Origin of the sequence: Streptomyces sp. NPDC087844 (genome assembly GCF_044742785.1) — a bacterium.
In the GTDB taxonomy this organism is placed as follows: domain Bacteria; phylum Actinomycetota; class Actinomycetes; order Streptomycetales; family Streptomycetaceae; genus Streptomyces.
In genome coordinates, this window is sequence record NZ_JBIUVD010000021.1 from 1 (window position 1) to 55,287 (window position 55,287).

The 55,287-nt window shown below is 70.7% G+C and carries 54 protein-coding genes, 1 pseudogene and 1 riboswitch; of the genes and pseudogenes, 21 read left to right on the forward strand and 34 right to left on the reverse strand.

Translation table 11 applies throughout. The annotated features are described in order from the left end of the window. Nucleotides 1-283: 283 nt before the first annotated feature. The 3 genes from ACIOKD_RS31850 to ACIOKD_RS31860 all read right to left on the reverse strand — a co-directional run bounded on the left by ACIOKD_RS31850 (nucleotide 284) and on the right by ACIOKD_RS31860 (nucleotide 3,546). On the reverse strand, nucleotides 284-1,468 hold the full coding sequence (locus tag ACIOKD_RS31850) for a S1 family peptidase (protein ID WP_402090884.1): 1,185 nt from the start codon (nucleotides 1,466-1,468) through the stop codon (nucleotides 284-286). Nucleotides 1,469-1,614: 146 nt separating this feature from the next. Next, nucleotides 1,615-2,061 (reverse strand): PPOX class F420-dependent oxidoreductase, encoded by a 447-nt coding sequence (locus tag ACIOKD_RS31855; protein WP_402090886.1) that lies wholly within the window; start codon nucleotides 2,059-2,061, stop codon nucleotides 1,615-1,617. A 93-nt stretch (nucleotides 2,062-2,154) separates the two neighbouring features. Beyond that, a complete protein-coding gene (locus tag ACIOKD_RS31860; protein WP_402090888.1) occupies nucleotides 2,155-3,546 on the reverse strand; it encodes an endo-1,4-beta-xylanase in 1,392 nt (463 codons plus the stop codon). Nucleotides 3,547-3,847: 301 nt separating this feature from the next. Here ACIOKD_RS31860 and ACIOKD_RS31865 point away from each other — a divergent pair, with 301 nt between their 5' ends. Next, nucleotides 3,848-4,624 carry a L,D-transpeptidase family protein gene (locus ACIOKD_RS31865; RefSeq protein WP_402090891.1) on the forward strand — a complete coding sequence of 259 codons (777 nt, stop codon included), beginning with the start codon at nucleotides 3,848-3,850 and terminating at the stop codon, nucleotides 4,622-4,624. A gap of 234 nt (nucleotides 4,625-4,858) precedes the next feature. Here the strand turns inward: ACIOKD_RS31865 and ACIOKD_RS31870 are convergent, their stop codons facing one another. The 5 genes from ACIOKD_RS31870 to ACIOKD_RS31890 all read right to left on the reverse strand — a co-directional run bounded on the left by ACIOKD_RS31870 (nucleotide 4,859) and on the right by ACIOKD_RS31890 (nucleotide 8,411). Continuing rightward, nucleotides 4,859-6,511 (reverse strand): hypothetical protein, encoded by a 1,653-nt coding sequence (locus ACIOKD_RS31870; protein ID WP_402090893.1) that lies wholly within the window; start codon nucleotides 6,509-6,511, stop codon nucleotides 4,859-4,861. 151 nt (nucleotides 6,512-6,662) lie between these two features. After that, nucleotides 6,663-7,229 (reverse strand): antibiotic biosynthesis monooxygenase, encoded by a 567-nt coding sequence (locus ACIOKD_RS31875; RefSeq protein WP_402090895.1) that lies wholly within the window; start codon nucleotides 7,227-7,229, stop codon nucleotides 6,663-6,665. A gap of 68 nt (nucleotides 7,230-7,297) precedes the next feature. Continuing rightward, complete coding sequence (locus ACIOKD_RS31880; protein WP_402090897.1) at nucleotides 7,298-7,519, reverse strand: hypothetical protein; 222 nt, start codon at nucleotides 7,517-7,519, stop codon at nucleotides 7,298-7,300. Nucleotides 7,520-7,576: 57 nt separating this feature from the next. Continuing rightward, on the reverse strand, nucleotides 7,577-7,996 hold the full coding sequence (locus ACIOKD_RS31885; RefSeq protein WP_402090899.1) for a response regulator: 420 nt from the start codon (nucleotides 7,994-7,996) through the stop codon (nucleotides 7,577-7,579). Nucleotides 7,997-8,144: 148 nt separating this feature from the next. Continuing rightward, nucleotides 8,145-8,411, reverse strand: coding sequence for a hypothetical protein (locus ACIOKD_RS31890; protein ID WP_402090902.1), 267 nt, complete (start codon nucleotides 8,409-8,411; stop codon nucleotides 8,145-8,147). A gap of 263 nt (nucleotides 8,412-8,674) precedes the next feature. On the opposite strand from ACIOKD_RS31890, the gene ACIOKD_RS31895 reads away from it, so the two are divergent. Beyond that, on the forward strand, nucleotides 8,675-8,983 hold the full coding sequence (locus ACIOKD_RS31895; protein ID WP_402090904.1) for a GNAT family N-acetyltransferase: 309 nt from the start codon (nucleotides 8,675-8,677) through the stop codon (nucleotides 8,981-8,983). A 22-nt stretch (nucleotides 8,984-9,005) separates the two neighbouring features. On the opposite strand, the gene ACIOKD_RS31900 is transcribed toward ACIOKD_RS31895, so the two are convergent. Further along, entirely contained in the window at nucleotides 9,006-10,034 is a 1,029-nt protein-coding gene (locus ACIOKD_RS31900) for an LLM class flavin-dependent oxidoreductase (RefSeq protein WP_402090906.1), read from the reverse strand. A 74-nt stretch (nucleotides 10,035-10,108) separates the two neighbouring features. Then, nucleotides 10,109-10,516 carry a DUF5997 family protein gene (locus tag ACIOKD_RS31905; protein WP_402090908.1) on the reverse strand — a complete coding sequence of 136 codons (408 nt, stop codon included), beginning with the start codon at nucleotides 10,514-10,516 and terminating at the stop codon, nucleotides 10,109-10,111. 37 nt (nucleotides 10,517-10,553) lie between these two features. On the opposite strand from ACIOKD_RS31905, the gene ACIOKD_RS31910 reads away from it, so the two are divergent. After that, the gene (locus ACIOKD_RS31910; RefSeq protein ID WP_402090910.1) at nucleotides 10,554-11,336 is read left to right on the forward strand and encodes a LysR substrate-binding domain-containing protein; all 783 of its coding nucleotides are present in this window, start codon (nucleotides 10,554-10,556) and stop codon (nucleotides 11,334-11,336) included. On the opposite strand, the gene ACIOKD_RS31915 is transcribed toward ACIOKD_RS31910, so the two are convergent. Both ACIOKD_RS31915 and ACIOKD_RS31920 read right to left on the reverse strand, forming a co-directional pair. Then, a complete protein-coding gene (locus tag ACIOKD_RS31915; RefSeq protein ID WP_402090912.1) occupies nucleotides 11,333-11,938 on the reverse strand; it encodes a TetR/AcrR family transcriptional regulator in 606 nt (201 codons plus the stop codon). The genes ACIOKD_RS31910 and ACIOKD_RS31915 overlap by 4 nt on opposite strands. Before the next feature lie 36 nt (nucleotides 11,939-11,974). Continuing rightward, nucleotides 11,975-14,032 carry a discoidin domain-containing protein gene (locus ACIOKD_RS31920; RefSeq protein ID WP_402090914.1) on the reverse strand — a complete coding sequence of 686 codons (2,058 nt, stop codon included), beginning with the start codon at nucleotides 14,030-14,032 and terminating at the stop codon, nucleotides 11,975-11,977. A 41-nt stretch (nucleotides 14,033-14,073) separates the two neighbouring features. Here ACIOKD_RS31920 and ACIOKD_RS31925 point away from each other — a divergent pair, with 41 nt between their 5' ends. Beyond that, nucleotides 14,074-14,244 carry a hypothetical protein gene (locus tag ACIOKD_RS31925; protein WP_402090916.1) on the forward strand — a complete coding sequence of 57 codons (171 nt, stop codon included), beginning with the start codon at nucleotides 14,074-14,076 and terminating at the stop codon, nucleotides 14,242-14,244. A 349-nt stretch (nucleotides 14,245-14,593) separates the two neighbouring features. Further along, nucleotides 14,594-15,256, forward strand: a complete 663-nt coding sequence (locus ACIOKD_RS31930; RefSeq protein ID WP_402091225.1) for an NUDIX domain-containing protein — start codon at nucleotides 14,594-14,596, stop codon at nucleotides 15,254-15,256. Between the two features lie 37 nt (nucleotides 15,257-15,293). Here ACIOKD_RS31930 and ACIOKD_RS31935 read toward each other — a convergent pair whose 3' ends face one another. From ACIOKD_RS31935 to ACIOKD_RS31955, 5 genes are all read right to left on the reverse strand, one after another. Continuing rightward, nucleotides 15,294-16,151: a sulfite exporter TauE/SafE family protein gene (locus tag ACIOKD_RS31935; protein WP_402090918.1), complete on the reverse strand. Its 858-nt coding sequence runs from the start codon at nucleotides 16,149-16,151 to the stop codon at nucleotides 15,294-15,296. Between the two features lie 111 nt (nucleotides 16,152-16,262). After that, a complete protein-coding gene (locus tag ACIOKD_RS31940; protein WP_402090920.1) occupies nucleotides 16,263-16,883 on the reverse strand; it encodes an L-threonylcarbamoyladenylate synthase in 621 nt (206 codons plus the stop codon). Between the two features lie 168 nt (nucleotides 16,884-17,051). Then, entirely contained in the window at nucleotides 17,052-18,455 is a 1,404-nt protein-coding gene (gene sthA, locus ACIOKD_RS31945) for a Si-specific NAD(P)(+) transhydrogenase (RefSeq protein ID WP_402090922.1), read from the reverse strand. 127 nt (nucleotides 18,456-18,582) lie between these two features. Next, nucleotides 18,583-19,269, reverse strand: a complete 687-nt coding sequence (locus tag ACIOKD_RS31950) for a formylglycine-generating enzyme family protein (RefSeq protein WP_402090924.1) — start codon at nucleotides 19,267-19,269, stop codon at nucleotides 18,583-18,585. 73 nt (nucleotides 19,270-19,342) lie between these two features. Further along, a complete protein-coding gene (locus ACIOKD_RS31955; protein WP_402090926.1) occupies nucleotides 19,343-20,500 on the reverse strand; it encodes a Gfo/Idh/MocA family protein in 1,158 nt (385 codons plus the stop codon). A 112-nt stretch (nucleotides 20,501-20,612) separates the two neighbouring features. Between ACIOKD_RS31955 and ACIOKD_RS31960 the strand changes: the two genes are divergently transcribed. Beyond that, complete coding sequence (locus tag ACIOKD_RS31960; protein WP_402090927.1) at nucleotides 20,613-21,650, forward strand: LacI family DNA-binding transcriptional regulator; 1,038 nt, start codon at nucleotides 20,613-20,615, stop codon at nucleotides 21,648-21,650. 40 nt (nucleotides 21,651-21,690) lie between these two features. Here ACIOKD_RS31960 and ACIOKD_RS31965 read toward each other — a convergent pair whose 3' ends face one another. The 6 genes from ACIOKD_RS31965 to ACIOKD_RS31990 form a co-directional block, all read right to left on the reverse strand. Further along, nucleotides 21,691-22,467: a hypothetical protein gene (locus tag ACIOKD_RS31965; protein WP_402090929.1), complete on the reverse strand. Its 777-nt coding sequence runs from the start codon at nucleotides 22,465-22,467 to the stop codon at nucleotides 21,691-21,693. Between the two features lie 31 nt (nucleotides 22,468-22,498). Then, nucleotides 22,499-22,912 carry a hypothetical protein gene (locus tag ACIOKD_RS31970; RefSeq protein ID WP_402090931.1) on the reverse strand — a complete coding sequence of 138 codons (414 nt, stop codon included), beginning with the start codon at nucleotides 22,910-22,912 and terminating at the stop codon, nucleotides 22,499-22,501. Between the two features lie 38 nt (nucleotides 22,913-22,950). Further along, nucleotides 22,951-24,801 (reverse strand): hypothetical protein, encoded by a 1,851-nt coding sequence (locus ACIOKD_RS31975; protein ID WP_402090933.1) that lies wholly within the window; start codon nucleotides 24,799-24,801, stop codon nucleotides 22,951-22,953. Between the two features lie 168 nt (nucleotides 24,802-24,969). Further along, nucleotides 24,970-25,179, reverse strand: coding sequence for a heavy-metal-associated domain-containing protein (locus ACIOKD_RS31980; RefSeq protein ID WP_402090934.1), 210 nt, complete (start codon nucleotides 25,177-25,179; stop codon nucleotides 24,970-24,972). A gap of 92 nt (nucleotides 25,180-25,271) precedes the next feature. After that, complete coding sequence (locus tag ACIOKD_RS31985) at nucleotides 25,272-25,520, reverse strand: hypothetical protein (RefSeq protein ID WP_402090936.1); 249 nt, start codon at nucleotides 25,518-25,520, stop codon at nucleotides 25,272-25,274. A gap of 301 nt (nucleotides 25,521-25,821) precedes the next feature. Next, nucleotides 25,822-26,643 (reverse strand): ANTAR domain-containing protein, encoded by an 822-nt coding sequence (locus tag ACIOKD_RS31990; protein WP_402090938.1) that lies wholly within the window; start codon nucleotides 26,641-26,643, stop codon nucleotides 25,822-25,824. Nucleotides 26,644-26,775: 132 nt separating this feature from the next. Between ACIOKD_RS31990 and ACIOKD_RS31995 the strand changes: the two genes are divergently transcribed. After that, nucleotides 26,776-27,204 (forward strand): helix-turn-helix transcriptional regulator, encoded by a 429-nt coding sequence (locus ACIOKD_RS31995; RefSeq protein WP_402090940.1) that lies wholly within the window; start codon nucleotides 26,776-26,778, stop codon nucleotides 27,202-27,204. Nucleotides 27,205-27,525: 321 nt separating this feature from the next. Here ACIOKD_RS31995 and ACIOKD_RS32000 read toward each other — a convergent pair whose 3' ends face one another. Both ACIOKD_RS32000 and ACIOKD_RS32005 read right to left on the reverse strand, forming a co-directional pair. Continuing rightward, on the reverse strand, nucleotides 27,526-30,330 hold the full coding sequence (locus ACIOKD_RS32000) for a SpoIIE family protein phosphatase (RefSeq protein WP_402090942.1): 2,805 nt from the start codon (nucleotides 30,328-30,330) through the stop codon (nucleotides 27,526-27,528). Between the two features lie 212 nt (nucleotides 30,331-30,542). After that, nucleotides 30,543-30,779 (reverse strand): DUF6296 family protein, encoded by a 237-nt coding sequence (locus tag ACIOKD_RS32005; RefSeq protein ID WP_402090944.1) that lies wholly within the window; start codon nucleotides 30,777-30,779, stop codon nucleotides 30,543-30,545. A gap of 764 nt (nucleotides 30,780-31,543) precedes the next feature. Between ACIOKD_RS32005 and ACIOKD_RS32010 the strand changes: the two genes are divergently transcribed. The 6 genes from ACIOKD_RS32010 to ACIOKD_RS32035 all read left to right on the forward strand — a co-directional run bounded on the left by ACIOKD_RS32010 (nucleotide 31,544) and on the right by ACIOKD_RS32035 (nucleotide 39,241). Next, nucleotides 31,544-33,628 (forward strand): DUF1996 domain-containing protein, encoded by a 2,085-nt coding sequence (locus tag ACIOKD_RS32010; RefSeq protein WP_402091228.1) that lies wholly within the window; start codon nucleotides 31,544-31,546, stop codon nucleotides 33,626-33,628. Between the two features lie 710 nt (nucleotides 33,629-34,338). Continuing rightward, the gene (locus tag ACIOKD_RS32015; RefSeq protein WP_402090946.1) at nucleotides 34,339-34,878 is read left to right on the forward strand and encodes a toxin-antitoxin system, toxin component; all 540 of its coding nucleotides are present in this window, start codon (nucleotides 34,339-34,341) and stop codon (nucleotides 34,876-34,878) included. Nucleotides 34,879-34,881: 3 nt separating this feature from the next. Further along, the gene (locus ACIOKD_RS32020; protein ID WP_402090948.1) at nucleotides 34,882-36,078 is read left to right on the forward strand and encodes an MAB_1171c family putative transporter; all 1,197 of its coding nucleotides are present in this window, start codon (nucleotides 34,882-34,884) and stop codon (nucleotides 36,076-36,078) included. 30 nt (nucleotides 36,079-36,108) lie between these two features. Further along, nucleotides 36,109-37,371, forward strand: coding sequence for a DUF6545 domain-containing protein (locus tag ACIOKD_RS32025; RefSeq protein WP_402090950.1), 1,263 nt, complete (start codon nucleotides 36,109-36,111; stop codon nucleotides 37,369-37,371). A 162-nt stretch (nucleotides 37,372-37,533) separates the two neighbouring features. Continuing rightward, a complete protein-coding gene (locus ACIOKD_RS32030) occupies nucleotides 37,534-38,934 on the forward strand; it encodes an FAD-dependent oxidoreductase (protein WP_402090952.1) in 1,401 nt (466 codons plus the stop codon). A gap of 34 nt (nucleotides 38,935-38,968) precedes the next feature. After that, nucleotides 38,969-39,241 (forward strand): hypothetical protein, encoded by a 273-nt coding sequence (locus ACIOKD_RS32035; protein WP_402090954.1) that lies wholly within the window; start codon nucleotides 38,969-38,971, stop codon nucleotides 39,239-39,241. Nucleotides 39,242-39,283: 42 nt separating this feature from the next. Here ACIOKD_RS32035 and ACIOKD_RS32040 read toward each other — a convergent pair whose 3' ends face one another. Then, the gene (locus ACIOKD_RS32040) at nucleotides 39,284-39,865 is read right to left on the reverse strand and encodes a CGNR zinc finger domain-containing protein (protein WP_402090955.1); all 582 of its coding nucleotides are present in this window, start codon (nucleotides 39,863-39,865) and stop codon (nucleotides 39,284-39,286) included. 199 nt (nucleotides 39,866-40,064) lie between these two features. On the opposite strand from ACIOKD_RS32040, the gene ACIOKD_RS32045 reads away from it, so the two are divergent. Both ACIOKD_RS32045 and ACIOKD_RS32050 read left to right on the forward strand, forming a co-directional pair. Then, complete coding sequence (locus tag ACIOKD_RS32045) at nucleotides 40,065-40,694, forward strand: GNAT family N-acetyltransferase (RefSeq protein ID WP_402091230.1); 630 nt, start codon at nucleotides 40,065-40,067, stop codon at nucleotides 40,692-40,694. Between the two features lie 54 nt (nucleotides 40,695-40,748). Beyond that, the gene (locus ACIOKD_RS32050; protein WP_402090957.1) at nucleotides 40,749-42,464 is read left to right on the forward strand and encodes a serine/threonine-protein kinase; all 1,716 of its coding nucleotides are present in this window, start codon (nucleotides 40,749-40,751) and stop codon (nucleotides 42,462-42,464) included. Nucleotides 42,465-42,470: 6 nt separating this feature from the next. Here ACIOKD_RS32050 and ACIOKD_RS32055 read toward each other — a convergent pair whose 3' ends face one another. From ACIOKD_RS32055 to ACIOKD_RS32070, 4 genes are read right to left on the reverse strand one after another with little or no spacing between them, the layout of a single operon-like run. After that, nucleotides 42,471-43,334: an energy-coupling factor ABC transporter ATP-binding protein gene (locus ACIOKD_RS32055; RefSeq protein ID WP_402090960.1), complete on the reverse strand. Its 864-nt coding sequence runs from the start codon at nucleotides 43,332-43,334 to the stop codon at nucleotides 42,471-42,473. Next, entirely contained in the window at nucleotides 43,331-44,080 is a 750-nt protein-coding gene (cbiQ, locus tag ACIOKD_RS32060) for a cobalt ECF transporter T component CbiQ (RefSeq protein WP_402090962.1), read from the reverse strand. The genes ACIOKD_RS32055 and cbiQ overlap by 4 nt, the downstream gene beginning before the upstream one ends. 6 nt (nucleotides 44,081-44,086) lie before the next feature. Beyond that, the gene (locus ACIOKD_RS32065) at nucleotides 44,087-44,488 is read right to left on the reverse strand and encodes an energy-coupling factor ABC transporter substrate-binding protein (protein ID WP_402090964.1); all 402 of its coding nucleotides are present in this window, start codon (nucleotides 44,486-44,488) and stop codon (nucleotides 44,087-44,089) included. Then, nucleotides 44,485-45,288 (reverse strand): energy-coupling factor ABC transporter permease, encoded by an 804-nt coding sequence (locus ACIOKD_RS32070; RefSeq protein WP_402090966.1) that lies wholly within the window; start codon nucleotides 45,286-45,288, stop codon nucleotides 44,485-44,487. Before ACIOKD_RS32070 ends, ACIOKD_RS32065 begins: the two co-directional genes overlap by 4 nt. Before the next feature lie 29 nt (nucleotides 45,289-45,317). After that, nucleotides 45,318-45,500: riboswitch (cobalamin riboswitch) on the reverse strand. A gap of 802 nt (nucleotides 45,501-46,302) precedes the next feature. Here ACIOKD_RS32070 and ACIOKD_RS32075 point away from each other — a divergent pair. Both ACIOKD_RS32075 and ACIOKD_RS32080 read left to right on the forward strand, forming a co-directional pair. Further along, entirely contained in the window at nucleotides 46,303-47,043 is a 741-nt protein-coding gene (locus ACIOKD_RS32075) for an SgcJ/EcaC family oxidoreductase (RefSeq protein WP_402090968.1), read from the forward strand. A gap of 166 nt (nucleotides 47,044-47,209) precedes the next feature. Continuing rightward, entirely contained in the window at nucleotides 47,210-48,904 is a 1,695-nt protein-coding gene (locus ACIOKD_RS32080) for a cellulase family glycosylhydrolase (protein WP_402090970.1), read from the forward strand. Nucleotides 48,905-48,991: 87 nt separating this feature from the next. On the opposite strand, the gene ACIOKD_RS32085 is transcribed toward ACIOKD_RS32080, so the two are convergent. After that, a complete protein-coding gene (locus ACIOKD_RS32085; protein WP_402090972.1) occupies nucleotides 48,992-49,705 on the reverse strand; it encodes a hypothetical protein in 714 nt (237 codons plus the stop codon). Between the two features lie 300 nt (nucleotides 49,706-50,005). Here ACIOKD_RS32085 and ACIOKD_RS32090 point away from each other — a divergent pair. Beyond that, nucleotides 50,006-50,427: pseudogene (locus ACIOKD_RS32090) on the forward strand (GNAT family N-acetyltransferase); the annotation flags it as partial. A 62-nt stretch (nucleotides 50,428-50,489) separates the two neighbouring features. Here ACIOKD_RS32090 and ACIOKD_RS32095 read toward each other — a convergent pair. Both ACIOKD_RS32095 and ACIOKD_RS32100 read right to left on the reverse strand, forming a co-directional pair. Continuing rightward, nucleotides 50,490-50,954, reverse strand: coding sequence for a hypothetical protein (locus ACIOKD_RS32095; protein ID WP_402090974.1), 465 nt, complete (start codon nucleotides 50,952-50,954; stop codon nucleotides 50,490-50,492). A gap of 84 nt (nucleotides 50,955-51,038) precedes the next feature. After that, on the reverse strand, nucleotides 51,039-51,911 hold the full coding sequence (locus ACIOKD_RS32100; protein WP_402090976.1) for a SigB/SigF/SigG family RNA polymerase sigma factor: 873 nt from the start codon (nucleotides 51,909-51,911) through the stop codon (nucleotides 51,039-51,041). 199 nt (nucleotides 51,912-52,110) lie between these two features. On the opposite strand from ACIOKD_RS32100, the gene ACIOKD_RS32105 reads away from it, so the two are divergent. Then, a complete protein-coding gene (locus tag ACIOKD_RS32105) occupies nucleotides 52,111-53,388 on the forward strand; it encodes a phosphatidylserine/phosphatidylglycerophosphate/cardiolipin synthase family protein (RefSeq protein ID WP_402090978.1) in 1,278 nt (425 codons plus the stop codon). Nucleotides 53,389-53,479: 91 nt separating this feature from the next. Here the strand turns inward: ACIOKD_RS32105 and ACIOKD_RS32110 are convergent, their stop codons facing one another. Further along, entirely contained in the window at nucleotides 53,480-54,184 is a 705-nt protein-coding gene (locus ACIOKD_RS32110) for a GAF and ANTAR domain-containing protein (RefSeq protein ID WP_402090980.1), read from the reverse strand. A gap of 243 nt (nucleotides 54,185-54,427) precedes the next feature. Here ACIOKD_RS32110 and ACIOKD_RS32115 point away from each other — a divergent pair, with 243 nt between their 5' ends. Then, nucleotides 54,428-54,688, forward strand: a complete 261-nt coding sequence (locus ACIOKD_RS32115; RefSeq protein WP_402090982.1) for a WhiB family transcriptional regulator — start codon at nucleotides 54,428-54,430, stop codon at nucleotides 54,686-54,688. A 195-nt stretch (nucleotides 54,689-54,883) separates the two neighbouring features. Next, entirely contained in the window at nucleotides 54,884-55,234 is a 351-nt protein-coding gene (locus tag ACIOKD_RS32120; protein ID WP_402090984.1) for a hypothetical protein, read from the forward strand. Nucleotides 55,235-55,287: the final 53 nt, after the last annotated feature.

The following is a 55,287-nucleotide window of genomic DNA, read 5'->3' on the forward strand; positions in this document are numbered from 1 at the left end:
CTGCGGACGTTGAACTCGCCGCATGACCCCAGCAAGCCTGAATCACCCCAAACCCGACAGGGGTGCCTTGACGAAGGACATAGAGGCACCCCCCCGGCACCCGGCACCCGGCACACAAAGCCGAACCCAGGCCCGTAAGGGGCGCGAGGAACGGCGCGACCCGCCCCACCCCGGCCCCCACCCGAAACCACCCCGCGCGGAGCGCCGAGGCGCGCCCCGGACGGCAAGGACGGACCCCGCCACCTCCCGGCGACGGAGCCCGTCCGACGGAGGCGCGCCAACATCACGCCGTGTGCAACGTCAACCCATACCGATTGAGAATCTCGTTGATCGGCTGATACCAGGTCTCACCACCGGTGGAGCAGTTCCCCCAACCACCGGAAGTGACCCCCTGCGCCTGGTCACCGCTGATGAACGACCCACCCGAGTCACCAGGCTCCGCACAGACACTGGTCTTGGTCATCTGACGCACAGCGCCCTGGCTGTAGTTGACGGTCTCGTTCTTGGCCAGCACGTTCCCGCAGTGCCAGTGCGTGGTCGACCCCGACCGGCAGATGGACGCACCGACCGGCGCCTCGTTGGAGCCGCGCACGAGTTGGTCGGAGACAGTGCCCCAACCGAGCACGACAGGCACGGTCCACCACCCGCTGCCGACGTTCACCCACGCGTAGTCGTTGTCGGGGAACGACGAGCCCTGGATGTTGCCTATGTACGAGCGGTCCCAGCCACTGACACCCTGTCCCGCCCCACCACAGTGCCCGGCGGTCACGAAACCGCCGTGCACCGAGAAGCCGATGGAACAGCGGACGTTGCCGGTGTAGAAGGGGTCGCCGCCGACGGTCCCGGCCGCGAAGGTCTCGGGCGCGGCGGGGGTCTCCTCGACGGTGACGGCGACCGAACCACTGGCCCGCGCCTTCGCGAGGAACGACCGGACATCGTTGTCAGCGCGCTGCGCGGCGACGACGCCCACGACCACCGAACTCGACTCGGCGTCGACGTACCAGTTGCTGACTCCGTCCGGCGCGGCCAGCTTGTCGATGCGCGTCTTGGCCGCGTCGAGCTGCCGCGCGCTGTACTCGACGGTGCGAACGTTCGCCCCGGTGTCCCGCACGGAGGCGAGCGTGGCGGCGGACGTCCCGGACTTGACGGCGACGGTCAACTTCCCGCTGTCGGCGTCGAACCAGGAGCCGCCGTACGCGGCTCCCGCCGCGCGCTTGGCCTTCGGCTCGGCGGCCGTCGCCGTCCTCTCGGCGGCGAGACGTGCCTTCGCGCCTGCCCGCGTCAGGCCGAAGTCCCGGCGCATGGCGTCGATGAGGGCGTCGGAGGCAGGCGCTTCGGAGGTGGAGGTGGAGGTGGGGGTGGCTTCGGGGGCGGGGGCGGCCGAGGCGGGTCCGGCGGCGACGGTTGCCCAGGCGCCGATCAGAAGGAGGGAGGCCAGGCCGGTGCTCAGGGTCGTGGTGCGTCTCAAGGCGACAGCCCTTCGTTGTTCCAGCAAGGTGGGGGCGGAACAGCTGAACTATGAGAGCGCTCTCATGGAATGCGGGGCAGAGCCTAGCGGCAGACCATCGTCAGGTACAGACCAAAAACAAGAGCTGTCGGCGGGATTCGTCTCTGTCAGCGGGCGAGCGGAATGCCGTACGCGCGCTCCACGCGAAGCCTCAGGACGAGCCGCCCGTCGCGGACCATGGCGGCCCGGTAGTCGTCCCAGTCGGAATGCTCGCCCTGTACGTCCCGGTACAGCCGGATCAGCTCCTCCACGGTCTCGTCGCCGGTTGCACGGGCCACGGGCGAGAGATCGGCGATGCCTTCGGCGACGGTGTAGGCCCAACGGTCCGCGCTGGTCACGTGGTAGGAGGCCCGTGGATCGCGGCGCAGATTGCGCGTCTTGGCACGGCCGTCGGTGAGCGACACGCGCACGATCCGTTCGTCGGGGTAGTACGCGTGGTTGACGTTGGACAGCTGTGGGCGTCCGTCGCGCTTGAGCGTGGTGAGCACCCCGCCGTCGTACTCGGAGAGGAGTCGGAGCAGTGCGTCCTGGCCGGGACCGGTGTCATCAGTCATGCGCTGAGCAACGCCCGCGACACCACCTGGCATTCCGGCATTCCGGCGATACGCGATACGCGGTAGGCGATATGCGGTACGGCCGGAACCGCTTCAGGAAGCGCTGCACGAACCGATCGTGGGCGCCGCGGAGTTGCCGTTCTTCATGACGGTGAACCCGAAGCTCGTCGACGCTCCCGCCGCGAGACTCCCGTTGCCGCCTGGCTTCATGGTCATGACGCTGCCGCCGGAGTCCCAACTGGGTGTGCCGTTCCAGGTCGTGGAAATCTTCTGCGGAGAGGTCACCGTAACGACTGTCGTCCAGCCGGTGATGGCGGCACTGCCCGCGGTCACCGTCACCTGCCCGTTGAAGCGGTCGCTCCAGTCGTTCGTCCTGCTGTACGTGACCGTGCAGGCGGCGTTGCCGCCGCCGCCTCCGCCGCCCCCCGAGCCGCTGCCGCCGAGCGCGGTGAGTACGGCGGTGTAGGCGGCCTTCTTGCTGTAGTTGCCGTCGAACAGCAGCGGGGTGCCGCTCGCGCGCCAGGAGTACTTGTCGGTGACGCCCCAGACGGTGATCCCGGTGCAGCGGGAGACGCCGAGGCAGGCGTTCACCACGTTGGTGTAGCTGGTGGCCTGTGCCGTGCCGGAGCCCTCGATGTCCAGCTCGGTGATCTGCACGTCGACACCCAGATCGGCGAAGCGCTGCAGGTTCGCCCGGTAGTCGCTCGGCACGGGGGAGGCGCTGTTGAAGTGGGACTGGAGGCCGACGCAGTCGATCGGCACGCCACGCGCCTTGAAGTCCTTGACCAGGTTGTAGACGGCATTGCTCTTCGCGTTGATTCCGTCGGTGTTGTAGTCGTTGTAACAGAGTTTGGCGGCCGGATCCGCCGTCCGCGCGGTGCGGAACGCCTCCTCGATGAAGCCGTTGCCGAGCTTGTCCTGGAAGGGCGAACTGCGCCGGGCGCCGCTGCTGCCGTCCTGGAAGGCCTCGTTGACGACGTCCCAGGAGTGAATCTTGCCCTTGTAGTGCTGCATGACCTGGGTGATGTGGTTGTTCATCGCCGTCCTGAGGTCGGCGGCGCCGAGTCCGCCGACCCAGCCGGGCAGCTGGGAGTGCCAGACGAGGGTGTGCCCGCGGACCTTCATGCCCCTGCTCTGGGCATGGCTGACGATCTGGTCGGCTGATCCGTACGAGAAGGAGTTGCGGCTGGGCTCGACGGCGTCCCACTTCATCTCGTTCTCGGGGGTCACGGAGTTGAACTCCGTGTTCAGTGTCGAGGCGTACGCGGCCTCGCCCAGGTGGTTGGCCGCGACCGCGGTGCCGAAGTAGCGGCCCTTCTCGGCCGCCGCGGCCCCGAGCGTGCTCGCCGCCGCGGCCGTTTCCGCGAAGGCCGTGACGCCGACCGCGGCGAGCAGGCCGGCTGTGCCGAACACGAGGGCTCTTCGAGCCCGTGACCTGCGGGGCGGAGGTGTGACCGGGTGGTCCGTGAACGTACGGGTGAGCATGTCGTCCCCTTCTGCGATATCGAAAGTTTCGAGCATGTTTCCGAATTGCTGCGCAGACCCTACGGCCGGTCGTGCGGACCGTCAACGGGCTGTACCGCACCGTATTTCGGTTGGCTCAAGTTGGTCGGGCCGCCCCGCGTGCCGCCCGGATCCTCTTGCCTCACCGGCCCGGCGCGCCTATGTTCCCCTGAATAATCGCCAGGTGGGTCGAATGTTTCGAAGAACGGGATGTGCGAGCGTGATGGGTGAGTGATCCAGCGCGCCTGACAAGTTCCTCATATGTGTCGGTCAGGGTCGACGCATGATCACGAGCACACGCGGCGCCGGACGCCGTTCCGCCGTCGCCCTGGCCGCCGCCCTCCTCCTCGCCGTCCTCGTCGGCTGCGGCGCCGGAAAGGCGAGGACGACGGAGCGCGCACCGGGGGCGCACCCGACCAGGGCCGGCGGGGCCGCGCCCGCCCCCGCGCCCCGGATCTCCCTGGACGTGGCACCGCGGCAACTGCCGGGCCTGGGCCCGAGGACGTCGGCCGAGATCTCCCCGAAGACGAGTCAGGTGCTCATGGTCACCGGCCGGGGGCGCGACTCCGCCGTGTCCACCGCGGTGCTGTACGAACGCACGGCGTCGGGCTGGCATGCCGGGACCGTCTGGCCCGCGCACAACGCCTTCAAGGGCTGGACCCGCCATCACGTGGTCGGCGATCTCCGCTCACCTGTCGGCGTGTACACGCTCACGGACGCGGGCGGCCTGCGCGGCAATCCCGGCACCCGTCTCCCGTACGACCACTCCGGTGGCTTCTCCGTGGACGGAACCGGCTTCGAGGGCGAGCCCCTGGCCGGCTCCTTCGACTATGTGATCGCCATCGACTACAACCGCGAGCCCGGCACCTCACCGCTGGACTGGACGCGGCCCCTGGGGGCGGGCAGGGGCGGCGGCATCTGGGTGCACGTCGACCACGGCGGCCCCACCCAGGGCTGCGTCAGTCTGCGCGAGGACCATATGAAGGCCCTGCTCCGTGCGGTCGACCCCGCCCGCCACCCGGTGATCGTCATGGGCGACGGGGCCGCACTCAGACGCTGAAGGCTGTGCCCGTCGACCGGTGGTCCGGGCACCAGGATCCGCGGTCCTGCCCACGGGAGAGATCTGCTTTTTTGAGGGCCCGTGCCGGGGAGGCCGGGAGGGGCCCTCGCGAACGGGCGGCCGACGCGCGGCATCGTGACAACAGACGCACGCCGCGACGACGAACGGGACGACGAACGGCGGCTGTCCGACACCCGAGGGTGTCGGACAGCCGCCGTTCGTCGTCCCGTCGGGTCAGCCTGCCGCCGCCCGGTCCGATCCGGCCGGCTGTCCGGCCAGTTGCCGTACGTCGGGCCGCGGGCGGGGCCTCGACGAGGCGAGCAGCGAGACCAGCGCCGTCAGGGCCGCCAGTGCGGCGAGCACGGCCGCGAGACCGGCGAGCCACGGCGGCGCGAGCGTCAGATCCAGGGCCCGGGACAGGCCCCGCGACTGGATACGGCCTTCCAGGAGCTGGGCGACGGCGAGCGCCGCGGGAACGATGATCCCCAGGGCCAGCACGGGCATCACGCTCCGGCGGAGCAGCGCCAGCCCCAGCAGGACGCACAGACCGCAGGCGCCGACGACGAACCCGTAGGCGGTGAGAGAGGCGCCGTCGCGGTGCGGCGGGAAGTGGGCCAGCCCGCACACCACGAGCATCAGGGCCGCGGCCAGACGAGGCCAGGCGGGCGGGTCGACGGTCTTCGCGGGCCGGTTCCGGCGTGCCCGGGCCGTACGGCCGATGGCGACCGTGCCGCCCTCGGCGAGCAGCCGGTCCCCGGAGGGGGGCCCGTTATCGGCCGAGGCCGCGCGCGCGTCCTCGGCCGCCTTCTTCTCCTCGCGCCTCACCGGCTTCTCCTGCTGCCGGCCCTCGCGCACGCCCTGCTCGTGGGCCATGCGGCCGATCAGTTCCACGAGTTCCTCGACCGGCCGGCTGGTGGCGGCGGCCCGCACCGCGGCCTCGCCGCAGTGGGGTTCCAGCGGGGGCCGGTGCAGCAGTGCCATCAGCCTGGTGACGTCCTCCACGGGGCGGCCCTCGGCCGCCGCGCGGATCGCCTCGTCGGCGCTGTCGGCGTTCCGCGGCGGCCGGGTCAGCAGGGCCACCAGCCGGCTCACGTCCTCCACGGACCGGTCCGTGCCGACCGCCCGCAGCGCGTCGACCGTGGCCCTCGCGTACTCCGGTGACCGCTCCAGCAGCTCGATGAGCTCGATCACCTCTTCCAGCGGCCGGTCGGCCACCGCGGCGTGCACCAGTCCGTCGACCGGGTTGATGTACGCGGGATCGGCCTCGATCTCGGCCTGGTCGGGATACTTCCTGTCGAACTCGGCGGCCGAGTCGGAGGACCGCGGGTCGACCTGGGCCACCGGGGCGGGGGCGGTGGAGGTGGGGCGCGGGTGGCGGGACTCGTCGGCCGCTTCCGTGTACGGGCGGTCGGCCGCGGCGGCGGGCCCCGCGTAGCGGCGCTCGTCCGGCTCGTCCCGGCGGTCCCGACCGTCCGGGCCGGCCCCGTCATCCCGTTCGGCCGGGGCGGTGTAGCGGCGGGGCGCCCTGTCGGCCGCGTCGGGATACCGATGGGCGACCGGGTCGGCGTACCGGTGGTCGATGTCGTCGGCGGGGTCGGCGTACCGGTCCTGGTCGGCGTCGGCCGGGTCCGCGTACCGCTGCTCGGCCGCGTCGACCGGCTCGGGGTACCGGTGGTCGGTCTCCTCGGCGGGGTCGGCGTACCGGTCCTTGTCGGCGTCGGCCGCGTCGGTGTACCGGCGCTCGGCTCTGCGTGCCGCCCTGTCCGGCGCCTCGTCCGGCACGGCGTGCCAGGGGGCGGAGACGGGTAGCGGCGGGATGGTGGCGTCGACCACGCTCTCCGGAGATATGCCAGGTCGATCGGCGTCGAAAGGCGAACGGGTTGTCATACTCGGCTCCCTACGAAGGGTGCAGTCGCTGTCGTGGCCCGGGGGTGCGGCCCGAGAGTTGCTGTGCGACCTTTCTAAGCGCCCCCGCCAAACGCCGCCAACGGGATGAGGCGTACGTGTGACGCGGACCGGAGCCGGACCGCTCACGACGTCAGTCGTCGGGCGTGCCGTACAGCCACAACCGCAGCAGTCGGCTGAGCCCCGGCATGATCAGATACGTGAGCACCGGCAGCAGCACGAGGGGGAAGACGGCGGCGCGCAGCGGCAGGGGCCACGCGGCCGTACCGGGTGCCACCAGCCACTGGACGAGGAACGTCATCGGATAGGCGCCGAGGAACGTCGTCAGGACCATCTTCCAGCGCGGCGGGGCCTTCACGGTGGTGCCGGGGAGCCGGAACCAGCTCTCCATCCCGGTGGTCGACTGGCGTTCGTCACGGACCTCGGTGGCGATGCCCTCGATCCGCGCGTGCCACTCCGCGCGCTCGGAAGAGATCAGCCAGTCGGTGAGCCGCTGCGGGTCGGCGAAGCGGAGCACCGCGTGGAACCGGTGCCCGGGCTCCGGGCGCAGCCACGACACACCCTGGCTGCCGGGAAACCGCGAGACGCAGTCGGCGACGCCCCGGGTCCACTCCTCGAATTCGGCTTCACGGCCGGGACGTACCTGCCAGGTGAGGACCGTGGTGACGGGTTCGGCGCACGGGGCCTGCGGGGTGCTCATGACAACATCGGGTTCCATGGGCCGAGCGGGTCATGCGCGGATCGGCGAAACGGACCGGTGCAGAAGGTTCAGCTGTCCGCGTCGTGCATACCCGGCCTGACTATCTCGTCCAGCGCCTTGCGCACGGCCTCATAGGTGTGTCCGCGCAGCTCGGCATCGCGTGAGCTGTCCGGATCGCCGGTTTTGAGCTCCTCGCTTCGCGCCTTCCATGTCTGCTCCTCCCGGCCGGCCCAGGAGCGGGCCCGCTGGATGCGGCGCAGGAGTTCGTCGGAGTCCACCACGTCAGTCATGAGATACGGGTACCCACGCACGTCCTTTCGACCCAGGCACTCCGGCGCCCGGGACAGTCAGGCTTCCAGGAGGTCCAACAGGTCCGCGAGCGGCAGAGGTTTCACCAGGTGGGCGTCGAATCCGGCCTCGCGGGACAGCGTACGGTCGGTGCCGCGGCTGAAGCCGGAGACCGCGATGAGACGCAGCGAGGCACCCTGCGGGCGCGAGCGCACGGTACGGGCCACGGCGTAGCCGTCCATGTCGGGCAGCCCGAGATCGCACACGACGACGTCGAAGAGGCGGCTGTCGGTCGCGGTGACGGCGTCCGCGCCAGTGCGGACGGCCGTGACGTGATGCCCCTGGCGGTCCGGCAGCGTGCGGTAGGTCGCGGCGAGATCCGTGTTGTCCTCGACGATCAGGACGGCCGGCTGCCCGGCCCGGGCGTCCATGGCCCAGGTGACCGTGAAGCCCTCACGCTCCAGACAGGAACGGCACATACTGCGAAGTCGGTGTCGTCGTCGATCAGCGTGAGATGTGGACGCAACTGTCACCACCCGGCCCCACTGTCGCCCGCTCGTTGTGTCGCTACGAAACGTCGGGGAACGGTCGTGACGACCGTTCCCCGAGTGGCGGCGCTACGGCCTGTCAGCGACCGAAGCGGTGATCGCCGTCGTACTGAGAGCTGTGGTTCTCGCCCTCCCAGTGGGCCTCCGCGCAGCCGTTGCCGTAGTAGGCGTGGCCGTCACCGGCGCCCGACAACATGCCGCACGCGCGGAAGTCGCCCTCGTAGCGGCTGTCGTTGCGGCCATCGTTGTGGCGCTCGTCGCCGTCGTCGGCGATGGCCGCGCCGGCGCTGCCCAGGATCGCGGTGGCGGCGAAGACGCCGGCGGCAAGGATGGTACGCACGCGCATGGTTGCTCCCTGATGGAGAAAGGATGGACGGATGAGCGGGAGATCCGGCCACGCGATCGCGCGACCTCGCCGCTCCTACAGCCATGCTTGGGGCGGGGAGCGCTGTCGGCGAGCATTCATCACCCAAACGTGGGCGCCCCGAGGAACGACCGCCCCTGCCCGCCCGTGTACGGGCAGGTCAACGGGGGTGCGCCGGACGAATTCGAACAACGCGTGGGTTAGGGTCGTGACCTTGCTCGACCCTGCGCACACCAGGAGGAAACATGGCGGTGGAGGTGAGCGACGCGCCCGAGGCGCGGCGCTACGAGGCCCGGCTCGACGGAGCGTCCGAGGTCGCCGGATACGCGGACTACATCCGCACGACGGAGCTCATCGCGTTCGTGCACACCGAGGTGAGCCCGGAGTGCGAGGGCAAGGGCGTCGGCTCCGCGCTGGTCCGGGTCTCCCTCGACGAGGCGCGCGCGGCCGGCCTGCGGGTGCTGGCCACCTGCCCCTTCTACGCCGGCTGGATCGCCCGCCACCCCGAGTACGGCGACCTGCTGTACCAGGCGCGCAGCAAGGTCAGCGACTGAGGCATACCGGAGGAAGGGCCCGCTATCCCCGGTGGGCCGACGGCTGCCAGCCCAGTGCCGGGCCGAGCCCGGTGGCGATGTCGGTGAGGATCTGTACGTAGTCCGCGTGCTCGAAGGTGAAGGGCAGCGCGAACGCGACCTCGTCGATCTCCCGGAACGCGGCTTGGGCGTACAGCCGTTCGGCGATCTCGGCGGAGGTCCCGACGAGATCGGGCGCGAACATCAGGCGCGCGGGGCCATGGGGCATCGCGGTACGAGGGGTCCGCTTCTCGGCGTACGCCTCGTACTTCGCGCGCTGTTCGGGAGTGGCACTGTCGGTGGGGATGACGACGAGCCCCTGGGAGACGCGGGCGCGCTCGCCGTCGGGGTGCCGGGCGCGGAAGGCGCGTACGTGGGACAGCTGGATCTCGGCGAAGTCCTCGGACTCCTCCGCCTTCACGACACTGCTGGTCAGGAAGTTCATGCCGTGCTCACCCGCCCACCGGGCCGACCCCAGGCTGCCGCCGCCGTACCAGAGCCGGCCGCCCAGACCGGCGGCGTGCGGCTGGACGCGGTCGGAGAACACCTCGAACCCCTCGACCCCGCTGAAGTCGGTCGCCGGTCTGCCGCGTACGAAGTCCAGCAGGCGGCTCACCCGGTCGTAGCCGAAGTCCTCGGCGTCCGCGGTGTCCGGATACAGCGCGTCCTTGACCTGGTCGAAGTGCATCGGCGGGCCGACGCTGACGCCCGGATTGAGACGGCCCCCGGACAGCAGGTCGACCGTGGCCAGGTCCTCGGCCAGCCGCAGCGGGTTCTCCCAGCCCAGCGGGATGACCGCGGTGCCCAGCTCGATCCGGGTGGTGCGCTGCGAGGCCGCGGCGAGGACGGCCACGGGGGAGGAGATCCCGTACTGGAGATGACGGTGGCGCAGCCACGCGCTGTCGAAGCCCAGCCGCTCGCCGAGTTCGATGATCTCCAGCGTGGACTCGTGGCCCGCGCGGGGATCGGCCCCGTCGAACAGGCCGATGGTCAGGAAGCCCAGCTTCCGCAACGGTCGTGTGCGCAGCGGCACGGGGCTCCTCCAGCGGTCGCACGAGTTCTTCTGCTACTGCACTGCACTGCTACTGCACTGCTACGGCCCGGCTGCTACCCCTCGGCCTTCTTGTCCTTGAGGTCCTTGATGCGTGCCGTCTCCTTGCGGACCTCGGCCTGGGTGGCCCGCTCCTTCTGGAGCCACTCCGGGGAGTCCTTCTTCAGCGCCTCGATCTCGTCCGTGGTGAGGGCGTCCGTCACCCCGCCGCGGGCGAGCCCGGAGATGGAGATACCGAGCTTGGCGGCGACCACCGGCCGGGGGTGCGGGCCGGTGCGCCGCAGCTCCTGCAGCCACTCGGGCGGATCGGCCTGGAGTGCGGTGAGCTCGGAGCGCGAGACGACACCTTCCTGGAACTCGGCGGGTGTGGCCTCTAGGTACACACCCAGCTTCTTCGCCGCGGTCGCGGGCTTCATCGTCTGGGTGTTCTCGTGCGACGTCATAACGGCAAGGGTATCGAGCATGTGAACCAGCGCCGACCACGACGGGTAACCTGGCCAGGTGACAGGCTCGGAAGAATCCCCTTCGTTCCGGCTGGCGTATGTCCCGGGAGTGACGCCCAGCAAGTGGGTGCGGATCTGGAACGAGCGGCTGCCCGACGTCCCCCTGACGCTCCGCGCGATGTCCGTCGGCGAGGCATTCGACGCGCTGCGGGGCGGCGACGCCGACGCGGGTCTGGTCCGGCTGCCGGTCGACGGTACGGACCTCAGCGCGATCCCCCTCTACGCCGAGACGACCGTGGTCGTCGTCCCCAAGGACCACGTCGTGGCCGCGGTGGACGAGGTGAGTGCCGAGGACCTGGCGGACGACATCGTGCTGCACCCCCTCGACGACACCCTCGACTGGGAGCGCCTGCCGGGCCGCCCCGCGATCGAGCGCCCCGCCACGACGGCCGACGCGGTCGACCTGGTGGCGGCGGGAGTGGGACTCCTCGTCGTTCCGCAGTCGATCGCCCGTCTCCATCACCGCAAGGACCTCACGTACCGGCCGGTGACGGACGCCCCCGAGTCGCGGGTCGCGCTGTCGTGGCCACAGGACCGGACCACCGACCTGGTGGAGGACTTCATCGGCATCGTCCGGGGCCGTACCGTCAACAGTTCCCGCGGCCGTACGCAACCGCCCGCCGAGCCGAAGGCCGCCCGCACCGACAAGTCCGCCCCCCGACGCAAGCCCGCCGCGGGCAGGACGGCCGGCGCCAAGAGCCCCCGCCCGGGCTCCGGCGGCGCGAAGGGCAGCAAGGCAGCCGGGGCCAAGAGAGGCAAGCCCCGCCGCGGCCGGTCCTAGATCTCGTCCGTGTCGCGTACGAGGCCGGCCACATGGTCGGTGATCGTGTCGAGGATGTCGGCCCACGCCGAGTCGTCGCCGAGCACGAGGAAGTTGAGAGTGAGTCCGTCGGTCATGGCGGCCAGATAGCGGGCCAGCACCGGCACGGGCACACGCAGCACGAAGTCCATGTCACGGCTGAGCTGTTCGACCAGTTCCGCATAGGTGTCGGAGTACAACTCGTACTGCCGCCGTGCCAGATGCTCGAACCCCGGCTGGCGCAGGGCGTACTGCGTCAGTTCGTAGGTGAGCATGTGCTCGCCCGGGTGGGCGGACACATGGTCCCAGTAGGCCTGGAAGCCGGCCGCGACGGTCTCCCGCAGGGTCGCCTTCGGCCGGATCGCCTCGCGCACCACTGTGACGGAGTGGCTGGTGATCGTCTCGATGACGGACTCGATCAGTGCCTGCTTGGAGTCGAAGCAGTAGTGGAAGACGCTCAGTGACACGCCCGCCTCGGCCGCGATGGACCGGGTCGTCGTCCTGGGGACGCCGTCCCGGGTCATCGCGCGGATGGCCGCCTCGGTGAGCTGACGGCGCCGCTCGGCCGACGGCATCCGTGCCATGAGGTCCCTTTCGCGCCTGCTCGTTCCCGGTGGGCGTCAACTGCTGTGGACGCCCACCTCGTACAGCGAGTAGCCCCAGTCCGTACCGCGATCCAGTCCGTGAACCCGTATGTAGCGGGCGGGTACGCCGGAGAACTGGGCCGTGTCCAGGCCGCCGTCCCCGGTGGTCGTGGACCAGACGGACTGCCAGTCCGTGCCGTTGGTGGAGACCTCCACGCGGTACGACTTCGCGTAGGCGCGCTCCCAGCCGAGGGTGACCCGCCTGACCGTGCTCGTGGAGCCCAGGTCGACCCGCAGCCACTGGTCGTCGCTCCAGTCGCTGGCCCAGCGGGTGCCCGTGTCACCGTCCACGGCCCGGCCGGGCGCGTAGCTGGTGAACGGGTTCGACTCCGACGAACTGGCCGACGCGGGCGCGCCCTCGGCGAGGTTCACCCCTGCCTTGTGCCGCTCCGACGCGCCCCAGGTGTCGAGGTAGGACTCGGCGCCCCGGAACAGGTCGTCCACGACGCCCTGGCCCGCGACCAGCCGGATGTCCTCGATCCAGTCCGGGACGAGACCGTAGTGGGCGGCCCCGTCGGTGTTGATGTCCCAGGTGCGCTGCCCGGCGGTCTGCCGGTCCAGCACGGCGGTGCCGTCGGTGCTGCGGAACGGGTACCGCACGGGGTTCGGGGCATCGGCGCCACGCGGGGCGGGCCAGCCGCCGACGCCGTTCATGTCGGTGCCGTAGCCGTAACCCACGTCGTACTTGTCGCGCAGGGCCTTCGTCCGCGCGGCCTCCGCGCCGAACTCCTCGGAGCCGTGCATGTACTGGGCGATGAAGCCGCCGAGGCGGTAGACCCGCTCGGTCCAGTTCAGGTCCATCCAGCTGTGCGAGGAGATCACCCCGGGGTAGGACTCCGCCTCGAAGATGTCGAGGGCGCGGCCGGTGGCCTTGACGCCCATGTGGTCGATCTCCAGCATCATCTTGCGCTTCATCAGCCCGCGCACGGCGTACTCGCCGAGATCGCTGAGCCCGCGCTTGTTGCACTGCGCGTCCTCGTCGTACGACGGTACGTCGACGCCCGCGGGCAGTTCCTTCTCGGCGCCCGGCGCCGCCGCACCCCCGATGGGGTTGTCGTGCTGCGGGCCCGTGCACTTCTCCGTCTGCCAGAAGGTGCCCGTCGACAGGAACTGGCCGACGTTGATCGCCGTACCGAGGCCGCCCTCGTCGAACCTGACTCCGCACAGGGCGTTGTCGAACTTGTGGCACAGGAACATGCTGCGCACGCCGAGGTCGTACAACTCGTCCAGGCCGGCGTCGATGTCGGCCTTGTCGCACTGCGCGATGTCCAGGATCTGCTTGCAGCCGAACGGCTCGGACGTCTCCACGCCCAGGACGACGGCGAGTCTGCCCTGCTGGGCGACCTCGCGGGCCTGCGCGCTGTCGGTGACGATCCTGAACCAGCCCTTGCCGGGGCCGCCGTACATCGCGTCGATGTAGTCCTGCATGTCGTACGTCAGCTTCGCCTGCAGCCGGATCGAGGTCATCTCGTCGCAGCCGCGGTCCTTGAAGGGGTAGACCGAGCAGATCACGCCGTTGGTGACGAGGTCGTTGACGAGTACGCGCTGGCCGCCGCGCCAGGCCCGCTCGACCCAGGCGTAGTAGTTCTGCTGGTGGGTCAGCGAGTCATGGGCCGGCCAGTCCTTGAACGTGGGCCAGCCGTCGGGGTCGTGCTTGCCGTCACCGCCGTTGGTGATGAAGTCGAAGATCGCCAGCGAGCCGTCGGGGTAGTGCTCGGGGCAGTCCTTGAGGGCGTCGGCGACCCCCGCCTTCGAGAAGGGCTTGCCACAGATGAGCCGTCCGCCGAAGGCCTCGTTGGCCATGATGTGGTTGTGCGCGTCGACGAACCCGCGTACCTCGCCCTGCGAGTCGGTGCCCTTGAAGGGCTCCCCGGTGACGTTGATCTGCGAGTCGGGCGCGGGCCGCGAGGTCGGGTCCCACCAGTCCGTCCCGGCGGCGGAACTGGGCGTGGGGCCGAGCGCCAGGGCCATCACGACGAACAGCAGCGACAGGACCGTGAGGGGCCTTCGCCGGTGGAGAGGCTGTCGGGTCATGATCATCACCCACGTCTTCGGTCGGCGGCACGCTGCTTGTCATGACTCCTGCAAACGCGTGGAACGAGAATCCCGACTGCCGCAAGGAGAGTCAAGGGACCGGGACGGATGACCTGATGGCCCGTAGGGCCTTCCGGGGGCGCCGGGAACTGCGCGCCCAGCCGCCACCTGCCCGCACGTACAGCGGCAACGGCCCGGCCACCGTCGTGTGAAGCATCGTCCACTTCTGGCGCAAGTAGCAGCGAGCGCATGCACGTCCCGTACGCGGCGCGGCGCCGGCAGCCCTGGTCCTGACCCTTGCCCTGCTTCTCGGACCGGCGCTGTCGGCCTGCGACGCCTCCGCACGGCGGGCGCGGCCCCGGGCGTCGTGCTCCGCGCCGAGCGCACCTCGCCCACGGACATCGACCCGCACTGGCGGGGCGGTGGTCCGGCAGGCCACCGGTGCCTCCGCTGATCAACAACACGCCTGACAGGGGCGGGACCGGGATGGTAGAAGCAGTACATGACCATGTGTTCCACCTGTACTTCGTCCCTCCGCACATCCTCCCCGGCCGGCGCACGATGACCGCGGGCATCGACACCCCGGACCGCAGGGGCCGTACCGGACTCGACCGGGTCGGCCTCGACCTGACCGGGAACCCCCGGGTCAAGGTGCGGGACGTGACCCTGCTGTCCTGCCACTGGTACGTGGAGCGCACCACGACGTTCGACCTCCAGCTCGCCGACGGCACCTGGTCCACCCAGGAGCGCGAGACGCACGACCGCGGCAACGGCGCCACGATCCTGCTCTACGACACGGAACGCGAGACCGTGCTGCTGACCCGGCAGTTCCGCTATCCCGTGTACGTCAACGGACACCCCGACGGCATGCTCGTGGAGACACCGGGCGGTCTGCTCGACGATGACGACGAGCACCCCGAGGTCGCCGTACGACGCGAGGTCATCGAGGAGACCGGGCACACGGTCGGCGAGGTCGAGCGGGTCTTCGACGTCTATATGAGCCCTGGCTCGGTCACCGAGCGCGTCACCTTCTACGCCGCCTCCTACGGACCGGCCACCCGCACCCACGAGGGCGGCGGACTGGACGAGGAGGGCGAGGACATCGAGACCGTCGAACTGCCCTTCAGGGAGGCCCTGGGCATGATCCGTACCGGCGGGATCGCCGACGCCAAGACCATCATGCTGTTGCAGTGGGCGGCGCTGGAAGGGCCGTTCAGCAAGTAGGCCCCCCGTCGGGCGGGCGGCGGTCGTGCGCCACCGGTCAGCGCAGCAGCAGTTGGACGAGGGCGACCGTGCCGATCGTCACGATGAGGACGCGCAGGACCACGGGGCTGAAGCGGCGGCCGACGGCGGCGCCGAGCTGCCCGCCGATCGCGGAGCCGACGGCGATCAGCGCGACAGCCGTCCAGTCGAAGTCCGCGACGAAGAGGAAGAAGGTCGCGGCGACACTGTTGACGACGGCGACGAGGACGTTCTTGACGGCGGTGAGGCGTTGCATCGTCTCGTCCAGGAGCACCCCCATCAACGACATGTAGATGATCCCCTGCGCCGCCGCGAAGTAGCCGCCGTAGACGCTCGCGAGGGCCAGGCCGACGAACAGCAGCGGGCCGCCGTCCCGGTGGGCCTTGCCGACGGGCGCGTCGGTGGCCGCCGCTGTCCGGCGGCGTCCTCTCAGGGGCGCGGGGAACCGCGCGACCGGCCACCGCGGACCCGCGGACGGGGAAGGGTTCTCCCGGCGGCGGCGCAGCCGTTTGGTGATCAGCGGCTGGAAGGCGACCAGGACGAGAGCCAGACCCACCACGACCGGCACGATCTTCTCGAACGCCGTCGCGGGCAGGGCCAGCAGCAGCACGGCACCCGTGAAGCCGCCCAGCAGGGCACCGACGCTCAGCCTGAGGATGCGCCGCCGCTGACCGCGCAGCTCCTGCCGGTAGCCGAAGGCTCCGCTGACGGCGCCGGGGACCAGGCCGAGCGCGTTCGAGACCGTCGCGGTGACGGGCGGCAGCCCGGTGGCGAGCAGCACGGGAAAGGTGATCAGGGTGCCGGAACCGACCACGGTGTTGACCCCGCCCGCACCCACGCCCGCCGCGAACACCGCGACGGCCTCCCACGGCGTCACGCGAGGCCTCGCCGCACACCGCTGGTCATGAGGCCGACACCGGGCGGCTGACAGTTCGGCGGGCGCCGCACCATGATCCGCGGCGGCGCCGCGCCGCGGCCGGGCCGCGGGTCACTCGAACCGCGAGACGTCGCCGGCTCCCCTGCGGACGATCTCGGCCTCGCCGCTGGAGAAGTCGATGACCGTGGTCGGCTCGGTGCCGCAGTCGCCGGAGTCGACGACCGCGTCGACGGAGTGGTCGAGGCGCTCCTTGATCTCCCAGCCCTGGGTCATCGGCTCCTCCTCGTCGGGCAGGAGGAGGGTGCTGGACAGAAGCGGCTCACCGAGCTCGGCGAGCAGGGCCTGGGCGACCACATGGTCGGGGATGCGGACCCCGACCGTCTTCTTCTTCGGGTGGAGCAGCTTGCGCGGGACCTCCCTGGTCGCGGGGAGGATGAAGGTGTAACTGCCGGGCGTCGAAGCCTTGACGGCACGGAACACGTCGTTGTCGACCTGCACGAACTGGCCGAGCTGCGCGAAGTTCTGGCACACCAGCGTGAAGTGGTGGCGGTCGTCGAGCCGGCGGATGGAGCGGATCCGGTCGATACCGTCACGACTGCCCAGCTGGCACCCCAGCGCGAAGCAGGAGTCCGTGGGGTAGACGACGAGCGCACCCGCGCGAATGGAGTCGGCGACCTGGGTGATGGTCCGCGCTTGAGGGTTCTCGGGATGAACATCGAAGTACTTTGCCACGCGTCGAGCTTATGCCCACGGCCCCCGCCGACGACGCAGGCCCGCTTTTCAGGGCCGCGGGGCTGTGACATGTGCGGCTCCGCCGCGGGGCGCGACCAACCCCCACGGGCCGGCACCGGGCGCACGACCGCACCCGGTGCCGTACACCGCGAAGGCGTCCGCGCCCGATCAGTCCCTGAGCCGATCGAGCTGCCGGATCTTGTTCGTGGCGTCGAGCGCGGCGACCTTGTAGGACTCCGCGAGCGTCGGGTAGTTGAAGACGGCGTCGACCAGATAGTCGACCGTCCCGCCGCAGCCCATCACCGACTGCCCGATGTGAATCAGCTCCGTGGCACCCGTACCGAAGCAGTGCACGCCGAGCAGCTTCCGGTCGTCGGGGGAGACGAGCAGCTTGAGCATGCCGTGCGAGTCGCCGATGATCTGTCCGCGGGCCAGTTCGCGGTAGCGGGAGACGCCGACCTCGAACGGCACGCGGTCCTCGGTGAGCTGGTCCTCGGTCTTCCCGATGAAGCTGATCTCCGGGATCGTGTAGATGCCGATCGGCTGGAGGTCGTGCATCCGGGCCACCGGCTCGCCGCACGCGTGGTACGCCGCCGTACGCCCCTGTTCCATCGAGGTCGCCGCCAGTGCCGGGAAGCCGATGACATCGCCGACCGCGTAGATGTGCGGCACCTCGGTGCGGTAGTGCTCGTCCACCTTGATCCGGCCGCGCCTGTCGGCGGACAGACCTGCCTTGTCCAGGTCGAGGTCGTCGGTGAGGCCCTGCCGGCCCGCGGAGTACATCACGGCGTCCGCGGGGATCTTCTTGCCGCTCTCCAGGACGGTGAGCGTGCCCCGCGCGTGGCGCTCGACCGCGGCGACCGTCTCGCCGAAGCGGAAGGTGACGGCCAGGTCCCTGAGGTGGTACTTGAGCGACTCGATCACCTCGACGTCGCAGAAGTCGAGCATCCCGGGGCGCTGTTCGACCACGGTGATCTTGCTGCCGAGGGCGGCGAACATGGAGGCGTACTCCATGCCGATCACGCCGGCCCCGACGATGACCATGGAACGGGGTACCCGCTCCAGGTTGAGAACGTTGTCGGAGTCCAGGACCGTCAGCTCGTCGAACTCGACGGTCGCGGGCCTGGCAGGCCTGGTCCCGGTCGCGATGACGATGTTGTCCGCCGTCAACAGCTTCTCGTTGCCGGTCACTTCGCGCAGGGCGACGGTGTGGTCGTCCACGAAGCGGCCGGTGCCGGCGAACAGGGAGACGTGGTTGCGGGACAGCTGGTTGCGGATGACGTCGACCTCGCGGCCGACCACGTGCTGGGTGCGCGCGGTCAGGTCGGCGACGGTGATGTCCTCCTTCAGCCGGTAGCTCTGGCCGTACAGGTCCCGTTGGGTGAGACCGGTGAGATAGAGGACCGCCTCGCGCAAAGTCTTGGAGGGGATGGTTCCGGTGTGGATGGAGACCCCTCCGACCATGTCGGGGCGGTCTACGACGGCGACCCGGCGGCCGAGCTTTGCCGCGGCGATGGCGGCCTTCTGGCCGCCCGGGCCGGATCCGATGACGAGGAAGTCGAAGTCGCGCACCAGCAGAGTCTGTCAGCCGGGGCTGTCCCCCGAAAGGGTGAGTTGCCCTCCGGGCGGGGGAGAGGGGGTGGGGTTGTGTTTGTACCGCGGGCCCGCAGCGTACATACGACCTCCGCCCGCCGGAGGCTCAGTGCGTCACCGACCGGGCGACCCGGAAGCCCACGTCGTCGACCTGGTAGCTCGGATGACTGCGGCGCCGCGCGCTGGCGCGCACACTCCAGTGCTCGTCGAACCACCCGCCCCCGCGCAACACCCGGTACCCGCCGTAGACCTCGGCGTCGTAGACGTCCCAGCACCAGTCCCAGACGTTGCCCAGCATGTCGTGCAGGCCCCACTGGTTGGGCCGTTTGCCGCCCACGTCGTGGACGCGCTCCTGGGAGTTGTCGCGGTACCAGGCGATCTCGTCGAGCGGCCCGTACCGGGGCCCCGGCGTACCCGCACGGCAGCCGTGCTCCCACTCGGCCTCCGTGGGCAGGCGGTAGCCGTCGGCGGCCCTGTCCCAGTCGACGTCCCGGTCGACGCCCGCCCGGTCGGCTCGGAAGGCGTAGGCCGGGGTGAGCCCCTCCCGCAGCGACAGGGCGTTGCAGAACCGGACCGCGTCCCACCACGAGACGCCCTCGACGGGCAGTCGGTCCCCGTCGGCGCTGCTCGGCCACCTGCCCGAGACCCGCCCGTACAGCGCCTGCGTGACCGGGAAGGCCCCGAGCCGGTAGGGCGCGAGCTCGACGGACCAACTGCGCCGCGTCCGCCGGTCCGACAGTGTGACCTGCCCCGGCGGGACAGCGATCATCTCGTACACCTGGCGTGTGTCCATGAACAGGCAATCCTACTGACGATCCGGTGGGCCCACGGCGCGTGGGCGCACGTACCGCGGGCTTATGCCAGACTCAGTCCCCTGGACTCATCCAGGTGCCGTGCTCGGCGGAACGGACCATGGCGTCCAGGGCTGTTGCGCTGTGGACGGCGTCGTCCAGCGTGGCGCCGTACGGGGTGCCCTCGGCGACGGAGCGCAGGAAGTTGTACGCCTCGACGACCTTGAGATCGTCGTAGCCCATGCTGTTGGCCGAGCCCGGCTGGAACGCGGCGTACTCGCCGTGCCCCGGACCGACGTACAAGGTGCTGACCGGCTGGTCCTGGAACGAGGTGCCGCGGCTGACACTCAGTTCACCCATACGACGGAAGTCCCAGGAGACCGCGCCCTTGGTGCCGTGGATCTCGAAGCCGTAGTTGTTCTGCTCGCCGACCGAGACCCGGCAGGCCTCCAGGACACCGCGGGCGCCGGAGGCGAAGCGCAGCAGACAGGACACGTAGTCCTCGTTCTCCACCGGCCCCGACTCGCCGCCGGTGGAACGGGTGTGGCCGGCGGTGGCGCCGGTGGGACGGGCCCGCTCAGGGACGAAGACGGCCGTGTCTGCGGTCAGCGACGCGATCTCGCCCAGCAGGAAGCGGGCCAGGTCCACGCCGTGCGAGGCGAGGTCGCCGAGTACTCCGCTGCCGCCGCGCTCACGCTCGTACCGCCAGGTCAGGGCGGAGTCGGGATGGGCGGCGTAGTCGCTGAAGAGGCGGATACGGACGTGCGTGACGGTGCCGATCTCGCCGGAGGCGATCAGCTCGCGGGCGGCCGCGACGGCAGGCGCGTTGCGGTAGTTGAAGCCGACCGTGCCCTGGACGCCCGCCTTGGCGACGGCGCCCGCCACGGCCCGCGCGTCGTCGGCGGTGAGACCGACCGGCTTCTCGATCCAGAGGTGCTTGCCCGCCTCGGCCATGGCTACGCCGATCTCGCGGTGCAGGAAGTTCGGAGCGGCGACACTCACCGCCCGGACCCGGGGATCGGCGGCGATCTCCCGCCAGTCCCGGGCCGCCGTGGCGAACCCGTACCGCGCGGCGGCCTCCTCGGCCCGGCCGGGCACCTCGTCGGCGACCGCGATCAGTTCCGGCCGCAGGGACAGCTCCGGGAAGTGGTGCGGCACGCGCGCGTACGCCTGGGTGTGCACCCGCCCCATCCAGCCGAACCCCACGACGGCGACGCCGAGCGTACTCCCCATGACTTTCCCTACGTTGGATCGGTCCAGATTGGTTTCCGATCACACTGGAGTTCGTAACAGCAGGTGTCAACCCCTTTGACTTTTCGTCGGCGCCTATGGAACGGTCCAAGTCATGAGACCTCCGACGATCCGCGATGTGGCCGAACGGGCCGGAGTGTCGAAATCCCTGGTCTCGCTCGTGCTGCGCGGCTCCGACCGGGTGCGCCCCGAGAAGCGGAAAGCCGTCCTGGCCGCCGTCGAGGAGCTCGGCTACCGGCCCAACGCCGCCGCGCGCAGCCTCAGCGAGCGGCGTGCCCACCCGCAGGCCCTCGACCACGCCCGGTCGGGGGGAACCCCCATGGTGGGCGTGCTCCTGAACGACATGCGCAACCCCTGGTTCGTGGAACTGCTCGAAGGCCTCAACTCCCTGCTGGACGCCCACGGCCTGCACATGCTGCTGGCCGACGGCCATCTGAACCGGCGGCTCGGCGAGGACCTCACGCGGATGTTCACGGACCTGCGGGTCGACGGGCTCATCGCGGTCGGGACACTGCCCAATCCGGAGATGCTGCGTACGGCGGCCGGGCGGCTGCCGACCGTCGTCGCGGGCGCCCGTGAGCCGGTGCTGCCCCGCGCGGACATCGTCGCCAACGACGACGAGTACGGCGCCCGCCTGGCCACCGAACACCTCATCGGGCTCGGCCACCGCCGCATCGCCCACATCGCCGGGCAGGGGATGGTCGGTGAACTGCGCCGCCGCGGCTTCGCAACCGTCATGCGCGAGCACGGGCTGGGCGACACGGCCGTCGTGGAACAGGGCGACCTCACCGAGGAGGGCGGCTACCGGGCCACGGTCCGGCTGCTCAGCGCCGAACGGCGGCCCACCGCCGTGTTCGCCTTCAACGACATCGCCTGCGTCGGCGCGCTGTCCGCCGCCGAGGAACTCGGCCTCCAGGTGCCCCGGGACCTCTCACTCGTGGGCTACGACAACACCTACCTCGCCCGGCTGCGGCACCTCTGGCTCACCACCGTGGACAGCGCGGGCCACGACGTCGGCCGCCGCGCCGCGCAGTGCCTGCTCGACCGGATCGCCGACCCCGCCCGCCCCGGCCAGGTCGTCCTCAGCCCGCCCGTCCTCGAAGTGCGGGGTACGACCGCGGCGCCCTCCTGAGGCCTTCGCCGACCCGCTGGGGGCGAGGAGCGGCGGTCCGTCAGCCGGCAGGGGTGTCGCACTGCGTGCCCGGCGGGCAGAACCACCGCAGCGCGTTGTCCACGAGTTCCCGCTCGTCGTCCGGCCCGTCGGCGTCCGAGCCGTACGCGACCAGCGCGTACCGCTCGCCGTCGGCGGCCTCGAAGCGGTGGTCGATCACGTGCCGGGTCCCGCCGCCCTGCTCGCCCGCGATCTCGTCCGTACGGTACTCGTGCTCGGCGGCCTGCTCCTCGCCACCGGTGACCTCCGCGAGGGAGAGCGCCTCGTACCCGTCGAGCTTCTGCGCCTCCACCTGCGCGACCTGCAAGGACTCGTACGGGGAGGTCTCCATCAGCTGGAACACCTGGAGCCGTCGGGTGCCGTCCGGGCTGCGGTAGTCGATCACGTCGATGCCGTACTGCGACGACCGGGCGTCGCGCTCCCAGCCCGTCGGAAGCGCGACCCGGAACCCCTCCGCGTCCTGCCAGGGCTCATAGCCCGCGGGCAGGGAGGCGGAGGGCTGAGCGGGCGGCGCGCCGTCCTCGGACCCGTCCACGGGCCCGTCCGAGGTCTCCTTCGGGGTGTCGGACCGGGCGGCGGTGAAGGCGCGGTAGGGCTCCGGCTCGTCCTTCCAGGCCAGGGCCCAGACACCGAAGGTGAGGCCCGCCACCGCGAGGACGATCGCCGTCTTCTGCCGGACGACCTTCTGCCGTCGTACGTCGAGGTACTGGTCGGTGTGGAAGAGGCGTTCGCGCCGGGACCCGGCCCACTCCTGCCGCTCGATGTCGAACACCCTCATGCCGCGGTCCTCCCTGTCGCCGTCGCGCCGGTCATCCGAGGAGCTGGGCGATGCCCTGGACGACGGCCGTGGCCGAGGCGACGGCCCCCGCGGCCGCGGCCTGTGATCCGAGCCAGCCCCGTACGCCCACCAGCAGCCGGGTGAGGCGCTCCGGGGGAGCCGCTCCGGTGCGGACGATCTCGCTCTCCGCGTCCGCCAGTTCACCGTCGAGTGACATGTCCTCGGCGCTGCGCTCCCGGACGGGCAGGGCCTCGCGTAGGGCGCGAATGGCCCGGAGCAACTCCTCGTGCGGCAGGGCGGCCTCGGCCGCGGTGCGGTTGACGGACGTCGCGTGCCCGTGGCTGCCGGTGGCGATCGAACCGCCGCTCATGGAGCCGATGTGCACGCTGCCGGATCCGCTGTCCTGCGCGGGCCGGCCGCCGTTGGGGCGTCCTGTGTCGTCCATGTGCTGGTTCCTCGGGGCCGGGGTTCGGGGTTCGGTGTCTAGACGCCGGTGCGCGGCGGCGTGCCGTTCGGCGCGGCGGGGGCGTTGTTGTGCGCGGTCGCGTTGCCGTGGCTGCCCGTGGCGACGGCGCCGCCGGACATGTCCTGGACGAAGACGCTTCCGCCACTGACCTGGTACACGTGCTGTTCGAACTGGTCGGTCCGGTAGCCGTGGGACTGCAGCGCCTCACGCATACCGTTCACGATGCGCTCCTGGACCGTCTTGATGTACCGGGTGACGTCCATCTCCTGATACGGCGAGAGACCGGTCGTGCCGGCCAGCTGGCGCAGCGAGACACGGGGCACGTCGGGGTCCGTCTCCCGGTCGGACCAGCTGCTGCCGACCTCCCTGGCGAGGGTCCTCAGCGCGCCGAGAGCGGTGCTCACACCGGTCGCGGGCCCGTGTCCGAGAGCGCGTACGGCACCGCCCGCCCAGCTCTCGGGCAGCCGGTCCACGAGGGCGTCCACACTCCTGAAGTCCTTGCGGACGGGGCCGAGTACGTACGGGACGACCTCCATCACGAGCATGCCGCCCTGGGTGTGCACACGGACCAGGACGGTCACCACGACCTGCTCGTGCCAGGCGCCGATGCGGACACGGAGGAAGACGCGCCGCCCCTCGCCGCCCTCGTCGACGGCCTCCGCGAGGTGGGCGGCGACCTGGGCGGGGTCGTAGACGGACAGGCCGTCACCGTTCCGCCGGCCGGCCGCCTGTACGGCGTGCACGTCGGAGGTGCCGCCCAGGTGCAGCGGTTCGTCGCGGCCGACACCACCGGGCAGACAGACGAAGCGGTCGATCTCCAGCTCGCGCAGCCGGTCCTTCCCGGTGAGCGCGGCGGACTCGCGCAGCCGCACCAACTGCGGCTCGATCATGGCGAGTGCGCTCTCGGCGGTGAGCGGGCCGTGGTCCTGGCGCGGAATCAGAGAGCCGTCGGGGGAGTGGGAGCCGGTGTCCGGGGCGTCGGACCCGTTCGGCGGACCGGGGCGCTTGCGCAGTTCCATCGCGAAGGACCAGGCCTGGCGGCGCGCGCCCATCCCGACTAAGGGACTGTCCGGCTCGTACAGGGTCAACGCGGCTGTCTGCTCGCGGCGGATGCTGTCGACCAGGTCCTCGTACAACGGGCCCGCGGGCAGGTCCGGTTGAGCCGTCGTCCGGAACGTCCAGCGGGACAGCCAGCGGCACAGGGCCCTGCGCTGAGTCGTCTCGTGCCACCAGGCGATCAGGGCGATGAGCAGCGGAAAGAGCAGCGGGTAGGGCGTCTGTACGTCACCGCCCAGCACCCCGGCCACGAACCAGCACCAGTAGAAGAGGGCGAACAGAACGGCGCACAGGGTCACCGCGAGGCCGAGACCGGCGGCGGCCTTCGCCACCGGAGCGGGCAGGCCCGCCTGGCGGCCGTCGGCGCCCTGCGCGCGCACGGAGTGGGCGAACCAGAGGCCGAGGGCCACGAACGCGTAGAACTGCGACCACGGCATGCGCATTCCGGCGGTCAGCCGGTCGTCGCCCGCGTAGAACGCGGTGAACACGTCACCGAGGCCGACCTCGGCCCCGACGCCCCAGCGGTCGGCGACGCTGTCCCAGAACATCACCACGTCGGACAGCAGGAACCCCAGCCAGGCGGCCAGCATCAGCCCCGCGGTGCGGCACTCCTGCCGCGCGATCCGCAGCGCATGCGCCAGCACGGGAAGCACGTCGACCCCCAGCGGCGGGGCCACGGGACGCTCCTGGTGCACGACCAGTTCGTCGATGACCCGCCGGCGGAAGGCGGCGTCCTGGTACGTGCCGGCACACAGCAGCCGGGTCGCCTCCGTGCGGTTGTACGGATGTTCCGGGAGGCTCACTCCGGCCACGTCGCTCCTCTGTCCCTGACACGCCCTGATGTGCGGGCGCGTGCGCAGGGAAGGGAAGGTAGTGGACGCGGAGCCCGGCTCGTGCGGTCCGTGCGGAGATACCCTTCGTTAGGATGAAAGGCATCTTTTCAGCTGGACAGGGCGCACTGTGCGTGCGGTAGTCATGGGTCAGAGCACGGCGGCGACCTCGAAACCGGCTCCCGCGATGGCCGCGCAGACCTTCGCGCCGTCGAACGCCTCACCCGTCACGGTCACCGACCCGGTGTCGATGTCGACGCGCACGCCGTTCACACCGAGGACTCCGCCGACCTCGGACCCGAGCTTGTCGGCGCAGCGGCCGCAGGTCATACCCATGACGTGGTAACGCTGTTCGGTCATCGATCCCTCGTCTCTTCCCGGCGCGCTCGCACCTGCCGCCCCTGCGGTGGGAGCGGTTTTGGGAAGTCATACGCGCCCGCCGACAGGGGCGTTCAGCATGATCCCCGCGCGGCGGAGGCGCGTTCGTTCCTCACCCCGTGCGGCCGTGTCGGGACGCGGTCCAGGTCGGCGGTCAGGTCGGCGTCGGCGTCGGCGGGAAGGGTGCCGAAGGAGTGCCCACGGTCGCCGTCGAGCCGGGTCGCGCAGTTGGTCCTTGGGCAGCCGTTCCCGCGCAACGCACTGGCCGACCTCGCGCTGGAGTCGGAGGCCGCCACGACGATCAGCGCCGCACCCCCAGGCACCGCGGTGCTCCGGCCGCTCGACGGTTGGGCCGAGGCAGCCGACTCCCTGCCGGCGCACGTGGCCCGCGCCGCACACCCGGCGGACCGTTTCGCCGCGTTCGCGGCCGTCGTACGGCACCTGGTCATCGACGGCATATGGTCACCGACCCGGTACCGCCCCAACTCCTGCCGGCGAACTGGCCGACGCCCGCCCTGCGCGCCGTCCGCACCGACTGTGGGGCAGAGGTGCTGACGGCGCTTCGAGGCGACCGGGTGCCCGCCGAAGCGCCTGCCCGGACGGCTGCCGAGACGTCTCCCGAGTTCACGGCTCCGATTCCCGGGTCGCCGAGCGGTGTGCCGCGAGCTCGGCCACCGCCACGGACAGTTGCCGGCGCAGGGCCTCGGGCAGGGGCTCGCCCGTGACGGCGGCCACCGTGTCCTCGGCGAGGTGGTGCAGCTTGATGTTGGCGTTCTGAGAGACCGTGACCAGTACGCTCCACGCGTCCTCGGGACTCAGCCCGAACGATGCCATCAGGACTCCGCGGGCCAGATCGATGACCGGCCGCGTCTGCATGGCGCGCTTCAACTGGACGACTTCGACGCGCAGACTGTGCTCGGCGTCGGTGGTGTCGACGATGTCAAGGGCGTCCGTGGTGTCACCGGACAACGATCTCTCCTCCATGGTGCTGTGCTTCGTGCCGTTACGCGGGCTCCCGTACCCGTGGGCGATGTCACGGTCGGCGTCGCTCACGGGCCTGAACAGTGACGCGGTGTCCGTGAGGGCGAGCAGCCGCTCGACGGCGCGACTCGCGCACCGCATGACGACCGCCTTGCCGTCCGCCGACGCGAACCGCCGGACGAGCAGCAGGACGTCGAGCCCGGAGCAGTCGCAGAAGTCGACCCCGGCCAGGTCGAGGCGCACACCGCGCACCGAGTCGGCGAGGGCCTCGCACAGGGAGTGCCGCAGCGCCGTGCAGGTGTCCATGTCGATCTCGCCGGCCGCCACCACGGTCATCCACTCACCGGCGCGGTGCGTCTCGATCTTCAGGGATGTCGGGGCGTGCTCTCGCGCGGGGCCGGGCGGCCCTCCGCGGAAGGCTGTGTACGAACCGCCGACCTGTGCGGAAAGCGTTGATCCCGCCATGGCAGCCGCTCCCGGGGCATCCACCGTCACTGTCTCCTCCAGATTCCGCTCCCAACTTTCACACGTCAATAGATACATGAAAATTCTTTCGCCCTTTGGTATGCGTGAATCGCAGGACGTATGCTGTGGTCCATGGGTGAAGTAGCTGAGACACATTCCGGCTGGACGTTCCTCACCAACCACGCCCGGGTGCTGGCCGCGATCTCCGAGAACCAGAGCACCCGCATCCGGGACATCGCGGCGCGCTGCCGACTGACCGAGCGTGCCGTACAGAAGATCATTTCTGATCTGGAGCAGGGGGGCTATCTCACCCACACCCGGCAGGGGCGCACCAACGAATACCGCATCGAGCCGGGGACGATCCTGCGACACCCTGCCGACGCAGGCCTGTCGGTCGCGGGTCTGCTGTCGCTGCTGGAGCAGCACGACGCCGGGCGCGAACGGGATGCGGCCGGGTTTCCGGGCACCGCTGCGGGGGACCCGGCACCAGTAGAGGACAAAAGGCAGCGACATGACGCAGACCCGGCCCCCAGGGGGACAGGGGGTGCGGAAGGAATGTGAGGAGTCGTGACCGCGTACGGCAGCACACAGGAAACCGTCCGTCGCCCCGAGACCGGTTGGGCGCAGGCCCGTCGCCGCCGGGTGGGAGGCGTACGTTTCTGCCTTCCGGCGACAGTCGACAGGGACACCCGCCGCACTTCGGCGGAGCCGGAGGGGAACATCGTCAGGGGCGAGGACTGAGCGAGGCGGGCACCACGCGCCATCGTGAGAGCCCGCATCCCAACGGCCGTCCCGGGCGTCGCCGCATCACCATCGTGAACATCGCCCTCCCTGCACATCCGCAGTTCGTTCGGCTTCTCGACGGCACGGGAGGAGTCCGGCTCAGGGGAGCGGTTGTTCCGTCCAGATGACCTTGCCCGCGGGGGTGTAGCGGGTGCCCCAGCGCTCGGTGAGCTGGGCGACGAGGAACAGACCGCGTCCGCCTTCGTCCGTCGAGGCCGCGTACCGCAGATGCGGTGAGGTGTTGCTGCCGTCGAAGACCTCGCAGATCAGGCTGCGGTCGAGGAGCATACGGACCTCGATGGGGCCGTTGCCGTACCGGATCGCGTTGGTGACCAGCTCGCTGAGGATCAGCTCCGTCGTGAACGCCAGGTCGTCCAGGTCCCACTCCGCCAGCTGCCGGGTGACCGAGGCACGTACCTCGCCGACGGCCGCCGGCTCGGACGGCACCCGCCATGCGGCGATGCGGTCGGCGCCGAGGGCCCGGGTGCCCGCGACGATCAGGGCGATGTCGTCGCTGGGGCGGGGCGGTAGCAGGGCGTCGAGGACGGCCTGACAGGTGTCCTCCGGGGAGCGGTCGGCCCCGGTCAGGGCGGTCCGCAGGAGTTCGAGGCCGACGTCGATGTCCCGTTCCCGGTCCTCGACGAGCCCGTCCGTGTACAGGACGAGCCTGCTGCCCTCCTCCAGTTTGAGCTCGGCCGTCTCGAAGGGGAGACCGCCGACACCGAGCGGCGGTCCGGCGGGCACCTCGGGGAAGTCGACACCGCCGTCCGGGCGGACCACCGCGGGCGGCGGGTGGCCGGCCCGGGCCACGGCGCACTGCCGGGTGGTCGGGTCGTAGACGGCGTACAGGCAGGTGGCTCCGGTGATCGCGGCGCTGCCGTCCTCCGTCGCCTCGTCCTGGTCGATCCGGCCGACCAGTTCGTCGAGGAGACCCAGCAGTTCGTCGGGCGGCAGGTCCAGCGCGGAGAAGTTGTGCACTGCCGTGCGCAGTCGTCCCATGGTGGCCGCCGCGTGCAGGCCATGGCCCACGACGTCGCCGACGACCAGCGCGACCCGGGCGCCGGACAGCGGCAGCACGTCGAACCAGTCGCCGCCCACCCCCGCCTGGGCGGGAAGGTAGCGGTAGGAGATGTCCAGGGCGCTCTGCTCGGGCAGATTGCGGGGCAGCAGGCTGCGCTGCAGGGCCTCGGCCATGGTGTGCTCGCGGGTGTAGCGGCGCGCGTTGTCGATGGAGACCGCGGCCCGGGCGACCAGCTCCTCGGCGAGGGCCAGCTCCTCCTCGTCGAACGGCTCGGGTTTCTCCGAGCGCCAGAAGTTCGCCACCCCCATCACCAGGTGTCCCGCCCGCAGGGGGACCGTGATCAGCGAGTGGATCCCGTACTCCACGACCTGCGCGGTGCGCTCCAGGTCCTGGGCGAGCCAGCCGTGCGCCTCCCTGAGCGCGGGCGCGACCACGGCCTCGCCGGTGCCGAGGCTGTGCGCCTGCGGTGTGGAGGCGACGAATCCGATCCGCTCGCCCACCGGATACAGAGGGGCGTCCTTGCGGATCCCGCTGAACGCCGTACGGCGAAGCGAGGTGCCCGCGTCCGGTTCCTCGCCGCTCAGCACGGCCTCGGCCAGATCCACCGTGGCGAAGTCCGCGAACCGCGGGACGGCCACCTCCGCCAGTTCCTCGGCGGTACGGGTCACGTCCAGGGTCGTACCGATGCCCACCCCGGCGTCGTACAGGAACGCGAGGTGTTCCCGGGCCACCTCGGCCCGGCCGGACAGCGCGCGCAGCTCGGTCGAGTCGCGGAGCGTGGCCACACTGCCCGCCGGGCCGCCCTTGAGGTCCGTGGGCCGCTGGTTGATGGCCAGCAGCCGGTCACCGACCAGGCGCACCTCGTCCGTGACGACGTGCCCCGAGGCCAGCAGGGCGCCGGTGCCCGCGTCCAGGCCGAGTTCGAGGACATGACGTCCCTCGGCGTTCTCCGGGAGATCGAGCAGGCGGTGCGCCTCGTCGTTGGCGAGCAGCAGCCGGCCCTCTCCGCCGACGATGAGCACGCCCTCCCGGACGGCGTGCAGCACCGCGTCGTGGTGCTCGTACATCCGGGTCATCTCGAACGGTCCCAGGCCGTGGGTCTGGCGCAGCAGCCGTCTGCTCACCAGCGCCGTGCCGCCCAGGGCCAGTGCCAGGGCCGCGGCCGCGGCGGTCAGGAGGAGGGGCAACTGGCGCTCCCCGGCCCCTCCCACGTTCTCGGTCGTGATGCCCGCCGACACCAGACCCACGACCGAGCCGTCGTCCGCCTTGATGGGCACCACGGCCTGTACCAGGGGGCCGAGGGTCCCAGTGATCTCCTCGGTGAAGGATCTGCCTGCCAGCGCGGGACCGAGGGTGCCGACGAACTTCCTTCCGATCCGGTCCGGCTTGGGGTGGGTGTAGCGGATGCCGTCGGTGTTCATGACCACGACGAAGTCGACCTCGGACCCCACGCGGGCGGCCTCCGCACGCGGCTGGAGCACGGCCGTGGGGTCGGGGGCGCTCAGCGCCTCGCGGGTGCCCGGAGCGTTGGCGAAGGTCTCGGCGACGGCCAGGGAGCGGTTCCGCGCCTCTGTCGTGCTGTCGTGGCGCACCTGCAGCACCAGGGCGCCGGCCGCGGCCACGACCAGCAGCAGCACGATCGCCACCTGCAGCAGGAAGACCTGGCCGGCGACGCTGCGTCCGCCCAGCCCCGACCGTGCTCCCGCTGACGCGGGCGGGTACCCGTTCTTCCGTGCTCCCTGCCGACCGGGCGGCCGGTGCGGCGCCTGTGCTGTCCGCCGCCCGTGTGCTCGGCCGGGGCGGTCACGCCCGCGTCGCGCGCGCAGGCCGCTGCTGAGGCGGGAGGTCGACCGGGCCCAGGATCGACCCAAGAATCGGACCATATGCTCATGTCTACACTGCCGGGGGCCAGGAGGCGAGGGGCGCCCTTGGGGTGACGGGTGCGGGGTCGGCGCCCGGTGGCCCAGACCTCTGGCGGAAACCCGGCGAAGGGCCCGCGTCGGCGACACGCCCCGTTCCGCCCCCGGCCGCCCTTTCCGGCCGTCCTTTCCGGTCGTCCCTTCGGGCCGTCCCTTCCGGCGCGCGGCCGGGACGCTCAGGGCAGCGGCTCGGCGGAGGGCGGCAGCGGTGCCTGGTAGCCGCCGCTGGCGAGCATCCGCACTTCTCCCGCCCGGCTGATCTCGGCGCGCAGGATGCCGGTGGGGTCGCAGTAGACCGGGTTGCCGCCCGGTCCGAGGGAGGTGGTCCGTTCCACGACCACCTCGTCCGTGACGGCCTCGCCGCCCGATCGCCCATGGTCGAAGGTCAGCCGGTAGCGGTCCGGGGTTTGCATGACGGCCTCCGTGCACGCTCTAGCCGCAGATCTGGTCGAACGCGTCCACTTCCATGATGCGTCCGGATCCCGTCGTCGGCAGAGCGTCCGTGACTCCGGCCGCCCGCGTCGGGCACCGGCCGCGGTGCGCGCCCCTGCCGGTCCCGCCCGACCGGCGGGGCTGTCGTGTGCATGTACGGGGGCTGTGGGCCCAGCGCCCTGTGCAAGTGCGCGCCCCGGGGGTGCGCGGCACTCGCGCGAGATGCCGGGATGGCCGGGATGCGGCGCTTGTACGTGGCGTCGTGTACGCGGCGCCTGCGCGTGATGCCGTGGCCCCCGCGCGACACCGGCGCACGGCGCCCGATCAGGTTCGCGGCGGCCGGTGCGGGCCGGGACCCCGCCCGCGTCAACAGCGGCGCAAGCCGCCGCAGGTGAGGGTGTATCCCCTTCGTGGCCGTCGGAAAGACCCGCCACGAGTGACGACTTGACCGGCGCAAACCGGTGGAAACGCTGTCATGCGCGCCCTCGCGGAGCGCATCGGAACGCCCTTCCCCAACCAGACCGCAGGAAAACGTGATTGCCCGGACACTGGTCTCGCAAACGTCTGGTTCATGAGAGGTTTCTATGAATCCGAGATGTGTCTGAACACTCGGAGCTTCATCTCCGTATGAAGCGGGGGATTGCCATGCCGGTCGGCAACGAAGCGTAGGAGTAGATCCTTGGGACGCAACACGCGCAGACGCCCAACAGGCGCACGACGCGCGACCATCGGGGCGGTCGCGCTGATGCTGGGAGGAGGTGGGCTGGTAGCGGCGAACGTCTACGCCACTGCCTCCGAGAGCACCTCGGGCCAGACCGACCAGGTCCTTGCCTCGGGTGCCGCCACGATCGACTGCCCGGATGTCGGCAGTGAGCTGGCCGCGGTGCCGGACGGATCCAAGACGGAGGTCGACAAGCAACTCGCCCTCCTGGACAAGCAGATCGCCGAGGCCTATCAGCGGCTGCAGAGTTCCGCGGACGCGATCAAGCAGGACGCCGCCTTCGCGCAGAACTCGATCATGAACCCGCTCAAGGACAAGCGAGCGGCGACCATCGAGCGCATCGTGGCGGCCATCGACGCCGTGGGGGACCGCCCCGAGGGGCTGGACGCCTTCGCGCCCTGCATACTCCGCGCCTCCGGCAACCAGGACGAGCAGGAGAACGGGCAGGACGGCGAAGAGAACGGCGACGCCCAGGACGGCGATGCCGATGACGGCGCCGGTCAGGACGGCCAGGACCAGGGTCAGGGCGACGGTCAGGACCAGGACCAGGGTCAGGACCAGGGCGGCGAGCAGGGGCAGGGTGAGCAGCCTCCCGGCAACGGCGGCCAGGCCGGAAACGGTCCCGTGGCAGCCGACTTCGTGGACATCTCCACCGTCCAGCCGAACGTGTCGAAGCCGGCCGCCCAGGGCAACGCCTCCAAGGGCTCCTTCGTCACCAAGTGCGGGGTGAACGAGAACGGGCTGTTCAACTCGGACAACGTGATCGTGGCCCCCGGTGTCAGCAACGGCGCCCACCACTTCCACGACTACGTCGGCAACCAGTCCAACGACGCCTTCGCGAGCGACGAGGACCTGGCGAACGCCGAGACGTCCTGCGAGGACGAGGGCGACAAGTCCTCGTACTTCTGGCCCGTGCTGCGGCTGCAGAACGGCGCCGAGGAGAAGGACGCCGCCTCTCCGGGCGGTGGCATCGAGGGCAACGCCGGCGAGATCATCAGGCCCAAGGCGGCCACGATGTCGTTCGAGGGCAGCCCGCGCGGCGAGGTCACGGCCATGCCGAAGCTGCTGCGCATCATCACCGGTGACGCCAAGGCGTTCGTCAACGGCCCCACCAACGCCAACGCGTCGTGGAGCTGTACCGGCTTCGAGGACCGGCAACTGAAGGACAAGTACCCCCTCTGCCCGCAGGGCAGTGACGTGGTGCGCACCTTCAAGTTCCAGAGCTGCTGGGACGGCCGGAACATCGACAGCGCCAACCACCGCACGCACGTGGCCTTCGCGGCCGCCGACGGCAGCTGCGCGAACGACTTCAAGGCCATTCCGCAGCTGGTGCAACGCATCGTCTACGACGTCGACGCGCCCAGCGTGGCCGACGGCGGCAAGGCGAAGCCGTTCTTCGCGGTGGACTCCTTCCCCGAGCAGCTCCACAAGCCGGTCACCGACCACGGCGACTTCATCAACGTCTTCGACGAGGCGCTGATGGGGGAGATGGTGGACTGCATCAACGAGGGCCGTAAGTGCGACGGCGCCGATGACGGCGGCAACGGCGGCGGTAACGGCGGCGGCAATGGTGGCGGTAACGGAGGCGGCGGTAACGGCGGTGGCGGCGAGGAGCCGACCGACCCGCCGGCGACCACTCCGGCCCCGGACCCGACCGAGGGCAACGAGCAGCCGGGCGACGACGAGCCGGGCACCGAGCAGCCCGGTACCGAGCAGCCGGGCGACGACGAGCCCGGGGACGACGGCCAGAGCGAGGCCCCCGCGGACAACGGCGGCGAGAACACCGCGAAGCCGTCGGCCGGCAACACCGGGGCGACCGGGGCCGCGGGCGGCGCCGACAAGGGCAAGAACGACCAGGGCAAGGGCGACGCCGAGCCCAAGGCGGCCACGTCACCGTCGGCGACCCGGAGCGAGGCCGCCGACGGCGCGGACACCGGCGGCGCCGTGCCCGGCCCCGAACCCGAGGACGCGGGCGGCGTGGCCGCCCCGCAGACGGTCACGGGCGGACTCGCGGAAACCGGTACGAGCCTGTGGCCGGCCGCGGCCGGAGGTCTGCTGGTGATCGCCGGCTTCGTGCTGCTGCGCCGCATCAGCAGCAGGTCGAGGTAGCGGCACTGTCGCACACACCTCACGGAGGGCGGTCGGACCTGCGCAGGCGGGTCCGACCGCCCTCCGTGCGTGCGGCATACGGCGTGGGCCGCGGCCTGAGCGTGCACAGCGAAAAGCCCCGGCTGGACGGGGGAGACCAGCCGGGGCCGTGCGCTCCGTGAGCTGCGGCACACGCGGCGACGAGTGACTGGATCAAGACCTTCCCGAAGGGCGAGGAAGTGTGAACCGCACAGGGCCGGGGGACGGACAGCACTCGCGACGCATCGCGTACAGCCGGAGAACACCCCCTGCGAGCAGGGACGATGCCGGCCGAGCAGGGCGGCCGTGCCGGGCGGCCCGGCGGGCGCGGCGGGCGGCCGACGTTCCGCTGCCGGAAGGGAGGGCGCGGTGAGCGCAACGGATGCGCCAGGGCCAGACCAGTGCATGTCGGGTTTGTTCGGTATTTCAGATCGCTGCCTTGCGCGTACTTCTTCCGGCTCGGTGTGGCCGACACGGCTCTCGTTTGACATATTTGCCTACCGAGTTGGGTGCGCTGGAGCCCGTGCCGGTGGTCAGTACCGAGGGCGTCGCCCCGGGCCCGTCCTCCGCACGACCGCCGAACGCCTTCGACCGGATGTACGGCAGGCAGGGTGGGATTCGGCGGACGCCGTGCGACGGTGCCCGTGCTGAGGTTCGCGGGGAGAGCAGTGCGCACAGGCAAAGCCAGAGAGATGCGGAATCTGATCGGTCAGCTGGTCGACGGGCTGACACTGCCCGTGCCCACGGACCCCGACGTCCTGTTCGCCGCGCTGGTCGAGGCCGTGAGCGAGCTGAGAGGCCGTGAGGTCCGGCTGGTGAAGGAGGAGTTCCCGCACCAGACCGCCAGCGGACTGTGGCTCGACCTCCCCGCCTACGACCTCATCGTGGTGGACAGGCGGGCGACGCCCCTGCACCAGCTGGCGATCTTCTTCCACGAGGTGTGGCACATGCTCAAGGGGGACTGCGGCAACCACGTCGTGGGCAAGGCGGTGGCGGCCCACATGGTCTCGACCGGCGCCGAACTCCCCGAACTGCAGGAGCCGGTACGCAAGGTGGCCGCCCGCACCGAGTTCGACCGGCGCGAGGAGGCGGACGCCGAGCGGTTCGGACTACTGGCGGTCACCCGCTTCCGTGTCTGGCTGGAGGGCGAATCCGACAGCGCCGCCATGGACCGCGGCAAGATCGCCGGCCGGATCGGTGCGTCGCTTGGACAGCGCCGGCCACAGGTCTGAGCAGTGGATTCCTCGGACTACTACATACCGGCCGTCGCCACGCTGATCGGTCTCGCCGTCAAACTGCCGGGCCTGGTCAAGGACTGGCGCGACCCGCTCGTACGGTCCGTCTGCCTCGTGATCGCTCTCGGCGGCGCCGGCTTCTTCTTCGCCGCCCCGCCCACGATCACCGCCGTCAACGAGACCACCGGCACGGCCAACTTCTCCAGCCCGCTGGTGTACGGCATCATCAGCGCCTTCAGCGCGGCCTGTCTGCTGCTCATCGTCCACTGGCGCGGGGGCCCGCCCGAACACGTACGCAGTGTCTCGCGGCGCTGGCAGGCCGGGTACACCCTGGTCGTCGTCATGCTGGTCGTCCTCTTCGCCCTCGGCGACGCTCCGGTGGACCGGCACACGGACTTCGACACCTACTACGCGACGACCCCGTTCATCCGCGAGATGATCGTGCTCTACCTGGTCGCCCACATGACCGCCGCGCTCGTCACGACGGTGCTGTGCTGGCGCTGGGCGCTCCAGGTGAGCGGATGGCTGCGGGCCGGTCTGTGGATCCTCGTCCTCGGCTGGCTGCTGAACCTGGCCTTCAGCGGCTTCAAGATGGCCGCGGTGGCGGCGCGCTGGGCCGGCCAGGACTGGGGAGCCCTCAGCACGACCCTGGCGCCGCTCCTCTCCGCGCTGTCCGCGCCCTGCGCCACCGTCGGATTCCTGGTGCCCCTCGTGGGCCCCTGGGCGGTCGCCAACTGGCGGGCGGCGAAGACCTACCGCGAGCTCCGCTCCCTGTGGCGCGAACTCGGACGCGCCTCGCCCCGTACACCGCTCGCCGGTCCCATCCCGTGGTACTCGTCTCCCCAGGTCCGCCTCACCCGGCGTGAGGCGGGCATCCAGGACGGGCTGAGCCTCGTGGCGCCGTGGTTCGACACCGGGGTCCGTACGCGCGCGCGGGCCGCGGCGGTCGCCGCGGGCCACACCGACGACGAGGCCGCCCGTATCGGCCATGCGGCGATGGTCGCCGCCGCGGTCCGCGCGGCCGGCCGGGGCCTGCCCGTCGGCTCCTGTGTCCTCCCCGACCACTCCGAGATCAGCGCGGTGCGTACCGCGCCCCTGGGCGTGTCGGTGGCGCTGCGTTCGTCCCCGATCGTCGCGGCGGCCCGGGAGAGCGGAACCGCCGTCCCGGCAGAGGACGGTGAGAAGTCCCCCACATGACCCACATGACCCACATACACATACACATACATGTACACATGCACGTACAAGCACAGCCCTCCGTGGCCGCGGAAGGCCGGTGAAGTCGTGGACGTCGTCTTCTACATCCCTGGCGTGATCCTTCTCGTCACGGCCGTACTCAATCTGCCGGCCATGCGGGGAGCCTGGCGCGACCCCCTGATGGCCGCGAGCATCTCGGTCCTGCTCATCGGCGCGCTCGTGTGCATCCTGTCCGCGCCTCCCACCATCGGTGTCGTCAACGACCTCACCGGCATCGCCAACTTCTCCGCACCGCTGGTCTATTCGGGGATGTCCGCGCTCAGTGCCTGCTACCTCGTCCTGATGATCGCCTGGAGGGGCGGAGAGCCCGAGCGCGTCGCCCGCGCGTCCCTTCTCGTGGTGTGCGTCTACGGACTCGTGATCATCGGGATCGTCACGCTCTTCGCCCTGGCCGACGTACCCGTGGAACGGACCAGGGACCTGGACACGTACTACGCCAGGACGCCGTACATGCGGGAGATGATCCTGCTGTACCTGGTGGCCCACACCGCGGCGACCGCCGCCCTCGCGGGCATGTGCCTGGCCTGGCTGCGGAAGGTGCGGGACCTCACGCGCAAGGGCCTGACGCTGATCGTCGTCGGCGTGCTCTTCGACCTGTCGTACCAGATCGCCAAGTACCTCGCCATCGGCGCCCGTTGGGGCGGCCTCGACTGGGACTTCCTCTCCACGAGCCTCTCACCGCCCCTCGTGGCGGTCGCGGGCGTCACCGTCGCCGCCGGCTTCGCGCTGCCGCGCGTCGGCCCCTCTACCGCGGACAACTTCCGCGCCTGGCGGCGGTATCGGCTGCTCCGGCCGCTCTGGCTTGAGCTGCGCGACCTGCGGACACCGGTGGCCGACACCCACTGGTGGGACCTTCCCGTGGTGCGCCTGGTGCAGCAGGAGATCACGATCCTGGACGGAGTGCTGGTGTGCTCGCCCTACCTCGACAACGAGGTCCGCAGGGCGGTGGCGCTGGAACACGCGGAGATCGTGGCCGAGGCGGCCATGCTCGCGGCGGCCAGGGTGCATGTCTCCGTGGGCCCCGACGCCGAACTCCCCTCGGACGTGGGCCGGCTGCGGTCGGTGGCGCAGCCTCATCTGATGGTGCAGCTGGCCCGGGCCCTGTCGTCCTCGCCCGTCGTCGCCGAGGCCCGGCAGCGGGCGTCCCGGCAGAAAGCACGCCAGGGCCACGACGACCGAGACCGAGACCGAGACCGCGATCACAACCGCGATCACGACCACGACAGGGCCTGACGGGTCCGAGGTGGCCGGTCGGCCCGCTCATGGTTCGATCAACGGGCGGCCGGACCGGAGGACACCCCGGTTCCCGCGCTCCGCACAGCGATCACCCGTACCCGCGCGCCCCGCGTGCCGCAGTCATGCGCCGACGCCGGTCAACAGAGAGGGCCCACACCCATGTCCGACACGAAGTCCACCCCCCGGCGCGGCGCGATCGTCGTCGGAGGGGGCATGACGGGCATGCTCGCCGCGTCGGTGCTCGCCCACCACGCGGACGTCACGATCATCGAACGGGACCTTCTGCCGGACGGCCCACGGCCACGCAAGGGCCTGCCACAGGCCCGGCACGCACACGTCCTGTGGTCCGGTGGCGTCAAGGCCCTCGATGAGCTCCTGCCGGGCATCATCGACCAGCTCGTCGACCGTGGCGCCCGGAGAACACCCGTCATGGCCGACCTGGTGTCCAAGGCTCCCTCGGGGCAGTGGTTCCGCCGTTTCACCCATGGCGGCCACATCAGCCTTCTGTGCAGCCGTGACCTGCTGGACGCGGTGATCCGCGACCGAGTGCTGACGGACCACCGGGTCACCCTGCGCCAGGAGACCGAACTGCTGTCCCTGGAAGGCGGCGCCCGCCGTGTGTCCGGCGTCCGAATACGTGCGGCGGACACCGAAAGCACGCTCCCGGCCGACCTGGTGATCGACGCCAGTGGCCGGGGCAGCCGGGCCCCCAACTGGCTGCGGGACCTGGGGCTCCCGCCGGTGCCGGAACGCACGGTCGACGCCGGCTTCGGTTACGCCAGCCGGATCTACCGTGCCCCCGGCACGACCGCCGACGGCTTCCCGATCGTCAACGTCCAGGCGGACCCCCGCAGGCACCCCGGCAGGGGCGGCATCATCACCCCCATCGAGGGCGGCCGTTGGCTGGTGACGCTCGCCGGAACCAGGGGTGGCCGGCCGAGCGCCGACAACGCGGAGTTCGTGCCCTTCGCGCTCGGTCTGCCGCACCCCGTCATCGGTGAACTCCTCGCCGGTGCCGAGCCCGAGACGGACGTCGTCACCACCCGCAGCACGGCCAACCGGCGGCGCTACTACGAGAAGGCCGCGCGCTGGCCCGACGGCTTCGCCGTGCTCGGTGAGGCGGTCGCCGGCTACAACCCCGTCTACGGTCACGGGCTGAGCGCCGCCGCGCAGAGCGTCGTCGCGCTGCGCCGCATCCTGGAACGCCAGGACCTCCGCACGCCCGGCACGGCCCGGCGCGTCCAGAAGAGCGCGGCGCGTCCGGTCGAGAACGCCTGGAGCCTGGCCGTGGGCCAGGACATCTTCTACCCGGGCGCCAGTGACGAGCCCCCCACCCGGCTGGAAAGGGCTCTGGCCGCCTTTGTGGACAGGGCGGTCGACGCCGGATCGAGGAATCCTCGCGCCCTGCGCATCCTGCTGGACGTGATGAGCATGGAGAAGCCGCCCTCCCGGCTCCTGATGCCCGACATGCTCGCCCTGGTCTGCCTCGGCCGCAAGAAGCCGCACCTCGGGGGCCCGCCGCTGACGGACCGCGAGCGCGGGGCCGCCACCACCTCCTGAGCTCCTCCTCCGTCCACCGTCACTCCCTTGACTGGTGACGACCCCTCTGGGAGAATTCGTCACCAGTCAAACAGGTGACGCCGTGTGGGCGGCGTCGAGCAACTCCGCGACACAGGAGGCCGGGATGGCGCAGGGTGAGAAGGTTCGGGTTCCGGACGTCGCCGAGGTGGCACGCCGTGCGCGCTTCGGTTCACTGCCGGGGAGGGTCCGTCTCGCGGACACCGTCGAGGAGAGGCCGGCCACGGTCCTGGACCCCGCGCGAAACGCGTACAACGACGACGAGTGGCTCGTTCGGACGTGCATCTGACGTCCGCGCGTCAGTGGGCGTGCGCGTCAGCGAGTGCGGGCGTCAATGGGCGCGGGTGCCGGTCTGTGCGGCGGGCGCCCGCGCCTGCTTCTTGCGGGCCCGGTACGCCGCCGCCTTGAGCTTGTTCCCGCAGGACTCCATGCCGCACCACTGCCGGCGCACTCCGCGGGACCGGTCGATGTAGACACGGGTGCAGTCGGGATTGCCGCACTCCTTGAGCAGCGGTACGTCCGGTCCGCTGAGCACCTCGACGGCGTGCCGCGCCACCGTGGACAGCGCTTCTTCCGGTGTCGCGCTCGTCCGCCGCCCCGTCGCGGTGAGCTGCGGTGCCGCCGGAGGCCTGCGCGCCGCGCCGTTCACCGTGGCGAGCGCCTTGCCGTCGTAGGGCTCTCCGAGGCGCCGGGCGGTGACCAGCTCGTAGACGGCCTCTCGTACGGCGACCGCCCGCGCGAGGTCGGTGTCCCCGCTGGGGGTGACGATGTCGACGATCCCCGCCTCCAGGTACCAGGCGTCCAGCCGCTCCGGTGACGCGAGCATCTCGAAGCGCAGTGTGTGGCGGGCGCGGAGTGTCGCGGCGAAGTCCAGGGCCGGGTCTCCGCACACGAAGGCATGATCCACATTCACGTCACCATCCTGACAGGTGACGATTGCCTGTGCAAGGCCCGCTCGCCGGGAGCGGCCGCAGGGTCCGGTGGCGCCCGGCACGGGGCATCGCGGCGGGTGCCGGGGCCTGACGTCGGGCATGAAACCGGTGCCGACCGCAGGAAGGTTCCCACGCGAACTCGGTTGTGGGAGCGCTCCCGTGAGCGTCAGGATGCTCGTCATGCGCCCCCAGCCGAGTATTCGCTCCTACAGGCCCGCCGACCGTGCCGCCGTCGCCGACATCTGTGTGAGAACCGCGCTCGACGGAGGGGATTCGCGTGAGCGTTATCCCGACGAGGAGTTGATGCCGTCCGTTTTCGCCGCGCCGTACTGCCACCTGGAGCCGGAACTCGCCTTCGTCCTGGACGACGGATCGGGCCGGGCGGTCGGCTACGTCATCGGCACCGCCGACACCCAACGGTTCGTCAGGACCTTCCGCACGAAATGGATTCCGCGGATCGCCGGACGCTATCCCGAGCCCACCGCGGAACCCCGGACACCCAGCGAGGAGATGATCGCCCTCCTGTACACGCCCGAGCGGATGGTCCTCCCTGACCTGGCCGCGTATCCCGCACATCTGCACATAGACCTTCTGCCGGACTGGCAGCGGCGGGGCTTCGGACGAGGGCTGATGCGGACGTTCCTCGCCGCCCTGCACGACCGTGGCGTCCCGGCGGTCCACCTGGGCATGGTCACCGCGAATGTCGCCGCGCGGGCGTTCTACGACCGACTCGGCTTCCACGAGATCCCCGTACCCGACCCCGGCCCGCTCACCTACCTCGGCAGGCCGACGACCGTGGATACTCCGTGAGACAGCACCCGCCCGGGAGAAGGCCTGTCGTACCCGTCCTCTAAGCTCCCGCGCATGAGCGAGGCGGACTCCGGCAGACGGGTCATCGACGGGCGGTTCCGGCTGGAGGCGCGGCTCGGGGGCGGCGGGATGGGTACGGTCTGGCGGGCCACGGACCTCGCCCTGCACCGGAACGTGGCCGTCAAAGAGGTCCGGCCTCCGGACATCGACCTCGCCGAGTACGACCCGCGGGGCGCGCGGCTGCTGCGGGAACGGGTGCTGCGCGAGGCCAGGGCACTCGCGAGGATCGACCACCCGAACGTCGTGACGATCCATCACATCGTGGACGGCGGCGAGGGAACGTATCCGTGGATCGTGATGGAACTGGTCGGCGGCGGCTCGCTCGCCGACCGGCTGGAGCGGGGCCCGACGGACCTCGTGGAGACGGCCCGGATCGGGCGGGAGGTACTGGCCGCGCTGCGGGCCGCGCACGCCGCCGGCATCCAGCACCGGGACGTCAAGCCCGCCAACGTCCTGCTGCGCCCCGACGGCCGCCCCGTGCTCACGGACTTCGGGATCGCGGCGATCCGCGAGTCGACGGCCCTCACCGCCACCGGTTCGATCATCGGTACGCCCGACTACATGGCACCCGAGCGCATCGCGGGCAACGACGGCGGGCCGGCGTCGGACCTGTGGTCGCTGGCGATGATGCTGTACGCCGCCGTCGAGGGCCGCCATCCGCTGCGCAGAGGCACGACGATGGCCACCCTGGCGGCCGTCCTGTACGAGGATGTGCCGCCGCCCCGGAAGGCGGGGCCGCTGGCGGACGCGCTGATGCGGGTGCTGGTGAGGGACCCGGAGGCGCGTCCCGACGCCGGGACACTCGACCGCATGCTGACGGCCGTGGCTGTCGGCGTCGGTGTAGCCGCGGCCACGAGCGAGGAGGCGGCCGGCGCCGCACCGGAGGCCCGTACGAATGAGGCCCGTACGAATGAGACCCGTACGGATGAGGCCCGTACCGACGAAGACCGTACGGAAGCCACCTCCTACCGGCTGACGCCTCCGCGGGACGCCGTGCCACGGCCGGGCGGCCCGACACCCGTAGGACCCGCTGGGCGCGGACGCCGGGCCACGGTCGCCCTGTCCGCCGTCGGAACGGTGCTGGTGGGCGTGCTGGCGTGGACACTGCTGCCCGACGGAGAGGGCTCGGGATCGTCGGCGTCGGGCGACTCGACGAACAGCGCGACGGCGAATCCGTCGGCCAGGTCCTCCTCGACGGACAGGACCGGTACGGCCGACGAGAGCCCCACGCCCCGGCGGACGGAACAGAAGACGCCCACCGACCTGCTGACACCGGACGGCATCCGCACCGCGTTCAGGGCCTTGGAGAAGGAGACGGGCCGCGACCGGTACGGCAACGTGACGGTCTACCCCGACTACGTCTCCGCGCAGGTGATGGTCGAGGGCAGCCGGACCAGTTACGAGCAGTACACCTACTACGTGGGCCGGGGCGTCCAGGAGAGCCCGATCAAGGCGCAGTTGGCCGGCGGGGCCCAGCCGATGACATTGGACGGCCTCGACTGGGACAGGCTCCCCGCCCTGCTCGCCGAGGCGGAGAAGAAGCTGAACGTCGACGACGCCACGACCCGCTACCTCGTGGTCAAATCACCGAACGACCTGTTCGACCGGAGCGCCGAGATGCTCGTCTACCTCGCGGACGAGTACAACAGGAGCGGCTATCTGCAGGCCGACGCCCGCGGCAAGGTGACCAGGGTGACACCTGCCGACTGACGGCGGTCAGCTGTCTGCCGGCACCGGGGGAGCGGAGTGCCGTGACGTCATCGCGGCCAGCTCCTCCGCGGTGCGCGGGCCGGCGGACTGAGAGGCCAGCAAACCCCGCGTGCGCAGCAGTTCGGCCACCGCGACCCCCCAGGGCAGCCGAAGTCCCGCCTGCTCCAGGAGGTCCGTACGGGCCAGCGTCGCGTCCGCGGGCCCGGTGACCGCTCCGGACGGAGTGAGGAGTGCCGCGTCGTCGGCCCAGCGCAGGGCGAGGTCCACGTCGTGCGTCGCCATCACCACGGTGGTGCCGCTCGCGCGCAGCCCGTCGAGGGTCGCGAGCAGCCGCTCCTGACCGTCCGGGTCCAGCCCCGCGGTCGGTTCGTCGAGGATCAGCACCCGTGGCCGCATCGCCACGGCGCCCGCGATCGCGGTCCGCTTGCGCTGTCCGTACGAGAGCAGATGGGTGGGGCGTTCGGCCAGGGCCGAGATGTCCAGCGCGGCGAGCGCCTCGTCCACCCGGGCCCGTACCTCGGTGTCGGGCAGGCCGAGGTTCAGCGGCCCGAACGACACGTCCTGGCCGACGGACGCGGCGAAGAGCTGGTCGTCCGGGTCCTGGACCACCAGCTGGACGGTCGTGCGCAGCAGGGTCAGGCCCTTGCGGTCGTACCGGACCGGCCGGTCCTCCACGGTCAACTGCCCGGTGTGCGGGCGCAGTCCACCGCTGAGCAACCGCATCAGGGTGGTCTTTCCGCTGCCGTTGCGGCCGAGCAGGGCGAGCGCCCGCCCCGCGCGCACCTCGAAGTCGAGGCCGCTGAGCACGGTGGGGCCGTCCTCGTACGCGTAGGACGCGCCCCGCAGGGCGACCAGCACGGGCTCGCTCATCGCAGCGGCCTTTCCAGTACGAAGGTGAGTGCGGCCACCGCCGCGAGCAGCGCGACGGCGGCGAGTGTGAAGCGCGCGGAGATCCGGGCCTCGGGTACCAGTACGCGCAGGGTGCCGTCGTAACCGCGGCCCGCGAGCCCGGCCTGCAGGCGGGTCGCCCGGTCGAAGGCCCGGACGAAGGCGGTGGCGCCGAGCCCGGCCAGCGAACGCCAGGAGGCGGCCCGCGTGGTGTGCCCGAGCCGGGCGGCCTGCGCCTCCCTGATCCGGCGTACGGAGTCGAGGAGCAGGAAGCTCATCCGGTACGTCACCAGGGCCACGTCGACGACCGGCGCGGGCACCCCGGCGTTCACCAGCCGTGGCAGCAGGTCGGACAGGGGAGTGGTGAACGCGAACAGGAGCACGCCGAGGGAGGCGGCCGAGGTACGCAGCAGGAGTTCCCCGGCGCGCACCGGGCCGCCCTCCGCCAGGGTCACGAACCCGTCCGGGCCGCCGACCTGGAGCAGCAGAGGGAGCGCACCGGTCACGCAGAAGCCCAGCGGCACCCGGTAGGCGCGCCAGAGCCGGCGGCCGGGTACCGCGGCCGGGCCCAGCAGCACGGCGAGGGCGGTCACCAGGACCAGGGCGGCGCCCGGCCAGGGCGGGAGAGAGATCGCCAGGACGGTCAGGCCGAGACCGAGCACGGCCTTGTCCACGGGGTGGCGGTGGCGCCAGCGACTGCTGTGCGCCGCCGCGTCGATGGGCAGCACGAAGGCTCAGGTCCGTTCGGTCGGCCGGTTCGGTCCGGCCGGGGACTCACCGGCGCCGCCGGGCACCCTTGCCGTCGCGTCCTGGGCGCCCTCCCGCTGTGCCAGGACCCGCAGTTCGCCCTGGCGCCTGCCTCGGCGCAGGCCGAAGTAGTAGGCGAGGACTCCCGCGCCGAGGGCGGCCTGGAGGGCGAACAGCGCCGACTCGATCTCGTCGGACGGCGGCTCGTACAGGGGCGAGAACCACGGCTCGTAGTCCGGCTCGATCTCGGTGATCGCGGTCTCCGCCTCCGCGTCGGCGCCCGCGAACGGCTCCTCCTTGTGGTCGCCCATGCCGAAGGCCAGCGGCAGGACGGCGAGCGCGGCCACGACGAGCAGCAGCAGGGCGTTGATCTTCGCGTTACGGCTCATCGGGCCACCGTCCCGGTCGTCCCGGTCGTCTCATTCGTCCCGGGCGTCTCGGGCGTCTCGGGCGTCCCGGGCGTCCCGGGCGTCCCTGGCGTCTCGGTTGTTCCGGTTGTTCCGGAGTTCTCGGACCGGGACCGCCCGCCGGCCAGGAACACGCCGAGCCGGGTCAGTTCGCCCTTGCTCGACTGCACCAGCAGCCGCATCACGAGCACGGTGAGCAGCCCCTCGCTCACCGCGAGCGGGATCTGGGTGACGGCGAAGATCGAGCCGAACTTGCCGAGCGCGCCCGGGAATCCGCTGCTCGGGTCGGGGAACGCGAGCGCGAGCTGCACGCTGGTGACGCAGTAGGTGGACAGGTCGGCGACGAACGCGGCGAAGAACACCGCGACCATCAGCGGCACGTCGAACCGTCGGAGCAGCCGGTACACGGCGTAGCCGGCCCACGGGCCGACGATCGCCATCGAGAAGACGTTGGCGCCCAGCGTGGTCAGTCCGCCGTGGGCGAGCAGCAGCGCCTGGAAGAGCAGGGTGATGGTGCCCAGGACCGCCATGATCGGTGGCCGGAACAGGATGGCGCCGAGGCCGGTGCCGGTGGGATGGGAACAACTGCCGGTCACCGACGGCAGTTTCAGTGCGGAGAGAACGAAGGTGAAGGCCCCCGACGCGCCGATGAGGAGCGTGCTCTCGGGATGTTCTCTGACCTCACGGGTGAGCGACCGGACTCCGTGGACGACGAACGGCGCCGACGCGACGCCCCAGGCGACCGCGTGCGCCGGAGGAAGGAAACCCTCGGCTATGTGCATGGCTCAGCAGACCCTCTCCAGCACCTCGTGGATGGTTGACGTGCCTTGGCCGGTCTCCTGGCTTACGGGTAACACCGCCCGTGCTCCGCCTTCCCGGGTCCAAGGACCCAGTGGCTGCCCGTAAGGGCCGGAGCCGGACTTCCCGATCACAGTGGCGAGGGCCGCACCGGCATCACACCGATTTCCCGAGCACCAAGGCGTCGTGACAGTAGTGCGCGTACAGGGGTGGTGACAAGCGGCCCTCGGGCGCCTGACCAGGGAACACAATGGTCAGGGGCCTTTTTCTGTCGGATCGGGAGCTTGGTCGGACCTCGGTCTGTACCGCTTCGAAGCGGTTGCGCACGACGGTGAGGGCGAGCCCCGTCGGACCGCTGATGCCATCCGAAGAGGAAGCCTGTCGAACGTGAAGTTGTCGGAGTCGTTGGGGTTCACCGTGACCGTCGCGGTGCTCGTGGGGTGGCCGGGGCCGAGGCTGCGCTCGCTGTCGGCCAGGGCGTGCGTGAACAAGTCGGTACCGCGGGGGATTTCCCGCCTCATGGTGGGCGTGGGACAGGTCGCAGCGGGAGAGCACGGTGTCGGGGTGGTCGGCGCCCAGGACGCGTTCGCTGTCGGCCAGGTTTCGCTCGGGCGATGTCACGGCCTGTTTGAGGTGTCCTGCCTGCGGACAGGCGCCCGCGAGGTGCTCGCGCGATCTCAGGGTGTCCGGGTGGTCGGGCCCGAGGCCGTGTTCGTGCTTGGCCGCCTGACGCTCGAAGTGGGGCACCACGTGGTCCCCGGCGCGGGCTGTCCGCTCCTCGGCCGGGGCGACGGGAACCCCGCAAGGGACCGCTCCTTTGCGGCCTGTCACCCGAGTACGTACGGCATGCGCCCCTGGGGTTCCCGGAACAGGCCACACCGCCCTGTCGGGCGCCGCCTTCTGCGGCGCCGGTACACAAGAGGTGCTGCGGGGGCGTCGATTCGGCTCGCCACGGTTCGTCGGTGAGGTACAAGGTCTCAGGAACACCGGGAGGAACCATGAAGTACATGCTGCTGGTCTGCGGCGACGACACCGCCGACGCCTCGGGTATGGCACCGGTCGAGCCATGGGTGGAGGAGTTGAGCGCGCGGCGCGGTGTACTGCTGCACGGCCATCGGCTGCGGCCCCCGGCCGACGCGGTGACCGTGCGCGTACGCGACGGTGAAGTGCTGCGCACCGACGGGCCGTTCGCGGAGACGAAGGAGTACGTCGCCGGGTACGACATCCTTGAGTGCGACAGTCTGGAGGAGGCCCTGGAGGCGGCCGCGCGGCATCCGGTGGCGACCATCGGGGCCATGGAGGTGCGCGCGTTCTGGGACGACGAGGACACCGAGGGGGACATCCGCCGGCTCGACGCGGAACTGACGGCCGCCGGGCGCGAGCGGGACTTCGACCGGGCGATGGCTTGTTACGCACCCGACGCGGAGGTGTTCCACCCGGTGAGCGGCCTGGAGCAGCGCGGGGTCGAGGCGCTCCGCAAGGCCGAGGAGGTGTGGTTCTCGACCTTGTCCGGGCCGGTGGAACGCGAGGTGCTCGAATTCCGCGTGCGGGCCGACGAGAGCATCGCCTTCAGCCACGCGCTCGTGCGGATGCGCGTCACGCCGGTAGGCGGCGACGCGCTGGACACCACGGCGCGGGTGACCACCGGTTACCGACTGACGGGCGACCGCTGGCTGATCGTCCATCAGCACACGTCCGTGGCCCTCGACAGCACGGTCCCCGGAGCCGCCGGGTCCTGAATGAGCCCTGGAGGGGCCTGGCTGGAGGCCCCTCCAGCACATCCGTTACGCGCCCGAGCATGCGCCAAGTCTTGACGTGCTCCTGGCGAGATGCCTCTATGGGAGCGCTCCCACTTTCCCGAAACCCGAAACCCGAGTTTCTTGGCGCTCACTCCCTGGAGTCGCAGTGAGAAGAACAAGAAGCACGACACGGAAAAACCCTGTCAGCGCGTTGCTCGCCGCACTGGCCGCCTTCCTCGGGCTCGTCGTTCTCGGCGCGCTCGTACCGACCGCCGCACATGCCCAGTTGCCTGGTGAGTCGTCCGGCGCGTCCCCGGGCGTCCTCGCGACCGGTCTCCATATCGACAACGGCCGCCTGCTCGAAGGCAACGGCAACGATTTCGTCATGCGCGGCGTCAACCACGCCCACACCTGGTATCCGGGCGAGACGCAGTCGCTGGCCGACATCAAGGCGCTCGGCGCCAACTCCGTCCGCGTCGTCCTCTCCGACGGTCACCGCTGGAGCAGGAACAGCCCCGAGGACGTGGCCGCCGTCATCGCCCAGTGCAAGGCCAACCGGCTGATCTGTGTACTGGAGGTGCACGACACCACCGGCTACGGCGAGGATGCCGCGGCCGGCACGCTCGACCACGCGGCCGACTACTGGATCGGCCTCAAGAGCGTGCTCACCGGCCAGGAGAACTACGTCATCGTCAACATCGGCAACGAGCCCTGGGGCAACACCGACCCCGCGGGCTGGACCGATCCGACGATCGCCGCAGTCAAGAAGCTGCGCGCCGCCGGGTTCGAGCACACCATCATGGTGGACGCGCCCAACTGGGGCCAGGACTGGCAAGGAGTCATGCGGGCCAACGCCCAGGCCGTCTACGACGCCGACACCACCGGCAACCTGATCTTCTCGATCCACATGTACAGCGTCTTCGACACCGCGGCGGAGATCACCGACTACCTGAACGCGTTCGTCACCGCGAAACTACCCATCCTCATAGGTGAGTTCGGCGGTCCGGCCGACCAGTACGGCGACCCGGACGAGGACACCATGATGGCCACGGCGCAGCAGCTGCGCCTCGGTTACCTCGCCTGGTCCTGGAGCGGTAACACCGACCCGATCCTGGACCTCACGATCGGCTTCGACCCCACACAGCTCAGCTCCTGGGGCCAACGCATCTTCAACGGCGCCAACGGCATCGCCCAGACCTCCGAGGAGGCCACGATCTACGGCGGCGGCACCCCGGGCGACACCCAGGCCCCGACCGCTCCGGGTACCCCGGGTGCCTCCGCCGTGGCGGCCACCTCGGTGACCCTCACCTGGACCGCCGCCACCGACAATGTGGGCGTCACCGCCTACGACATCGTGCGGGTCGGTGGAAGCAGCGAGACAACGGTCGCCGCGTCCACCACCAACACCACCACCGTGACCGGGCTCACCGCGAACACGGCGTACACCTTCGCCGTCTACGCACGTGACGCGGCCGGGAACCGCTCGGCCCGCTCGGCCACGGTGAACGTCACCACCGCCGACGGCGGCAGCACACCCGGCACGAGCTGCTCCGTCGGCTACCGCGTCAGCGGCGACTGGCCGGGCGGCTTCCAGGGCGAGATCACCATCCGCAACACGGGAACCGCCGCGGTCAACGGCTGGAAACTGGTCTTCGCCTTCGCCAACGGCCAGACGGTCTCCAACATGTGGGGAGGCACCCCGACCCAGAGCGGTACGACGGTGAGTGTCGCCCCCGCCTCGTACACCTCCACCATTCCCGCGAGCGGTTCGGTCGCCGTCGGCTTCACCGCCAACAAGGGCGCCTTGAACACCGCTCCGACCGTGTTCACCCTGAACGGCACCACCTGCGCCGCCAGCTGACTGGCAGTCATCAACCGGCGGCCGTCAACTGGTAGGAACTGGCCGGCGGGGTCATCGCGCCCCGTCGGCCGGTCGGGCGCCGGGTGGTCAGGCGGTGGTGTCCGGGGCGGTGTCCTGCTCCGCGGGGGTGTCGGCCGCAGCGGCCCTGGACGTCGTGTAGAAGACGGACGACCCCTGCTTGGTGCGCTGGACCTGGCCCTTGGCGACGAGCCCTTCCACCGTGGTGCGTACGACCTTGGGCTTGATCTCGCGCTCGGGGTGGGCCTCCGCGAGCGCCGTGGCGACCTCGGCGGACGAGCGCGGCTCGGACTGCCGACCGAGGTGTTCGCGGATGAGCTCGACGAGCGTGGGCTTCGCGGCGGCCGGCTTCGCGTCACCGGACTCGGCCGCGGCGGGCTTGGCTTCGGTCTTCGAGGCGGCGGGCTTCGCAGTCGCGGGCTTTGCGACGGCGGACTTCGGAACACCGGCCTTCGAGGCCGACTTGCCGGTGGCCTTCGTGGCGGCCGACTTCGTGGTGGTGGCCTTCTTCCGCCCGCCCGCCGTGGCCGTGGCCTGCCGCGGCACCGAAGGCGCGGGCACGGAGCCGCCCTTGGCGTTCGCGGCGGCCTTGTCACCACCCAACGCCCGCTGCAGCTCGGCCAGCAGGGTCTGGTCGTGCTGCAGGGCACTCAACTGCTCCTGCAACGACTCCACTTCGGCGCCGATACGTTCCTGCTCCTTGGTGTTGCGTTCGAGGTCCGCAGCCACCTGAGCGGCGTACTGGGTCTTGAGTTCCGTGGCGGCCGATTCGACTTCGGACATGGCAGTTACCCTTCCTCGTCATCGTGTGGTGCTGGAGCCGGATGCTACTCGCATCATCAGGCCATGATCCCGAAGTTGTCAGGACCGTCCCCGCGGTTCCACGACCCCTGACACACCGCCGCGGGCCGCAAAGGCGCAGGCGGCGACGTGTGCGAGGGACACCTGACCACGCGCGCGAAGCCATGTCTCGAATTCAACCTTCAAGGTGACTTTAAAGACCGACCGACCGGTGCACCCGACTCGCAGCGTGAACGGCTTCCGGTGGTGCACCTGAAGGGCGGTGGCGGCAGTTATGCGGACATGGACTGGAAGTCCGCCCAGTACCGCAGGGCTTCACGGATGGACCGTTTCGCGCGCCCCTGGATCGCGCACGCGGTGGAGCACCTGTCCCAGGCCCGTGAGGAGCACTTCACCGGCATCCTCTCCGTGTGTACGCCGCAGTGACCGGCCGGTGGCCGCACACTTGGGTCCCAGCTAGCGCACGGTGTTCGCGGCCTGGTTCACCGCGTACGAATCGGAACTGCGCTACTACTCACCCGGGCTGATCATGCACCTCAGGGTGGCGGAGGGTTTCGCGACTCGTTCCCCGCCCGGTGGCGACGGCACACCGGCTGTGGCGCGGACCGGTGCGCGGCCCGCGGAACACGGTTCTGGCCCGTCCGAAGCTCAGGGAGCCCGCGGAGCGGCTGCTGAAGACGGTCGGCGCGCTGCGTACCGCCGGCTCGAACGGCCTGCGAAGGAGCGTCGACCGAAGCCGGGGACCGCTCTGTTCGTCCCCCGTACGTCAGAGGCGGCTGTCCTCTGTCTCACCGAGGGAGCTGTCGGGCTTGCCCAGGGACCATCCGGAGACGTCCGTGAGCCGCCCCCGCCACAGGGGCATCACCACAGGGCCGCCCGTCCCGACGACACTGGTGGCGTCGCGCAGGTGGATCCACTGCGGCAGCCGCTGGGGGACAGGACGCCCCTGCTTGTCGGAGACCGCCTCGTCCACCTGCTCGGGGAACCGTTCCAGCAACTGTGCGCCGGGTCCGTCGACACCGCGGAGGCTGCGCGCCCAGTCGGCCTTCCAGGCCTTGTGGGAGATGAGGTCGCCGTAGAGGAGATTGCCCCCGAGGAGCAAGGTGATCGGCAGCGCTGCCTGCGGGTCCTGGCCGACCAGCCGTACCAGCATCTGCAGCTGGAGATCAGGCACTGTCTCGGTCACGATCGGCGCGGCCGACTCCCGGAGCGGGTCCTGCTCGTCACTCACGGCCTTGCTTGTCCTTTCGATCCGTCACACGTGTCGGTCCCGTCACACGTGCGACAGCCCGTGGTTCCGGCGAGGCAGCGGCCGTCACGCGGCCAGCAGTCCGGCGCGGAGCCGACTCAGGGTGCGCGTCAGCAGACGGGAGATGTGCATCTGGGAGAGGTCCAGCTCGCGGCCGATCTCCGCCTGGGTCATCTCCCGGCCGAAGCGCATCTCGATGATGGTCCGCTCCCGGTCGTCGAGCTGGCGCAGGAGGGGCGCGAGCGTGTGCAGGTCCTCGAACAGGTCCATCGCCGGGTCTTCCTCGCCCAGGGTGTCCGCGTACTTCGGCCCGCCGTCGCTGGAGTCGTCGTCGCCACCGGGGGTGTCGATGGAGCCGGCCACGTAACCGTTGGCGGCGACCAGGCCCTCTATGACCTCTTCCTCGCTCAGGTCCAGGTGGACGGCGAGCTCCTTGACCGTCGGCGGGCGGTTCAGCGTGGCGGCGAGGGTTTCCTTGCTCTTGGCGAGGGAGACGCGCAACTCCTGCAGGCGCCGCGGGACGTGCACGGCCCAGGTGGTGTCCCGGAAGAAGCGCTTGATCTCGCCGACGATGTAGGGGATCGCGAAGGAGGTGAACTCGACCTCGCGCGACAGGTCGAAGCGGTCGATCGCCTTTATGAGGCCGATGGTGCCGACCTGGATGACGTCCTCCATGTCACCGCTGCCCCGGTTGCGGAACCGGCGGGCCGCGAAGCTGACCAGGGACAGGTTCATCTCGATCAGTGTGTTGCGGGCGTACTGGTATTCGTGGGTGCCCTCCTCCAGCTCCTGCAGCCGGTCGAGGAAGAGCCGGGACAGCACCCGCGCGTCCTTGGGAGCTACCTTGCCCCCGTCCTCGATCCACGGCAGGTCGCCCGCGGCCTCCTGCACGCCCGTGCTGCAGTCAGACGCCTCGCGGGTGTTCACGGAGGTAGTCACGGTGCCGCCTTAACTAGAAAGCAAGTTGGTCGTCTCCTGCCCGGCTTCTCCAAGAGCATGTCTGCTCAACCCCGGTCAATTACGAAGGCGGCCGTCCATGGGCACCCAGGAGGCCGGAGTACAGTCTGCTCGCCGCGCCCGTGCCGGACCGGGCAGCGCGCTTCCTCCTGTCTCCTCTCTGTGCCGGCCGGGTGAGGCCATGACCAGTACGCAGGACCAGCCGGACACGCGGGACCAGCCGAAGACGCAGAACCAGCCGGATACGCGGGACCAGCCCGAGAAGACGCCCCGCCCTTCCGGGACATGGTCGTCGCCGCAGTACGCGCGACGCGCGGAACGGATACGGCGCCGACTGGAAAGACTCATCGGCATCGCGGCGACCGAGGGCAACTCCCTCACCGCTCTGCGCAACGGCGACGAGATCTTCGCCGCCATGCTGGCGGGCATCCGGTCCGCCGAGCACACCGTGGACATGATGACCTTCGTGTACTGGAAGGGCGACATCGCCCGCGAGTTCGCGCAGGCACTCGCGGAGCGGGCCCGGGACGGTGTGCGGGTACGGCTGCTGCTGGACGGCTTCGGCAGCAGGCTGATCGAGAAGGACCTGCTGGCGGCCATGGAACAGGCCGGGGTGCAGGTGGCGTGGTTCCGCAAACCGCTCGCCCTCTCGCCGCTCAAGCAGAATCACCGCTGTCACCGCAAGGTTCTCGTCGTCGACGAACGGACCGCGTTCACCGGCGGGGTGGGCATCGCGGAGGAGTGGTGCGGCGACGCGCGCAACGAGCAGGAGTGGCGCGACACCCATGCCGAGGTCCGCGGACCGGCCGTGGACGGTATCGCCGCCGCGTTCGCACAGAACTGGGCCGAGTGCCACAAGGAACTCTTCGACGACCGTGACCGGTTCGTCGCGCACACCCCCGAGGGCGGGGCCGTGGTGCAGGTGGTGCGCGGTTCGGCCAGCTTCGGCTGGCAGGACATGCAGACCCTGCTCCGGGTGATGCTGGAGTCGGCCGAGGAACGCTTCCGGCTGGCCACCGCCTACTTCTCACCGGACGCGTTCTTCATCGAGCTGCTGTGTGCCGCGGCCCGCCGGGGCGTGGAGGTGGAGATCCTGCTGCCCGGCCCGCACACGGACAAGCGGGTCTGTCAGCTGGCCGGCCAGCACTACTACGAGGACCTCACCGCCTGCGGTGTGAAGATCCACCAGTACCAGCCGACGATGATGCACGCCAAGGTCATCACCGTGGACAAGGTCGCCTCGCTGGTCGGCTCGACCAACTTCAACCGCCGCTCGCTCGACCACGACGAGGAGATCATGCTCGCCGTGCTGGACGAGGAGTTCACGTCGACGCTCGACGCCCACTTCGACGAGGACCTGACCGCCAGTACCCTGATCGAGAAGGGCCGCTGGAAACGGCGTTCCGTCGTGCAGCGGGCCCGGGAGGCGGCCGTCATCCCCATCCGCCGCTTCCTGTGACGGACGGTTCGACCGGTTCGACCGGTTCGACCGGTTCGACCGGATCGACCGGATCGACCGGATCGGTCGGATCGGCCGGATCGGCCGGGGTTCAGGCGGGCTTCTCGCCGGTCCGGCAGATCTGGCGGGCGATCTCGCGCAGCTTGACGTTGCGGTCCTGCGACGTCTTCTTGAGTACCTTGAAAGCCGTGTCCTCGGTCAGTCCGTAGCGCTCCATCAGGATGCCCATGGCCTCGCCGATCTCGTGCCGGGTCTCCATGGCGTGGCTCAGCTGCTGATGCGTACGGGCCGCGGAGAAGGCCACGGCCGCGTGGGAGGCGAGGATCCAGCCGGCGCGCCGGGCGGTCTCGTCGAAGGTGCCCGCTTTGTAGGAGTACACGTTCAGGGCGCCGAGGTTGTCGTCCTCGGTGAAGAGGAGGAAGCCCATCATGCTTCCCATGCCCAGCTTCCTCAGCTCGGGGGCGAGGCGGGGCCACTGCTTGCTCGGCTCCCGCAGGTCCTCGATGGCGTAGATCTGCTGACGGTCGGTCACCGCGTCGAAACAGGGGCCTTGCTGCAGGTCCTGCTGGATCCGGTCCGACCGGCGTACCAGGTCGCTCGTGGCCGCCAGTGCGTGCACCTCGCCCTGGCGCACCGTGAGAATGCCGGCCTCGTCACACCCGTTGATCAGGACCTTCGCATGCTCCACGACGCGGTCCAGGGTGCCCTGGGCGGAGTCCTGCGCCAGTAGATCCCTTGCCATCTCCGCCACGGAGATCGCGAACTGCTCCCAGAGTTCGCCCGGCACCTCAGACATGTGTCACCTGATCTTTTGGTGAAGCATCCCGGGACGCCTCGTGAAGGCCCATCTTGCCATCCGGGTGTCCGGGCCGTGCCGGGCCAGGCCTTTCGGTACGTCCAGTACGTGATCGCCGGCGTCGCTCGGAGGTCCGAGCCGCACTGTCCCACAGGACTTCCTGTTTCACCGGGGCGGTCCGGGGTGACCCGAAGGGGGACCGAACCCCGTGAACAACACCATTGCGACCGAAGGAGGCCCCCCATGGAGGGCTGGCGCGAATACGCGGAATGCCGCACCGTCGATCCCGACCTCTTCTTCCCCATCGGTAGTACAGGCCCCGCGCTTGTGCAGATCGAGGACGCGAAGTCCGTCTGCCGGCGCTGCCCCGTGCGCGAGGAGTGTCTGAACTGGGCGCTCGACACGGGTCAGAGCATCGGTGTCTGGGGCGGCAGGAGCGAGGCCGAACGACGCACCCTGCGGCGACGCATCCGCAGCCGCACATCCCGCGACAACACCGCGTAGCGCGGGCGGTGCGCGGGTGATGTCCGTGGTGCGTGGTGCGGTGCGTGGTGCACGCCACGCAACCCTCACCGCCCGGGACTGGGGGGTACCACTGGGGTAACGGCTCGTCACCACTGACAGGTGTTGGCCCCCGCGACGGGGGCAGACGGGACTGCTGAAGGCAGTTTTCCGCGCCGTACCCAGCGAGGTGGAGCAGTGGGCCCGCAGCAGGACCGAGCGCCCGGTCTCGTCGACGACACGAGCGACGAGGTGACGGAGCCGTCCGAGGACGAGCGTGACGCCTGGGAGCGGGTGCGGCGATCGGCGCAGGGAATGCGGCACCACGAGGCGAAGGCCGCGTGGGAGGACGCCCGCAAGGCGGCAGAGAAGGGCTCGCGCACCGGCCGGGACGCAGAGATCGCGCAGGCGGAGATCGAGGAATGGGAGCGCATCACCGAAGCACTCTTCGATCACGACGGGGCGTACGACAGCGCCGACGACCCCTTCGTCCAGGGCGAGCTGGAAGGCCGCGCACATCATGCGCCCCCGCCGCCCGGCCGCCGGTGAGGGGTGGCCCGCGGGAGTGGCCCGGAGCGGCTGTGACCCGCGATGTCAGTGCC

Coding starts and splice junctions, on each gene's coding strand:
- ACIOKD_RS31860 (WP_402090888.1), bottom strand. CDS start 3,546: ATGCTCACCCGTACGTTCACGGACCACCCGGTCACACCTCCGCCCCGC.
- ACIOKD_RS31870 (WP_402090893.1), bottom strand. CDS start 6,511: ATGACAACCCGTTCGCCTTTCGACGCCGATCGACCTGGCATATCTCCG.
- ACIOKD_RS32055 (WP_402090960.1), bottom strand. CDS start 43,334: ATGAGCGAGCCCGTGCTGGTCGCCCTGCGGGGCGCGTCCTACGCGTAC.
- ACIOKD_RS31920 (WP_402090914.1), bottom strand. CDS start 14,032: ATGACCCGACAGCCTCTCCACCGGCGAAGGCCCCTCACGGTCCTGTCG.
- ACIOKD_RS31875 (WP_402090895.1), bottom strand. CDS start 7,229: ATGAGCACCCCGCAGGCCCCGTGCGCCGAACCCGTCACCACGGTCCTC.
- ACIOKD_RS32000 (WP_402090942.1), bottom strand. CDS start 30,330: ATGGTCCGATTCTTGGGTCGATCCTGGGCCCGGTCGACCTCCCGCCTC.
- ACIOKD_RS31965 (WP_402090929.1), bottom strand. CDS start 22,467: ATGAGGGTGTTCGACATCGAGCGGCAGGAGTGGGCCGGGTCCCGGCGC.
- ACIOKD_RS31970 (WP_402090931.1), bottom strand. CDS start 22,912: ATGGACGACACAGGACGCCCCAACGGCGGCCGGCCCGCGCAGGACAGC.
- ACIOKD_RS31915 (WP_402090912.1), bottom strand. CDS start 11,938: ATGGCACGGATGCCGTCGGCCGAGCGGCGCCGTCAGCTCACCGAGGCG.
- ACIOKD_RS31995 (WP_402090940.1), top strand. CDS start 26,776: ATGGGTGAAGTAGCTGAGACACATTCCGGCTGGACGTTCCTCACCAAC.
- ACIOKD_RS31925 (WP_402090916.1), top strand. CDS start 14,074: ATGACTCCTGCAAACGCGTGGAACGAGAATCCCGACTGCCGCAAGGAG.
- ACIOKD_RS31955 (WP_402090926.1), bottom strand. CDS start 20,500: ATGGGGAGTACGCTCGGCGTCGCCGTCGTGGGGTTCGGCTGGATGGGG.
- ACIOKD_RS31930 (WP_402091225.1), top strand. CDS start 14,594: ATGACCGCGGGCATCGACACCCCGGACCGCAGGGGCCGTACCGGACTC.
- ACIOKD_RS31890 (WP_402090902.1), bottom strand. CDS start 8,411: ATGCGCGTGCGTACCATCCTTGCCGCCGGCGTCTTCGCCGCCACCGCG.
- ACIOKD_RS31980 (WP_402090934.1), bottom strand. CDS start 25,179: ATGACCGAACAGCGTTACCACGTCATGGGTATGACCTGCGGCCGCTGC.
- ACIOKD_RS31950 (WP_402090924.1), bottom strand. CDS start 19,269: ATGGACACACGCCAGGTGTACGAGATGATCGCTGTCCCGCCGGGGCAG.
- ACIOKD_RS31865 (WP_402090891.1), top strand. CDS start 3,848: ATGATCACGAGCACACGCGGCGCCGGACGCCGTTCCGCCGTCGCCCTG.
- ACIOKD_RS32030 (WP_402090952.1), top strand. CDS start 37,534: ATGTCCGACACGAAGTCCACCCCCCGGCGCGGCGCGATCGTCGTCGGA.
- ACIOKD_RS31990 (WP_402090938.1), bottom strand. CDS start 26,643: ATGGCGGGATCAACGCTTTCCGCACAGGTCGGCGGTTCGTACACAGCC.
- ACIOKD_RS32085 (WP_402090972.1), bottom strand. CDS start 49,705: ATGTCCGAAGTCGAATCGGCCGCCACGGAACTCAAGACCCAGTACGCC.
- ACIOKD_RS31905 (WP_402090908.1), bottom strand. CDS start 10,516: ATGCTCGATACCCTTGCCGTTATGACGTCGCACGAGAACACCCAGACG.
- ACIOKD_RS32025 (WP_402090950.1), top strand. CDS start 36,109: ATGTACACATGCACGTACAAGCACAGCCCTCCGTGGCCGCGGAAGGCC.
- ACIOKD_RS31880 (WP_402090897.1), bottom strand. CDS start 7,519: ATGACTGACGTGGTGGACTCCGACGAACTCCTGCGCCGCATCCAGCGG.
- ACIOKD_RS31895 (WP_402090904.1), top strand. CDS start 8,675: ATGGCGGTGGAGGTGAGCGACGCGCCCGAGGCGCGGCGCTACGAGGCC.
- ACIOKD_RS31960 (WP_402090927.1), top strand. CDS start 20,613: ATGAGACCTCCGACGATCCGCGATGTGGCCGAACGGGCCGGAGTGTCG.
- ACIOKD_RS32005 (WP_402090944.1), bottom strand. CDS start 30,779: ATGCAAACCCCGGACCGCTACCGGCTGACCTTCGACCATGGGCGATCG.
- ACIOKD_RS31855 (WP_402090886.1), bottom strand. CDS start 2,061: ATGACTGATGACACCGGTCCCGGCCAGGACGCACTGCTCCGACTCCTC.
- ACIOKD_RS32070 (WP_402090966.1), bottom strand. CDS start 45,288: ATGCACATAGCCGAGGGTTTCCTTCCTCCGGCGCACGCGGTCGCCTGG.
- ACIOKD_RS32015 (WP_402090946.1), top strand. CDS start 34,339: ATGCGGAATCTGATCGGTCAGCTGGTCGACGGGCTGACACTGCCCGTG.
- ACIOKD_RS32075 (WP_402090968.1), top strand. CDS start 46,303: ATGAAGTACATGCTGCTGGTCTGCGGCGACGACACCGCCGACGCCTCG.
- ACIOKD_RS32010 (WP_402091228.1), top strand. CDS start 31,544: ATGCTGGGAGGAGGTGGGCTGGTAGCGGCGAACGTCTACGCCACTGCC.
- ACIOKD_RS32065 (WP_402090964.1), bottom strand. CDS start 44,488: ATGAGCCGTAACGCGAAGATCAACGCCCTGCTGCTGCTCGTCGTGGCC.
- ACIOKD_RS32110 (WP_402090980.1), bottom strand. CDS start 54,184: ATGTCTGAGGTGCCGGGCGAACTCTGGGAGCAGTTCGCGATCTCCGTG.
- ACIOKD_RS32045 (WP_402091230.1), top strand. CDS start 40,065: ATGCGCCCCCAGCCGAGTATTCGCTCCTACAGGCCCGCCGACCGTGCC.
- ACIOKD_RS32050 (WP_402090957.1), top strand. CDS start 40,749: ATGAGCGAGGCGGACTCCGGCAGACGGGTCATCGACGGGCGGTTCCGG.
- ACIOKD_RS32105 (WP_402090978.1), top strand. CDS start 52,111: ATGACCAGTACGCAGGACCAGCCGGACACGCGGGACCAGCCGAAGACG.
- ACIOKD_RS32115 (WP_402090982.1), top strand. CDS start 54,428: ATGGAGGGCTGGCGCGAATACGCGGAATGCCGCACCGTCGATCCCGAC.
- ACIOKD_RS31885 (WP_402090899.1), bottom strand. CDS start 7,996: ATGTGCCGTTCCTGTCTGGAGCGTGAGGGCTTCACGGTCACCTGGGCC.